Raw genomic sequence first — 57,671 nt, forward strand, 5'->3', positions numbered from 1 at the left:
TACCAAAAAGGCAGCGACGCCGGGCTTCGTGCGATGAACGTATTCACTTACCGTTTAGCCAAAGCCATTATGTCTTACGCTGCAGCAATGGACGGTAAGCTAGATGCTCTCGTCTTTACTGGTGGCATTGGTGAAAATTCAGCTTTAGTTCGTCAATTAACCGTTGAAAAACTAGCGCTACTTGGTTTTAGTCTAGATGAGCAAGCAAACTTAGCTGCACGTTTTGGTAACTCTGGCAATATCGCCACTAGTACTAGCCGCCCAATTTTAGTGATTCCAACAAATGAAGAAATGGTTATTGCTCAAGATGCTGTCGCATTAACTCAGTAATAAAACATACTTTGTATCTAAGGTTAGATTTTAGTCTAGCCTTATTCTTTCACCTAACTTAAGAGGTACAGCCGTGGCTCGTACAATTATGTTAATCCCTGTTGGCGTTGGTGTTGGTGTAACATCCGTCAGTTTGGGAATGGTTCGCGCGATGGAGCGCAATGGCGTCAACGTTAATTTCTTTAAACCCATTGCCCAACCGAAAAGTCGCGAAAAAGGCGCTGAACGTTCTACAGCGATCATTCGCCAAGCATCAAATATTATTCCCCCAGAACCTTTTACCCAAGCCTATGCAGAAAACCTTATCAGCGCCAATCAAATTGATGATTTGCTTGAAGGCATTGTGGCTCGTTTTAATTCTGGAACATCTGGCGCAGAGATTGTTGTGGTAGAAGGCCTAGTCCCGACCTCTGAATCTCCTTACGCAACCAATGTTAACTATGGTATTGCCAAAGCTTTAGATGCCGATATGGTATTTGTTACCAACCCAGGTAACGATACTTCGCAACAGTTAAAAGAGCGCATGGAAATTGCGTGTAATAACTTTGGCGGTCTAAAAAACAAACGTATTATTGGTTGTATTATCAATAAAGTTGGTGCGCCTATCGACGAGCATGAAATTACTCGTCCAGACCTCACCGAAATGTTTGATAATAAATCAGACCATTCGACTAATCTTGAAGTGCTGCAGATGTTTGGCAAAAGCCCACTGCGTATTTTAGGCTGTATTCCTTGGAATGCGCCGCTGGTTTCACCACGTGCGCGAGATCTGGCGAATCACCTCAATGCTCGAGTGATTAACGAAGGTGACATGGATACTCGTTTAGGACGAGTGACTTTCTGTGCTCGCAGCATCCATAACATGGTCGAACATTTTAATGCGGGTAGCCTGTTAGTGACCTCTGGCGATCGCTCCGATGTGATTGTTTCAGCCTGCTTAGCAGCCATGAACGGTGTTAGAATTGGAGCCTTATTGCTGACTGGTGGTTATCAACCAGAACCTCAAGTTTTAAAACTATGTGAAGGTGCATTTGCCACTGGTTTACCAGTGATGTTGATTGAGTCAAACACTTGGCAAACTTCGTTAGCCTTACAAAGCTTCAATGCTGAAATCCCCGTTGACGATGCCTCACGGATCGAATTGGTACAGGACTACGTTGCTGGCCACATCGACAAACATTGGATAGAGTCATTAACGGCTATTTCTGCCCGTGCGCGTCGCTTGTCGCCACCCGCTTTCCGTTACCAGCTCACCGAAATGGCTCGCAGTGCCAATAAACGTATTGTATTACCAGAAGGTGAAGAACCGCGTACTATTGCAGCAGCTGCTATTTGTGCTGAACGTGGCATCGCTAAACCGGTATTACTTGGCAATCCTGAAGTAATTCATCGTATCGCTGGTCAACAAGGTGTCACTCTGGGTGACAATATTGAAATTTTCAACCCAGTTGAAATTCAAAATAAATATGTTGCGCCAATGGTAGAGTTACGCAAGGGTAAAGGCCTCACCGAAGTCGTTGCCAAAGAGCAACTTGAAGACAACGTGGTTCTGGGAACCATGATGCTAGCCAACGACGAAGTTGACGGCTTGGTTTCTGGTGCGGTCAATACCACAGCGAACACTATTCGCCCACCGCTTCAGTTGATTAAAACGGCACCAGGTTACAACCTAGTTAGCTCGATCTTCTTCATGCTGTTACCGGATCAAGTATTGGTTTATGGTGACTGTGCGATCAATCCAGATCCAAGCGCTGAACAACTTGCAGATATTGCAATTCAATCTGCAGAATCAGCGGTTGCCTTCGGAATTGAACCTCGGGTCGCAATGATCAGTTACTCAACGGGTAGTTCAGGCTCAGGCTCTGACGTTGAGAAAGTACGTGAAGCCACAAAAATTGCCAAGGAACGTCGTCCCGATCTGATCATCGACGGTCCATTGCAATATGATGCGGCTATCATGGAAAACGTTGCCAAGAGTAAAGCACCGAATAGCCCTGTGGCAGGTAAAGCAACGGTATTCATCTTCCCTGATTTGAATACTGGTAATACCACTTACAAAGCAGTACAACGTAGTGCCGACCTAATCAGTATCGGGCCAATGCTACAAGGTATGGCTAAACCAGTGAATGATTTGTCACGTGGTGCTTTAGTTGACGACATCGTCTACACGATCGCTTTAACAGCGATCCAAGCGAGCCAAAGAAAGTAAGCTAAGCGTTTTGCTTTGCAAAAATACCGCTCAATTAAATTGAGCGGTATTTTTATTTATACCGATCGCCAAATAAGCATAAGCGCTAACAATAAAACGCTTCAATCTTGTGCACCTACCTTCACGAACGAATACTGTTTAACCAATGAGTGGCCAAGGAAAAACAGCAAATACCTTTAAAATCGATCTCTTAAAGCAGCACTTGCTAACTTCAAGGGTTTTAAAGCTCTTGTTCTACGTCAACTTAAGTTTAAAAGTCATCTCTGTTTGGCTGATAAACCCACAGCCCCAGCTCGTATCTTAACAATCATAAGTGAACGAATCATTTTTAATCAAACCCAAAAAACCTTAAAAAACATAAATATAGAATCAAAAAACCACTTCATTCACATATTAATCCACAGATTATGTGGATAAGAATTATATAAAGTGAGAGTTATACACAGCTCCCGGTATTTATTTGACATAATTCACTATATTTATTCACAACCCACTTAAATCATCATCAGGACCACGATGCGTGAGCGCGTGAATTTGATGTGCAACGCCAACCACGTCTTCCACATCCAGCAGCACCGCAATGCCTTGACCTTCTTCTTGATCAAAATCAGCCACAGCACTAATCGTATTTAAGATAGGTTTCGCCAAATGACTTTCTACCACAAACAATAAGACGTCGCGCTGCGACTCGAGATTCAAACCAAAGAACGTTTTTTTACGATGCACTCCCTCCCCCCGCGCATTGTTAATCACAGTCGCACCTGTCGCGCCAGCAGCGCGAGCCGAGTCTAATACCAAACTGGTTTTTTGATCGTCAACAAAAGCTAGAATCAACTTAAATTTCATCTTATTCTCCAGATAAATCAGAATGGGCTAAATAATGAGTAATTTGTGCATAAGCTAATACCGAGATAATTGGAAACAAACTAGCAAAAGCAATCAGACCAAAACCGTCCAAGAGTGGACTACGCCCAGGCACAGCATCAGCCAAACCTAATCCCAATGCAGTCACTAAAGGCACGGTCACTGTCGAAGTGGTCACTCCACCACTATCATAGGCCAAGGGAATGATCGCTTTCGGAGCAAACAAGGTTTGTATTCCAACCAATACGTAACCAAAAATAATGTAATACTGTAGCGGGTCACCTACCACAATTCGGTAAGAACCTAGGGCGAGACCGAAAGCGACACCTAAAGCAACCGAAACACGTAAACCACCAATCGAAACCACTCCCCCAGAAACGGCATTCGCTTTAATCGCCACGGCTAATAACGACGGTTCTGCAATCGTGGTGCTAAAACCGATCGCTGCAGAGAATATGTAAACCCATAGGTAGGCCTGCCAATGACTCCCTGGGGCATCACTCAGCGACACAAAACCTAGATGGGTTAATTGGATCGCCATAGTTTGCCCCAAAGGGAATAAAGCCTGCTCAAGACCCAATAAGAACAATACCATCCCCAGCACCACAAAAAATATCCCCATTAATAACTGACGAGGCTGATGAAGCGGCTTTTTAATAACCAGATATTGAAAGACTAGAATTGTGAGTACAATCGGAAAAATATCGCCTAGCGTGGAAAACAAGGTCTCGAAAAACTCTAGCCACCAGCGCATCAATAAATAATCCCGTAAAGCATCACAAAAATCATCGGCGTTAACGAGGCTAGAGCAATCAAACCAAACCCATCTAATAAGGGATTTCTTCCCTCAATTGAAGCCGCTAAACCGATCCCAAGTGCAGTAACTAAGGGGACGGTGATTGTCGAGGTGGTGACACCTCCAGAATCATAGGCGATACCGATAATTTCTTCGGGAGCAAATATGGTAAGTATCACAATCAAGCCATAACCCGCGATGATCATCAGATAAAGCGGCCACCCTTGAATAATACGGATCACCCCAATCACAATGGCTAAGCCAACCGCAAAGGCAACACTTAAACGCAAGCCTGCGGCATATTCATCCATGCTCCCCTTATCCGATGCAATATGCTGCGCTTGGGCTGCAACCTCAGCCGCTTCCCTGGTAACAGCGATCAGGGCAGGTTCAGCAATGGTTGTCCCAAATCCCAAACAGAATGCAAAAGCCAATAGCGCAGCCAAGCTTCCCTTATTGGCAAAAGCATGCGCCAGTTGTTCGCCAATCGGAAATAAACCAAGCTCCAAGCCCATCACAAAACAACTTAAACCCACCACGACCATCACCGTACCGCCGAGGATCTGTAGAACATTTGGCAATGAACTGTCTAATACAAACCATTGAAAAAACAGGATCACGAATACAATCGGCGAAATGTCCCGAATACTTTTAAGCAGAGATGAAAAAAAATGTGAGAACCGAAACCCCATACCACGCCTTTGAGCTGAAATAAGCCCTATATCAAGCGTAGCAGAGCAAAATCCAGCTCGAGACAATGACCATAAGCTATCACTCGAACTGTGAGGGCGGTGGTCGTTTAAACTGGATTATTTTTAAAAATGAGTACTTTTAGGCCGTCATCCTCTGACTTCTCCAATACCCTTTCGGGACGTTCAAGCGTCGTCAGCAACGACAGTTGGGGGCACTCACTTTCAACAACATCAATGAGAAACTGACAACCAAGCCAGGGGGCGTTCAAGCAAAGCATCGCCAAGCCCTCCTCCGCTAATAAACTCGGGAGTTGACGAATTATCCGAGGGTAATCTTTTTCGACTAAAAAACTACCTTTTTGCATTGATGGTGGATCAGCGATCACCAAATCATAGGGACCATGTTTACGCAACTTGCCCCAAGATTTAAACAAATCATGACCAAAGAAACGGGCTTTCTTATCATCAAGTTGATTGAGTCTTAGGTTATCCCGGCCAACACTTAGCGCAGCCTTACTCATATCAATATTCACCACCGCTTGCGCACCACCAGCCAACGCAGCAACGGCAAACCCACAGGTGTAAGAAAACAGGTTAAGAACTCGCTTATTATTGGCCTGCTCTCTGACCCAGCGTCGGCCACTGGCCATATCAAGAAATAACCCAAAGTTTTGATGTCGTCCCAGTTCAACCTTATAACGTAAACCCTGCTCCATCACCTCAACAGGTGTCTGTTCACAGCCCCACAAATGGCGAACCGGAGCCATCGGCTGATCTCGCTGTTGTAAAAAAACGCCTTCTACTAAGGACGGTTCACTGAGTTGAGCAACCAATTCGGCTAACGGCTCATCAGCCAATGGCGCGTAAGCAACGATCAGCATCACTGGCGGAAGCCATTCAATATTAAATGCCTCGGCACCAGCGATACAATGCCCTCTACCATGCAGCACTCGCAAGGCTTGCCCATCGAGTGTGGGTAATTCTACTCTCATCTACTACTTAACTCTCTTTTAGGTCGTCTGGGTGGCTTAAGATCCGTGAAAACCAATGGCCGCTATTACTCGACTCAAGGCCAATTTTTACGATCATGGTTAGCGGCACCGATAGTAACATTCCAACACTACCAAATAACCATCCCCAAAAAATCAATGATAACACTACGACCAAGGAGGACAGACCTAAACCTTTACCCATGATACGTGGCTCCACGATATTACCCATCACCAGATTAACCGTTACATATAGCCCAGCCACCGCCAAAGCCTGACTCGGCCCTAACTGAAGTAGCGCTAATAGCACAGCGGGTACGGCAGCAATCAGCGAGCCAACGTTAGGAATATAATTGAGTAAAAAAGCCAAAATGCCCCATAACACGGCATAATCCAGATCGAGCAAACTCAAGACAATGGTGATGGGGATGGCCGTGCCAAGGCTAATCATGGTCTTAACCGCAATATAACTATTGACCGACTTGAGAAATTTGTTCACCTGCGACATGCGAACATCGGGATTATGAATCGCATCATGTACCCGCTGCGGCATCGTATCGGCCTCTAACAACATGAATATCGTCACCAATAAAATGATAAAAATATTAGCAGCTGCACCACTTAAACCAGTTAAGGTATTGGCGAATACCCCCAATATCACCCCAGGATCGAAATAATCAGTGACCACACTCATCGATAGATCAATATCAAACCTTGCGGCGAAGGTAATCAACTTCGCGAGATGAACCAGTAGCTGCTCTCGGTAGGCTGGAATAGACGATCTAAAATCACTAATAGAGCTCCCCACTACACCAGCCAATAACAAAATAACGCTCACGATCAACAGTAACACTGCCATCACAGCAAGTACCCGCGGGATACGAATACGCGTCAAAAAACTCACCACCGGACTGGCAATAATGGCGATGAATAGAGATAACAAAAAAGGGATCAGCACTGGGGTTGCAGCTTTTAATCCAGCCAATACCACAATCAGGGCAGCTGCGGTCACCAAACCATGGCGTATCGAAGTTGGTTGATTCACCGAACACTCCTAAAATATTATTTGATGCTCAGCAGTTTAGCTTGCATCAGCGCTGGCGAAAAGGCTAAATAAAAACCTATCAATCATCTGGGGTCACCAATGTATTACCTTTGTAGTCTGGGGAGCAATATTCAACCGCTGCAACACATACCGCAGGCAGTAAAGCAGCTTTGTATTCGTTTGCACCCCATCACCTTTAGTGCCTTTATACAAACCGCACCCTCACAACTGCAATCAAAACATGATTTCATCAATGGCTTGGCCTGGTTTCATTCCCATCAATCAGCCCCCACGCTAAAACGTTTTTTCAATCAACTAGAAGATTTTCATGGCCGCAATCGCAAAGATCCCCTCTCCAGTGACAAAGACCGCCCCTTAGATATTGATTTAATCGGTGCAGCTAAGCAGCCTCAATTGTTAAGCCTGTTACATCCAGATGAATTTTTAATCCCACTACATCAACAGTTATTTGGTCAAAACGTCGAGCTACAGCAAGTCGTAGAGTTTGAGTTATGCATTGATCATCAGCCAGGTTTACCATTGGGCCAAGGACCGACCACCATCAACTTTGATAGAACAACCGGTCAAATAGTCGTTTTCAATCAATAAAATCATGGTTTGCCAGATGGGTGCGAAGCCCCCCTCTTTCGCCAAAGGCGTCTGTGCCAATACCTGCTGGCGATGCACCTTAGTATGTTCAGTTAGGAATTGCATCGGCCCCGGTTCAATCGCATTCACTCGAACCGCAGGCGCCCAATGGGTCGCATAAGACCGCATTAAATTCGCTAAACCTGCTTTCGACGCACAGTAACTACGAAATGCCGAGTGGGGTTGTTCAGCATAAATATCGGTTAACATCACTACACTGCCCTTTGCCCTAACTAAAGCCGGATGCAAGGCTTCATTCAACAATTTAGGAGCCAACATATGCACGGCATACATCGCGTCAAAAAAATCGGCTTGTTGTTCAAGGCTATGTTGTTGCTCATCTTGGAGAAACAATGAAGCATTATGGACCAGCACATCTAAACGAGTACATTGCTGAGTCACCGCTTGAATAAAGGCCAACAAGGACGAACGTTGACTGAAATCGGCTTGGAATAGACTCACGCCACGTGCGCGTAACTCATCTAACCCGCTTCGCTCACTGCGATATTGGCCTATAACCTGATAACCCAAGTCAAGAAATTGATGTGCAAGAAAAAAACCCAAACGGCGGCCAACCCCGGTGATTAAAACAGTCGTCATGCTCTACCCTTCCTATAAAACTCTGCTATTGTTGACTAAATTAAGGCGTAATATTACAAGCTCTATATAAGGAGTTGTGGTTAACGATGAAAATTTTACTCACAGGCGGAACTGGTTTTATCGGTAGCCGACTGGTAAAACATCTACAGTTTAGTCATGAACTAACCGTTCTATCACGTGCGCCCATTAAAGCCTACCAGAAGCTAGGGCACAATCTATTGGCAATCCCTTCGCTCAAGGATTTAACCGACTTAAATGAGTTTGATGCGGTAATTAACCTAGCCGGAGAGCCGATTGCTAATCGACGCTGGACCAAACATCAAAAACAGCAGATCTGCAACAGTCGGTGGCAAATCACGGAACAACTTCTGCTTTTATTTCAACAAAGCCAACAGCCGCCCCATACCTTTATTAGCGGCAGCGCCATTGGCTATTATGGCACTCAAGGAGAACAGGATCTTGATGAATCGAGCATGATTAAGGATGACTCATTTCCTCATCAAGTATGTAAACAATGGGAAGCAATTGCGCTACAAGCCCAGTCAAGTCATACCCGGGTGTGTTTATTACGCACCGGCGTAGTGATGGGCATCGAAGGTGGCGCATTAGCCAAAATGTTGCCAGCATTTAAACTCGGCTTAGGTGGCCCGATTGCCAATGGTCAACAGATGATGTCATGGATCCATATTAGTGACTTGGTCGATGCCGTGATTTTTTTGTTAAAAAATCAACACTGTCACGGCCCATACAACCTTACAGCCCCCACCCCAGTGAGCAACCAGCTGTTTAGTCAAACCTTAGCCAAACAACTAAAGCGGCCCTGTTTCGTGCGAACTCCGGCTTGGTTACTCAACACGGCTTTAGGCGATATGGCCAGTCTCATCACTGAAGGGCAAAAAGTGCTGCCTGCTCGCCTAAGAGAGGATGGCTTTAGCTTCCGCTATAAAGAAATAAATCATGCACTTAAAGAAATCCTGGCGAAGAATTAACGGCAAGTTCACTAAGACGCCGCCAAGAGCAACTCGAACAAGCACTCTTATATAGTGCTCAATCAAGGTTATTCTCACCCACCGAGTATGCGAGCGTCTGACTAATGGTGGCCAAAGGTAGACCACTTTGCAACTGCCAACGGTTAAACACCTGTTGCACCGTATTTAAACCCTTCACACTAGTCGGCTGCTTATCCACAACACCACGATTCACCAAATAAGCCACCACGTCCTTAGACAAAATAAAGGTATCTTTGCCCATTCTTCGCAAGGCATAGGCCGCTGAATTCCCCCCCAAGCGAGCGCCCTGCTTTTTTAAATATAGCCACAAACCAACAATATCATCGTTGGGCCAATCCGCTATAAATTTAGCAAAACTGCCATGCTCAGCCGCAAGTTTTAAAATCATCTGCGCGTTGACTGGTACTGTGATTATTTTCTGACGATTACGGATAATGCTGGCATCATTAGATAAACGCTCAATATGAGAATCATCCAGCAACAACATTTTTTCAGGCTCAAAATCAAAAAACGCTCGTTCGAAATCGGGCCACTTGTTTTCGACAACTCGCCATACAAAGCCCGACTGAAAAATCACTTTAGTAAACATCGACAACCAACGGTCATCACTCACGGTGGATAAATACTCAGAACTGAATGGCGCAGTTAAGAGATGTTGAAGTGCTGCATCACCACCTTTACGCTCGGCGGCTCTCTGCCAAATTGATGAAAAATCTTCTACCAAACTACAATCCTTAATTCATTGTCAGTTAAGCGCTCACTACGATTTACTTAAAACCAAGATAGTAAATCTTGTGAGTACTTAGATAAGTAAATTCTATCAGGCACTTATATTCAATGCTGTATTTAAAGCTTTATCAAACCAATTTTACCGAGCCAAAGCGTAAAGTACCCGACCTGCTGGTCGAGATTCTATGGGCAAGGGTATATGCCGCCGTCGCCGAAGGCACCTAGCATGAAGACTGCTTCGCTTTGTCGCTGATGTTTTCAGTGAATTTTATTCACCACTGGCTACCAAGAGCTAATGACGCATTCATATAGAGCAAACAATGAACCTGCAGGCTCTAAAAAATGAACCAACTTGATTGCCCAATTAAAATTAGCCTTGTGTCCTTGCCGCAAGCTTATCCATTTGGTGGGTGCAGAAATACACTAGGCGGCGTCACTCATTCGCTAAACGATGTTGATGCATTTTAAAATACTTGCTTTTACTCTCCTTTCTAAATACACTTAAGTACCTTAACCATTAAGATGCTTAAGCATTCTTATTACCCACTGTTAGCAATCAATGCCAATGCTCTATTTTTAACACTTAAAGGCGCTTAACGAATATGGACCATCTACCCCAACTGATTACAGCAACATTTCGAGAAATAGCCATTATTCATGAGCGCATGGAAATTATCTTAAAGGAAAACCTGCCATCTGAACTGCCAACCTCCCAGTTCAAATTACTCAATCACCTTATTTACACAACCAACAGCCAAGAGACCGCCAGCCAGCTAGCGAAAAATTCACATGTGAGCCTGTCTGCGATGAGTCAAATAATTAAGCAATTAAGCAATAAAGGTTATGTTTCCTTACAGATCCGCGACCACGATGCGAGAAAAAAAACAATTTTAATAACCGAACAAGGACGTATCGCTCACCAAAACGCCTTAACGCAGATTGATATTGTCCTTAAATCATTTGCCCCTAATTTTAGCCTGGTCGACATTCAACAACTGTTCAAATTAATCAATCAGTTTCGCCGCGAGTTTGAACAACACACTTAGTTATGGAGAAATATTATGCGTGAACATTCAACACATGCGCGACCTTCGGCTTCTAGGTCAAAAACCAAAAAACGAAATGGTAATAGTCGATCTTGGGTGAGTATTAACCTTGTTGGCGCATTAATGGGCATGGCCGTTACTGGTGTACTTTCTTATGGAATGGCTTATAACGAAATAATAGCAGGTATACATACTTGGTTCGGTATTGCATTCATCCTGTTAATGGCATTCCATTTACGGAACAACTTTAGAGTTATCCTCACTTATTTAACTCAGGATAAAGCTAAGCTTTGGTTAACCACCAGTGTGGTGAGTATATTAAGCCTTACGCTCGGAGTCATATTAGCAGTCCCACCATTTAGTAGCGTATTAAGCTTTGGTCAAGAACTTCGTAAATCAGTGACTCTTAGTGAAGGAAGTTATCAAACATTAACCACCCACATTGGCAGCAATGGTCTTCCAATTTCAATTGAATTGCGTAAAGGGGAGCACTATGAGTCGGAACCACAAGCACTGTTTTTAGGCATGACTTACACCACTGTGCCCCAGGTCGCTTTTTGGATTGAAGATTTGGCCGGTCACTATATTGATACTTTATACGTTACTCAAAAAACCAGTAATGGCGGTTTTATTCCTAACGAGGATCTATTTGGCTTGGTGAGTCGCCCTGAAGCCCTCCCCTATTGGGCACATCAACGTGGAGTAAAGTATAAAAACAACCTCATGGTGCCGGATGCTAATAATACTGATTTAGATGGCGTGACTGGTGCAACTCCCCTCGGAAACTACGATATTAACAGTAAAGTGAACAGCGCTTTGCGACAGTTTAGAGTGATGATGGAAATAAATCGCTCTTATGATTTCAATTCTTATTACACCAAAGACAAATATCCTCAAGACCCTATTTATAGTGGTTCTGGTTCATCTGGACAACCCTCGGTGATCTATGCAGCATCAATCGATTTAGATGATCCACAAAGCACTTATCTAATGAAACCGATAGGTCATGGGCATTATTCTGGGGCTAACGGTATTCTATATACAAACATGACAGGTATCGACACCGCCTTGCAATTGGTTCAACGTGTCATTATCGATATCTAAGATGCGAATCTTCGTTTAAAAGTCCTATAACCCTGGAATAATGGCCAATATCTCTCGTGAAAACAGCCGCAATGCATCGAGAGTTTTGGCCTTTATACAAACCTTTGGTCAATGCTTGGGAGCGGCCTTTATCGGCATCATCCTTGATATTCTGAAGTTCAGGCGAAACAAGTTTAAAATTGGTGCATAAACACAATGACCAAATTAACAAGGGATCAACTTCATGTCCTCAAACACCGAGCACAATTACGGCGCCTATAATATTGACTCCAAAAGCTGTCCCGCAAGGGCTTTTTCGATAGCTTCGCAGACAGTTGGATACAACTTATCTTAGAGCTACTCGCAAAAGGTTCACGCCGCTTCAATAGGATAAAAAGTGAGGTGAAAGGCATTTCCCAGAAAATACGGTTCTGGTGACTGTTGAGTATCAGCCCTCCCTTGGAGAGTCCTTTTCCAAAACGATAAAAAACTTTGCGCGTTGGACTGAGCAAAACACTTATCAGGTAAAACTGGCTCAAACTTCCTATGATGCTAGTCATCCGGGCAAATAATGTCGCAAAAAGTAAAAGCCTCAGGGATCTTACTGAGGCTTTTTATATACTAAACATGCTTGTTAGCTTCGCTCCGTTATCCAGCTTCGTTTTCCACTGCGACCAGCAAAAATGTCGAGTTAAATATTTACCGTCCACACTTGACACTAACTGCGTAATATTTTTTGCATTATCCCCGCTCCAGATGGATCGGTAATATTACAACGCGACCAAAGCCACCTTCCGAGACGGTGACGACTGGAGTCTGGCATTCAAAACCGGCCCTTGGCTTGTCTTACTGCTGCAACCCGCTCACTGCAACTATCAAACGCCAGCCTCACTACCGCAATGAATCGCGAGGACCAGTTGTTGATTTTTTTAATATTAAATACAAGCATTGTCTGGAAAAACGTCATATAAACGGTTTATAGTTTTCATGAGTTGATTGCCGAGACCTGCCTATCATGCCAAGCAAACTAAAGCATCCTTTTGAGTTTGAGCCCGATTATGGCTTTAGTTTGCCCGAACTAGATGCACTTCAGCCAAATGACGCACCTGAAGATTTTCAGTCGTTTTGGCAACAAAAGTATCGACAAGCCTTAGCGGTTGCGCCCTATCTTTCGCTACAAGATACTCAGCAGGTTCGTGGTTCCTGGCGCATTTTCGATTGTTATTACAACTCTACCAAGCAAGTCCGTTGCGGTGGCTGGTTACTACTGCCAAAGTCTGGCCACATTAACGCAGCCATAATTAGTGCGCATGGTTATGGTGGCATTCGTGAGCTTAACTCAAGGCTCTCGCTCAAACATACTGCGATCTTAATGCCTTGTGTTCGCGGCATTGGCCGCAGTGCCAAAGCGCCGATATCTGATAACCCAATGTGGCACGTATTACATAATATCCAAGACAAACAACGTTATATCATCGGCGGATGTGTACAAGATTTGTGGTGCGCAGCGACTGCTCTAATCCGTTTATTTCCACAAGTGACTAACAACCTGGGATTTATGGGGAGTAGCTTTGGTGGGGGGCTTGGCATTTTTGCCTGCGCCTTTGATAAGCGAATTCAGCGGGCGCATTTCCATGTCCCCACTTTTGGTAATGTACCACTCCGCTTAAAATTACCCACCCTCGGCAGCGGCGCAGCCTTGCAGCAATTTTATAACGCTGAGCCTCAGTTGGCGCTGTCGACCCTACGTTACTTTGATTCAGCAACCGCCGCCCGTTATCTCAGCATACCCAGCCATTGGGCCTTAGCCTTATTCGATCCCTGTGTTGCCCCCCCCGGTCAATTCTCTGCCTACAACCAAGCGCCGCAGCCAAAGCAACGCTTTTTGCTTAGGGCTGGTCATTTTGATTACCCCACAAAACAACAGCAACGCCAACAGTTAGAGCAAGAGCTGGAACTTTTTTTTGAACCTTTGAGTGAACCTTATGAATCGTGAATATCATCGATGGTGGAGTCCCAACCTCAACCGAGACATGGAACTGCTTATATTTGGCCACGCAGGCGCAAAAGTATTAGTTTTCCCAACCCGTGGCGGCCGCTTTTATGAATATGAAAACCTGGGCTTAGTGAATGCTATTGCCCCCAAAATAAACCAAGGCCAATTACAACTGTATTGCGTAGATAGCATCGACGCCGAAAGCATGTATTGTTTTTGGGCGCACCCTTCGGGGCGAATTACCCGCCACCAGCAATACGAAAATTACATATTACGTGAGGTGCTTCCGCTGATGGCCGCAAAAAATGAACATCCCTGCACAATTTCTCATGGCTGTTCACTGGGCGCTTTTCATGCCGCGAATATCGTGTTTCGCCATCCTCATCTATTTAATAAATTGGCAGCCTTTTCCGGGCGCTTTGACCTGACTTGGCAAGTAGAGTCGTTTACTGATTTATTTGATGGTTTCTACGATGAAAATATTTATTTTCATACACCGACCCATTATTTGGTAAACATGAATTGCCCAGAACGGCTCTCAGAGCTGGCCAATACCGAACTGGTCTTTACCATTGGCAACCAAGATCCCTTCCTGCAAAACAATCATATGCTCAGTCACATTCTACATCACAAAGGGATTAAGCATCATCTGGTTGAATGGGAGGGGCGAGCTCACCGTGGCCGTTACTGGCGACAAATGACCCCGCTATATTTGTAAATTCTAGCGCCTCACGATCACTGTCGCTTCCAGCTGCAAAGGCTTGCCTAATTGTTGGATGATTTGATCTTTTAGTTGATCTAACTGAGCATCGTTCACCGCATGAGATGACACAAGTTGCAAACTTAAGACCAGCGGCTCAACACTTTGCACACGCACCGAACGAACCAATAAAAACTCAAAGCTTTGCCCTTGCAAGCGCTGCACGATATGCGCTTCTTCAGACCAACGCATAAAACTAAAAGCCAAAGGAATACTAACCACCGTCACCGCAAGCAAGGCAATTGCTAAACCTTTCTTCGCTCGCGTAAAAGGAGCAAAACCCAGTGCTAAAAAAGTTAAAGCCGCAGAAAAGACAATTCCCGCAAAGTTAGTTAGAAATAATAAAAATGCACCGCCCGCAACATTCAGATCAAACCAGCCAAGACCGATCCCGGTGACCGCCAGTGGTGGAACCAAAGCCACCGCAATAGCAACCCCCGCCAAGCTTTTGGCCGCATCAACACGTGCATGCGCATAGGCACCAGCAATGCCGGAGATAATAGCGACCGCCAGATCCAGTAAATTGGGACTCAATCGAGCAGCAATTTCAGAAGTGACAACTTCCATAGGCATAATGAAGCTGGCCAAGGCAGCAAACCCCAAAGCAACAAACAAACCAGTCGTTAAGCTTGCGATGCTTTTAGTCATCAAGCTAGAGTCTTGTCGAGTTAAGGCCATTGATAAAGAAATAATAGGCGCCATCATCGGTGCCAATATCATTGCCCCAATAATCACCGGTGCAGAATTTGCAAACAAACCAATACTCGCCAATAAAGTAGACAAAGTCATTAACATCAAAAAGGCTGACGAGGTGGTAGCATTGTCACGTAGCAATTGGTAAAGCTCTTTAAACTCTTCAGTTGCAGCATGCGCGATTAAAGGCAGTGGATGTGCGGCCATTGCGGCAATAGCCTCTCCCCGAGGAAGTTTGCCAATCTTACGATTCTCTTTGACTGCCGTGACATTATCTAGATAAACAAAATCGGCAGAAGGAAGCAGCCGTAATTGCCGATGACAGCATTCAACATGCAGCCGTTGACTGGATGCTTTGACACCATCGAGCCAATAGTCAAACTGATGATTCGCTTCAATTTCAATCGATTTAGATTTGATCAAACTAAGAAAGCTCGGTTTTTTTACCACCCGACCAAACATGGCTAACAATAAAAAACGTAACATTTCCATGATGCTACGTGGCGCTATCAACATACTTTGCAACATACCGTCGTTAGCGTGGGTGTCCTGTAAAATTTGCTTCGATAACATCGAGCCATGAGCATGTTCAAGTATCACTACGCCGACTACGGTGGTGTCTAAAATTATCTCACTGGCGGTCGTTAAACGCAGTCGTTGAGGCATGATCTTTGAGACTTTAAGAAGGTTACGCCAAGTTTGCAGCACCCGTTGACGCCATGGCGCGTTATGACCACCAGGACGCAAATTAAAACTATGCCCAACCACCAGATGATTCAACACAACCAGCCCATTACAACGTAATACGTCTACGTTGATAGAGGGTGCCGTCTGTAAATGATTTATCGACTTTTCAAGATCAGAGCTTAAAGCAAAACCCCGTTTCGCATGACTCGCAAGAGGGTGTGGCAAGATGGCAAGAGTCCATCCTTGTTCAAGCGCTAAAGCAATTGCCAATGACAATTGCGCGTCACTTAAATAGCAATACACGAGGCTATCCGCTTCAAATATTGGCGGCTGTTGTGGATCCCATCCCTTGGGTAGTACCACCTGAGTAAATAGTGGTAAAATTTTATTGCTGACCAAGTCATGCTCAAGCGGATCAAATAATAAGAAACTATCAGCCATTCGCCTATCCATATCTAGCATACAGCCTCCCAGGATCTGTTGAGGCGACTCCATTAACCTACAACAAACTAAGCCAATCACCCAATCATTGCAACACGACTAATAAGCTATTGCATGATTAAAAAACTCAATGGAAATCGTCAAAAATAGTAATGTAAACCGAATAAAGGCGAGCTTAGCACCAATTTATATCACTTTGCATAAGGCGTTATTGGAGAGCCTAGACAACTTCGGTATCTTCAAGCGCACGCGGTTATTTACTCCAAAAAAAACATTGCCGAATAACATTTAACCATCAATTCGCTGTGATTTAATCATATCTAAGATTTTCCAACTAGTTCAGCCGATGACAAGCATTTATCATAAATCTAAAAATAAGCCTATTTAACCAACTAAATGGCTGTTTACTTAATAATTATTCTACTTTTATGCTTTTTTACCCCAAAGCCGATACTACCTTTTGTTAGTATATTCTGCTATAACATCCCTAAAAGACGATGGCGTATCACTGTTTTGAACGGATTAGACAGAACATGGCCACAATAAAAATAACTACGAAAACACAACAAGGACAACTATGAAACGTGTCATTCAATCGGCTATTGCCACTCTCACACTACTCTCTAGTGCCGCATTTGCGCAACCAAGCTTATTACAAGAAATTTCTCAGTCAGGAGAACTTCGCACCTGTTTTGATGCTGGTTATATGCCTTTCGAAATGAAAGCCAAAAATGGTCAATTCATTGGTTTTGATGTCGACTTAGGTAAGCAAATGGCACGAGCGATGGGCGTAAAATATGTGCCAGTCAACACTGCTTGGGATGGTATTATTCCCACCTTGTTGACAGGTAAATGTCATCTCATTATGGGTGGTATGACAATTACGCCACAACGTAACATGCAAGTTAACTTCGCCGACCCTTATGTGGTGATAGGTCAATCTATTCTGCTTAGCCCTAGCTTAAAAGGAAAGGTAAGCAGCTATCGGGATCTAAATGATGCCAAATACACCGTCGTAACCAAACTTGGTACCACAGGCGAAGGCGCAGTGAAACGCTACCTCCCAAAAGCCAAAAGCAACTTATTTGAAAATCAATCGGATGCTGTACTCGAAGTCACCAACGGCAAGGCGGATGCTTTCGTCTACGACTTACCTTTTAACGCCATCTATGCTGCCCAGCATCAAGGTCAATTGGAGCACCTAGACCAACCCTTCACCTACGAACCCCTCGGTTGGGCAATCCGCCAAGGCGATCCAGATTTTCTAAACTTTTTGAACGGCTACCTACGCCAAATCAAAGGTGATGGCACTTACCAACGGATCTACGACAAGTGGTTTAAAGATGACGCTTGGTTAAAACAAGTACAATAGATAGATCTCGGTGGCTGGCTTATCCAGCCACTTTCTTTATGTAACGAGGGGATAAACCTCAAAGTTACGCAAAGTTATGCCATATATAAAGAAAAATAAGAGCTTCAGATGAAAACTCTAACAAAAAATATTCTCTGGAATGGTCTATTTGCTGCCATTCTCATCAGCCTGTGTGTACTGATTTATCTTTCCGGTAAAAAAATTGACTACAACTGGAATTGGCAACGGGTTGTTCCCTACATAATCAATACCGAAGCATCTAGTATTACCGCACCGCAAGATGGAAGTATTCACAGCGATGCCTCGGGAAAACTAGCACTAGTATCAGATACCGGTGATATCCTGGTAAAACTCAGCGATTACCAAAATGTAACCGTATATGAAGGCGACCTAGTATTCGAAGGTGATCAGCTCGCATCCTCAGAATCCTGGCGAATGGGTCCGTTAGCGGAAGGTCTAATTGTGACGATCAAGATCTCCATCTGGTCGCTATTCTTCGCAATTATCATCGGGCTAATGGTGGGTTTAATGCGTATCGCTGCCAATCCAACGTTGGCGAAACTAGCGGTTACCTATATTGAGATCATTCGCGGCACACCGTTATTGGTACAAATTTTTATCGTCTACTTCTTTATCGGCACCGTGTTTGATATTGAACGCTTTACTGCTGGAGTCATTGCTCTGTCGGTGTTTACCGCCGCCTACGTAGCGGAAATAATCCGTTCGGGGATCCAATCGATTCCCAAAGGACAAATGGAAGCGGCTCGTTCTCTAGGTATGAATTATGCCCAAGCGATGATTAATGTCATTTTGCCACAGGCCTTTAAACGTACCCTGCCCCCAATGGCAGGCCAATTCATTAACCTAATTAAAGATTCTTCCTTAGTCTCGGTGATCTCAATTACCGACTTAACCAAAGCAGGCCGAGAAGTGGTCAGTGGTAGTTTCGCCCCTTTCGAAGTTTGGTTTACTGTTGCCTTGCTCTACTTAGTACTCACCAGCAGTTTATCTTGGGCAATTCAACGCTTAGAAAAGAGGTTAGCAGCCAGTGACTAAAGATTATCAAGGCGATAAAATGATCGTCGCAAAAAAAATTAATAAAATTTACCCCAATGGCTGTCACGCTCTAAAAGACGTTTCAGCAACCGTGTCTCGCGGTGAGGTGGTGGTAATCGTGGGCCCTTCAGGTTCGGGTAAATCAACCTTCTTACGTACCCTCAACCAACTGGAAACAATTAGCAGCGGAAGCATCAGCATTGATGGAACCGACATGTACGCCAAGGGAACCAATATTAATAGCTTACGCGAAGAAGTTGGCATGGTTTTTCAAAACTTCAACTTGTTCCCGCATAAATCTGCTTTAGGCAATGTGATGTTAGCGCCGCTCAAAGTCGCTAAACGACCTAAAAAACAAGTAGAAGATGAAGCTAAAGCCTTAATGCTTAAAGTCGGTCTCTCGGAACGTATGAATAACTATCCATCGCACTTGTCTGGCGGGCAACAGCAACGAGTCGCTATCGCTCGTGCTTTAGCGATGCAGCCCAACATTATGTTATTTGACGAACCAACCTCAGCGCTTGATCCAGAGATGGTGGGGGAAGTTCTGGATGTAATGAAAGGCCTGGCCGCTGACGGCATGACTATGGTGGTGGTCACCCACGAAATGGGCTTTGCCCGTGAAGTGGCAGACCGAGTACTGTTTATGGAGGACGGTGAATTGCTCGTTGAAGATTCACCTGAAAAGTTCTTCGACCAACCCGCTCACCCACGACTACGACAATTTTTGTCAATGGTGTTATAGACCCACAGCGGCCCAGCAAACTTGGCTTTGCTGGGCCGCCGATGCCCGATGCCTCACCTAGAAATACTCTTAAAACCAACAAAAACCAATAAGTACAAAAAAATATATCCAACTAGCAATCAGCCCTCATAAAGACATAAATCAAACTATTTCTCAGTTCAATGCACCTACCCTGGCAATTTCATCTAGTAATAACGATAAAAGCCTTGATGAATTAAAAATATCTAGGGTTTAAATGAACAGGCGATGACTATCACTAATCAGTTTATTCTGCTATAAAGATGTAGGATAAATTGGATTTATCTCTACATTGACAAACAAAACAGCATATAAAATCCAAAATAAGCCAAACATAACCACACAACAAGGACGACTATGAAACGCGTTATTCACTCGGCGCTTGCCGCCATCACCTTACTATCCAGCTCTGTATTTGCGCAACAAACCCTATTACAAGAGATAACTGAAGCAGGTGAACTACGGGTCTGTTTTGAGGCCGGTTATATGCCTTTTGAAATCAAAGCTAAAAATGGTCAATTTATCGGTTTTGATATCGATTTAGGCAAACAAATGGCTCGCGCTATGGGCGTTAAATATGTGCCAGTTAATACTGCTTGGGATGGTATTATTCCAACACTACTCACGGGTAAATGCCACATTATTACTGGCGGAATGACCATTACGCCACAACGTAACATGCAAGTAAACTTCTCAGACCCTTACGTAGTCGTTGGTCAGTCGGTATTGTTAAATCCAAAACTGAAAGGCAAAGTAAGCAGTTACCGAGACCTAAATAGCGACCAATACACCGTTGTGACCATGCTCGGTACCACCGGTGAAAGCGCCATTAAACGTTACCTGCCAAAAGCTAAAGTTAACTTATTTGAGTCTCAAGCTGACGCCGTATTGGAAATAGCCAATGGCAAAGCAGATGCCTTTATTTACGACTTACCCTACAATGCAATTTATAGTTCGCAACACCAAACTCAAGTCATTCATCTTGACCAACCCTTCACCTATGAGCCTCTCGGTTGGGCCATACGCCAGGGCGATCCTGATTTTCTAAACTTTTTAAATGGCTACTTACGCCAAATTAAAGGGGACGGAACCTATGATCGAATCTATAACAAGTGGTTTAAAGACGATACCTGGTTGAAACAAGTTCAATAATCACGCCGTTGTTAATGACACCAAGGAGGCTGAACATACTCAGCCGCCTTGATTTATGATTTTAATATCAAAACCATATCGCGACAGTAAGCATCCTATTTTAAAATGACTGACAAACATAAATTAGTTTGCTTGGCAAAGTGTACAAAACTGTCGAAGTCCTCCTTATTGAGCGGCTCAGCACCCGATCCCACAAGCCTATCGGCATAAATCATCGCGATACAGCGTCCTTCAATAATTAACGGTGCTAGAAAGAATGGGCCCGCTTGAGTGATTCGACGAATCTGATTATTTAGCAAGCCTTCAAAACGCGAACCAGTCGCATTATTCATCCAGATATTACGTTTATCTCGATAGGCTTGAATAAATACCGTATCAGCCCCTTTTAAGCTCAATTGAAAATCAATTTTGTCTTGCTCTGGCTGTGGGCTTGCCACGAAACGAAGCTTTAGCGCGTCATGTGCCGGATTCACCATCAGAACCATCACTCGGTTCATCTCAATCCCCCGCTGGATCCCTTCCATCGCAGTATGGATCACTAAGTTTAAATCAGGATTTTCAGTGGTGACTAGCGTAAGTTCACGCAATAACTGCAATTGTAAATGTTGTTTAGATAAGACATCACTTGCCGTTGCATCTGAAAGGTCATCCAATTCCAGAGGTGGCGAGTCACCAAAGTTTAAGTAGGGTTTAAGTACAATTGCACCATACGAGACGGCCAATTGTCTGGTTTCCTCAGAACAATGATTGACCATTTCAATCAACTTAGGCATCGGCAACTTCATTTGTTCTGAGATCAACTTAAAAACTTGCTGGCGAGCAGCTAGATCTTGCTCAATCATCGCTTTACTAAACTGGTGAGCCAAATGAATACAACGAAACTCAGGCGAGCGACGCTCCGGCTCGGCCAATGACTTCACTAACATCGGCCCCATATTCCAATGACTCGCCAAACCAATACTCAGTTGAGTAAAATTAGTCCCTAGTAGCTTTGAGACTAACTGCTGTTCTGGTTCTTCATTTTGCTGTAACTGCTGTTCCAGCTGTTCGGTAATGCTGCCCCCCATACTCCAGAATGCGACCTCACCTAGGTTATGCAGCAATGCCGCAATATACACCTCTTCCTGCGTATCTTCGGCATAATCCGCCAACATCATCTTCGCCAGCATCGCCGCATGAAAAGAGCAGGCCATTAGCTTTAACACTCGCTGGTATACCGCCTCGCTAATACCTCGACTAGACAATAACCCATCAATCATCCGAGCAGTAATGCAAATATGCTTCAGCCGATCATAGCCTAGGATCACCGCCGCGCGACTTACGGTGGTGATTTGAGTTCTCCCTCGATTATAACTGATGCTATTCACAACCCGCAGAATACGTGAAGTTAGCCCATGATCATGTAATACCGATTGTCCCAATACAGCCAGAGAGGAAGTGTCATCTTTTGCGAGTTTTTCCAATAGGCGCACTGTAGCCGCAAGTGCGGGTAACTCATGCTCGCTGATCCTTTCTACCCATTGTTGAGTACCGAAGGTGTGTTTATGCATACTCTGAATTCTTATTTATAGAACCTAGAGTATGGCTGGCAAACCCCAAAATTAGCCAGTTACTTGGTCATTTTTGTTATATAAGTCAATCTATTAATAACAAAATAGATATTAATTGCAGGGAATACTCAAGGAAAAGACCATCGCTCAGAACAAACCACAAAACGGCTGAAATCGTTACGTCACTGATTCAAGGTTTAATTGAAGCCAAGCAAAATAACGAGCCGAACAGTAATAGAATTGGTGGAGCTACGCGGGATCGAACCGCGGACCTCTTGCATGCCATGCAAGCGCTCTCCCAGCTGAGCTATAGCCCCGAAAAACGGTAGGGTGTGAATTGGTGGAGCTACGCGGGATCGAACCGCGGACCTCTTGCATGCCATGCAAGCGCTCTCCCAGCTGAGCTATAGCCCCAAGTCACATCACTTTCTTAAGGCGTTTAAACCTGAAAGCGAGCAGAATTCTAAGCAGCAGAGGTTTGAGTGTCAACCGCTTTTTAGTGGAATCATGCCAGTTGCTCATTTAGTCAACGATTTACACGTAATTACTTTCATCTCGTTCAATATTGACAACGATACACGGCTCTAGCAAAAGATCCCTGTTTAGAAAATTCAAGTGATTCGCATAGCGATGCGACCAGCGCCAAACCACGACCAGAATAAGGCCATTGCTCGCAAAGTTGCGACACCTGTGTCTCATCAAAACCAAGTCCACTGTCCTCAACCTCGATGATAAACTCACGACTTTCATCAGCTTGGTACTCAATCGAGATATTAACCCACCCCTGTTCAAGCTGAACCGCCCGTTGTTTTCGCATTTGATAATACTCAGCGAAACCATCCGTGGAGTTTTTTAGAGACGAGTCTAACGCTAATACCCCATGTTCAAAGGCATTGTTATATAACTCGCTAACAATACAAAAAAGTATATTTCGATCAGTTTCATTCACCGACAATTCTTGTAATGTCGTCATCAACAACGGAATAGGAGTTATTCTTTGTAAACGCTGCGCATCTAAACTAAGTTGCCAACGCCATCGACCTTCCGCTCGAGGAGTTGCAGGGTAGGCATTTTCAGCGTACAGACCAGCACGACTCAATAAATCAGGGATCTCCACCATACTAATATCATCCAGTTGACTCTCTCCACCACAAAACTGGTCTAAATGTTGCTGAATACTGGCAATAAACGAGGGTTGTTGCTGCGGGTCCATAATCGCCTGTTCAACGCCTTGCAGACCAAACATTTGTTGCTTAGAGTTAAGCGCCTCGGTCACACCATCACTAAACAGCAACACATGATCCCCCTTTAGCCATTGAATAACGTTTAAATTAAACTCAACATTTTTATCAATCCCTAAGGGAATATTATTAGAACTGATCTGTTCACGGATCTGCTGTTGCTGTGAATTAAAAATTAATAAGTCAGGCATTCCAGCATTCCATATTATCAGCGACTGCTGCTGCACCGAAGTTTCAACGAAGGTGGCAGCCATAAACATCCCGGTAGGCAGCAACCGATAGAGCCGTTGATTAATTTGTTTTAGAATAACCTCTGCTGAATATCCTTTACGAGTCATGCTATAAAAGATGTCAGCCACTGGCATCGCGCCAATCGCAGCTCGTAAGCCATGTCCGGTAAAGTCACCAAGTAATACATGAATATCACCATTTGGACGATACTCTGCAAAAATCACATCCCCAGAAAACCTTGACGCACTACTCAAAAAAATTAATAGTTCATGATCTGCACAACTAGAACTAGACACCGCATTGCTAAATATTCGCTCAGCAAATTCTTCTTCCTCATGAAATTGTCTATTTAATTGATTTATTTCGTTGTAGATAGCTTTACTGCGCTCAAACCCTAACGCTTTTGCTTTCAAAATAGATTGATGTACAGGCTTAAGTAACACGTCGTCTCCGCCACAAGCGATGCACTTTACCAAAACATCAACTTCTGTTTGAGCGGTTACAAATAGCACCGGAGTATAGCGCTGGCCACTAAGCAGCTTTATTTGCTCGGTTGCCAAGTAACCATCCAACTGTGGCATAAACACATCGATAAACACGATGTCGATGTGTTGTTGTTCAAACGCAGCCACCGCCTGAACACCGTCTTCTGCATAAACCACTTGATAGCCGATTTCACTGAGCGCTTTTCCTAACAATAGGCGATCGATACGAGCACTATCCACAACCAGCGCATTACCTTTCACTTCACGCTGAAGAAAACTCAAGTGATGACTATCTGCCACTAGTTTTCAATCTTGAGTAATTTATCAAAGTTTGCGACCTCTAAAATTTTTAAGATAGCAGCGGAAGGTTTGCGAATCGTAAAGGCTTGAGCGTTACTTTTCTCCGCATGTTCTTTCAGTAATAACATCATCCCAAGTGCCGAACTATCCATATATTCAGCCTGACTTAAATCCAGAACTAACCGAAGGCCTTCAACCGAAACATGCTCATAACAAGCGCGGAATTCTCGATGTAGAGAATAATCGAAGCGACCAGATACACAAATAATTAATAGGTCAAGCTCTTGACTTAATTGGCTCGTAATAGACATACCCACTCCTTTGAGGTCATTATTTTAAGTAAATGGCACCTTACTCGATAAACCGATAAAACCTGTCAGGCACCGTTCTCTTATTCGTACAACTCGCTGTTTTATTTCATAAAACAAAGCGTAACTACGATTTAGTATTACCCACCATAGCAAATATTCAATTAAAAACTTTGAACCACGCACATTATTAACAAAAAGGATATTTAACTATTCGTTCGACCTAGGTTCAACACAAACGGTTCAAGCAACAGTGTTACTTTTGACACCATTCCCCAACAAATCAACAACAAGGTGCAAAATTGATGAGACCTAGATGTGATTTTGTTAACTCAAAACACACTCAAGAAACAAACTGTGAAGTGTTTCATGGTTTTAACTAGTCCGCTTGTTGCAAGATGGACCATCTACTGATGCATTTTAAAGGAACACGATGAGTATCAAACTTCAATTGCAGTTTCTGCTAGCGCTAGGTTTATTGGTTACAGCCTGCGGCAGTGTATTATTGGTATAAGAAGATTTTAGAAAGGAAAGCCAACTCATCGAGTTGGCTTTTTTATAGCGATTTGAATAAATATTTTGTCACAACGGTCTCTAAAACCAATTCGGGACTTATTTTGCAGATCTAACAACTTGCTTTATAGGCACGATAGGCTTTGTCTAGCGACTTAGCTTGCTTCTTACTCACACCAATATGACTGAGCGCAAAACGTAAGCGTGCGCGACTCATATCCGAGCCCAGTATCGCCATCGCGTCAACCACCGAGCTTGAACTGGTTTTACCGGTAATCGCGACAAATACAGGCTCTAGGAAATCACGAATTTTCACATCAAGATAAGCAGACAACTGTTTCGCCACCGCAAATACAATGTCTTTATTCCACTGTCGCTGTTCTTCTAATTGCCAAATGAACATTTGTAAAAGACGACGAACTTGTTCTTCTTCAAGTTTACCCGCAGTTAACAGTTCTGGCGCATATTCAGGCATGCCGGCAACAAAGTGACCCGCTAATGGTGCTAAATCACTCATCACCTCTAGGCGCGCTTTAGCTTGTGGAATAATTTCCATTAAGGTGTTTTGATTGTAGGCCCACTCAATCAATCGTTCTGCCAATTGTTGATCGCTTAACTCTTCGCGGATCCACAAGCCATTAAGCCACTTCAACTTATCAACATCAAATACCGGCCCACCTAATGAAACACGTTTCATATCAAAATGTTCAATCATCTCTGCCAAAGTGAACTTTTCACGCTCATCAGGCATCGACCAGCCCATACGCCCTAAATAATTGAGTAAGGCCTCAGGTAAAAAGCCCATTTTACGGTAATAGTTAATGCTGGTTGGGTTCTTACGCTTACTTAATTTACTCTTATCAGGATTACGTAATAACGGCATATGCCCTAGAATCGGCGCTTCCCAAGCTAAATCTTGATATAACTTGAGTAACTTAGGCGCTGAGTTCAGCCATTCTTCACCCCGAAAAACATGTGTGATCCCCATTAAATGATCATCAACCACGTTGGCTAAAAAGTATGTGGGTAAGCCATCTGCCTTAAGCAGCACTTGCATATCCACTTGCTCCCATGGGATCTCGACTTCACCTCGAAGATAATCATTAAAACTGAAGCTACCTGACTCAGGGATTTTCATGCGCACCACGTAGGGTTTCCCTTCAGCCAAATAAGCAGCAACCTGTTCAGCGCTTAAATGTAAACCACGACCGTCGTACTTAGGCTGTAAGCCTTCAGCAATTTGTTGCTGACGCATTTCATTAAGCTCGTCTGCAGTTGCAAAGCAATAAAATGCTTTACCTTCATCAACTAATTGCTGTGCATATTGCTTATAGATATCACTGCGTTCACTTTGACGATAAGGACCAACGGCACCGCCGCAGTCAGGACCTTCATCCCAACTTAAGCCAAGCCAGCTTAAACTATCATATATCGCTTGTTCCGATTCTGTAGAGCTACGAGCTTGATCTGTATCTTCAATACGTAAAATAAATTCACCACCGTGCTTCTTAGCAAAACAGTAATTAAATAAGGCAATGTAGGCGGTCCCTACATGTGGGTCACCAGTTGGTGAAGGCGCAACACGAGTGCGAACTGTCATGAGTATTCTCTAAGTCAATAATTAAGCAATATGAATGGCGCGAATTTTAACACACTAGCAAGAATTCGCTAGATAAGAGCAGCCTCTGCGAGACTAAATCCAGTGGAAACTTTGTATCTGCTTGCCGTGAAAGCAATCAATTTGATGAGATTTTGCACAAGCAGTCAGTTTCCTTAAAATTTGCGTTGACACACTCGTAGACCACCCTATAATACGCCTCCACAAGATGGTCGCTTAGCTCAGTTGGGAGAGCATCGCCCTTACAAGGCGAGGGTCACTGGTTCAAGCCCAGTAGCGACCACCATATTCAAGCAAATGGTTGAACAAACGATTTGCCAGTAACAAGTAATTCGGTCGCTTAGCTCAGTTGGGAGAGCATCGCCCTTACAAGGCGAGGGTCACTGGTTCAAGCCCAGTAGCGACCACCATATTTAAGCAAATGGTTGAACAAACGATTTGCCAGTAACAAGTAATTCGGTCGCTTAGCTCAGTTGGGAGAGCATCGCCCTTACAAGGCGAGGGTCACTGGTTCAAGCCCAGTAGCGACCACCATATTTAAGCAAATGGTTGAACAAACGATTTGCCAGTAACAAGTAATTCGGTCGCTTAGCTCAGTTGGGAGAGCATCGCCCTTACAAGGCGAGGGTCACTGGTTCAAGCCCAGTAGCGACCACCATATTTAAGCAAATGGTTGAACAAACGATTTGCCAGTAACAAGTAATTCGGTCGCTTAGCTCAGTTGGGAGAGCATCGCCCTTACAAGGCGAGGGTCACTGGTTCAAGCCCAGTAGCGACCACCACTTCTAAAGCCTGCATCATTGCAGGCTTTTTTTTACCCGAGAATCACGGCTTCAAGCCCCCACACGAGCAAGTACGCCTTCAAAGGCCTGCATTATTCGCTGAGCAATGCGGCCCCTTGGCTTGCTGTCACGTAATGTTTTGGGGATAAATGGACTGAATATCAAAGCGCATCATACCAATCTGATGAATGATATGATCAACTTATAGTGCAGAATAAATCTGCCGACACCAGGTATGAAGAGCAGTAATTAGTGGATCTAACTACAAAATACATAATGCAGTTAGCGCTAATTTAGGCCAGCAAGAATCAACAGATAATGAGTGAGATTGGTATGATATGGCGAGCTCTATGATTCAAGCCCTCCATTCAAAGGTCTATTCAGCTAAAGCAAGCAACTTAGATTTGAGCGCACTCGCCTGATGCTGATTATAAACCATGATGCCGTGTTCATTCAGTAACGCAGCAGTGACGCCTTTACCTGGCTTCTTATAACCTTGAAAACGTCCATCGTAGATGGTTTGACTACCACAGGATGGGCTCGACTCGCTAAGTACCGCAAATTTTATCTGGTGCTTTTGACACTGCTTCAGAGCTAATTCCGCTGCTAACACAAATTCATCACTCAGATCTGTTCCATCTTGGCCCACCACTTTAGCATCTCCGCGTAACACATCTTCCCCACCCCCCAACTGGATCTCCGCAGGTGTTCTTGGCGTCGGTAAACCAGCAGCGACCTCCGGACAAAACGAAATGATTTGATGATGTGCAATCAGCCAATCTACATCTTGATTTTCTGACTTTAAATCTTGACCGTTATAACGTACTTTGCACCCAAGTAAACAAGCACTAAACAAAATCTTAGCCACAAATATCGTCCTCTATTTAAACTCATCCCACACTATGACGAAATAATTTAACACGCCAAGTAATCCATCATATCAGCAGTACCAATCGTGGCAAATTCCATCCTCGATATTGACCAATAAACGTTTTTCGCTTATTCCATTCAAAAAGATCTGAATGGTTCATTGATATTCGTGATAAAACTATCTTAATTGTGACTGCTTGCAATACAACAACAAAAGGCCTGCATTATGGCAGGCCTTATTTTTGTTACGCCCTAAAAGAGTTAAGACTCGATCTGCTTTCTAAAAAACTGGATCATCTCATCACGGGTTTTACGGTGATTCAGATGAAAAATATCCATCGGGAACAACAGTTCAATCACCCCTGTATCAAACATTCGTTTTACCTCATACTCATTATGTGCCACATCCTGCTGATAACGATAGTTCAGCCAAGTGCGGTTGGTATGAATGATAAACTCCACTCGCATCCCTCCTAAACGAGCAAAAAATTTCATCATCGGGGTTTTATCGCTAGAACCAACCGCACGACTTCGATACACCGACTTATCTGTGAGTGAATCAGAAATATCTTCTAATACCATCAAGGAATTGGCCCTCGAAGCACTGCGAGTGAGATGTTTTTGAAAGGCCTTGATATCACTGACTGAATCCAATACCGCCATGAGCCCAAGTTCGTCGTCCACCGCCACCGCCGGATTTTTTTGATTCTTACGCAATAGCTTAAGAACCTTGGCTTCAGGTGGCTTCTTACGGATAGACACATAGATGGGAACCCGCCGCTCACCAACCGTAAAACTGCGTCGCTTAAGTAAGGTTAACTTCTCTCGAGGCTGATCTTGGATAAGCTTTGCCTGCTGGGGGGTTAACACACTCACTTCGCTACAAGCATAGTCTTCCGCCTGATGTTTAGAGTGCAGGTACACTGGCTCTAACTCACCAATTTTCAGCTCCGAACTCCAAACATAGCCATTCAAAAAAGCTAAAAAAGTAGAAAATTTATCCTCTATTTCGGTCTCTCTTTCTCGCTGCTCAATGCTACCAGCGAGAGTCATTAAAATCAGTTTACGACGAGCCTCAAAGCGAGCTTTCTTGTGATATTGATTATTGAACATAATCAATAATAGTTCGACGGGGTTATTGGTAACTTCTATTTCATTGGTATTTTCAATGTGTGAGGCATAAGGGGCGAGAATTTTGCCTTTGATAGAATGAATCACCGCATCAGCGGTACGCGCATACTCATCAACCCGATTAGAAATTTCGTTAAGGTTACCATTTAAGCCAAACATATTACCGAGTAATTTGAGTGCGCGTTCGCTGCGCTCTTTACGTAGTTTAGAACTATCAATCAAACTTTGAATTTGAGAAAAGTCATCAATTTCAAGGAACTCGAATATTTGACTACGCAAGGCGCGATACTTAGAAACGTTATTGCCATCTTGTTGCAATCGTTTTACCCACTGCCGCACCGAAGGAGAAAAACGATGAGCGACCACCGCATCACGAGTCAGTGCAAATGGTCCCTCTTGTTGTAAAGACGTAAACACACTATTTGGAGATAAAACCGACATAAACCACCTAAAAATCCAACAACAGCAAATACTTGCTAGACTACTCGAAGCAAAATATACACCAAAGCAGACAATTCCTCGGTCCAGCCTACAAATAGTCCTCTCTTGGCTTGAGACTTCTTAAATAAGAGCACCAATAAACCGCTGCAGAAAGCGAATGAAGCAATAACGCACCAACTTAGCGCGCAAATAAACGTCCTTGCTTAAACAACGAGTGATATCCCTCAGGCTTATTCGAAGGTTTATACGCCCCTACGAATACTAAGGTTTACGCAAGTAAATCAGCCAATATCCTAGACCAACAAACACCCCACCACCAAGGATGTTGCCTAAGGTCACCGGGATCAAATTATGAAAAATAAAATTGGAGAAGGTCAAGTCAGCAAAATCAGCAGGGCTGAGTCCCGTCGCAGCCCAAAACTCCGGACTGGCTAAATATCTAATACCAATCGCCATCGGTACCTGAAACATATTCGCGATACAGTGCTCAAAACCTGCTGCCACAAACATCGCCACAGGGAGTATAGTAACCAGCACCTTATCGGTAAGACTGCGGGCACTGAAGGTCATCCACACGGCGACACACACTAATACATTACACATAATCCCGAGTGCAACAGCTTGACTAAAGTCATGGTGCAGCTTGTGTTGGGCGATCCGCATGGTATTAATTCCAACCTCACCAGCAGCAAAAGTGTATTGTTTGCTGACCAACATCAGGATCACCAATAGGCTAGCCCCAACCAAATTGCCTAAATAAACCAAGGACCAATTCATTGCCAACCGAGGCCATGAAATCTTACCACTGGCTTTGGCGACCAAAGTTAATACCGAACTGGTAAACAGTTCACCACCGGTAATAATCACTAAGATCAAACCGAGGCTAAACGCCAAACCACCAATCAGGTGAGTAAACCCCCAAGGCATATCACCCGCCCCGGTGGTAACCGTGGTGTAAAACACAAAGGCGATCCCAATATGCACGCCTGCGGTCAGCGCCAACATAAAGGCTTTAAAAGGATCTTTGGTGGCTTTGCTCTCACCCACTTCAGCGGCTTTCTCAGCCATTTGTGGGGGCAGTAAGGAATCAAACTGGCTCATATTATTCACTTTATTTAATTAAATTTAGTTAACATCCTTTAGCACATCAACTCACGGGAAGGTGTACTAAAGTAACTAGGTTTAAGGGCTAGCAGCCCTTAAGCAGGACAACCGTATGCAAGCTTCAACTTTGCAGTAAATCCACTAACTGCTGCTCATCCCAAATTTCGATGCCTAAGTCTTGAGCCTTAATCAGCTTAGACCCTGCGGCTTCCCCGGCAATCACGATATCGGTTTTCTTGGAAACACTCCCCGTAACCTTAGCTCCCAAACCTTGTAAGGCCTGTTTCGCTTCACTGCGCCCCAACTGACTGAGGGTACCAGTCAGTACCACCACCTTACCGCCTAAGACCAGATCTTCGACAACAACAGACTCAATTGCAGGCCAAGTCAATTCATTGGCTAAAGCTTCAACTAATAAAGCATTTTGCTGCTGGGTGAAAAAGAATCGAAGATGTTTTGCAACAATCTCACCGACATCTGGCACGTCTTGTAGCTGCTCTAGGCTGGCGGCAATAATCGCGTCCAGTTGCTTAAAATGTAAAGCTAGATTATTAGCGGTCGCTTCACCCACTTCGCGGATCCCCAAAGAATAGATAAAACGTGGCAAACTGGTATTTCTCGCAGCATCGATCCCCTCCAGCAGTTTATTCACCGACTTTTCACCCATTCGCTCCAATCCCATGAGCGCGTCTTGCTTATCCGCGAGATGGAACAAATCGAGTGGTGTTTCTAGCAATTGCGCATCGACCAGCTGTTCCACCAACTTATCGCCAATACCATCAATATCTAAGGCCTTACGTGAGACAAAGTGCTTTAAAGCTTCTTTACGTTGTGCGCCGCAACGTAAGCCTGCAACACAACGAGCCACTGCTTCCCCTTCGATACGTTCAATTTCGCTATCGCATACTGGACAAGTCATCGGGAAGACGATCTCTTTAGCATCTTCTGGACGGCGCTCTAACAATACCCCTGCAATTTGAGGGATCACATCACCAGCGCGGCGTACCACCACACTATCGCCAATTTTTACCGCCAATCGCTCGATTTCATCCGCATTGTGTAAGGTTGCATTACTTACCGTCACCCCCCCCACAAATACTGGCTCAAGCCGAGCTACGGGAGTAATCGCACCAGTACGCCCAACCTGAAACTCGACATCTCGCAGCACCGTGATCTCTTCTTGTGCAGGATATTTATGAGCCGTCGCCCAACGCGGTGCTCGCGCAACAAACCCCAGTTGTTGCTGTAAAGCGAGCGCGTCAACTTTATACACCACACCGTCGATTTCATAAGCTAAAGCATTACGACGTTCGCCGATTTCCTGATAATAATCAAAGCAAGCTTGATGGCCACTCACCGTTCGAACCTCAGGACAAACTGGCAGCCCAAAATCTTTTAATTTCTGCAAATTCTGGTAATGACTCTGACTCAAAGGCTCACTCACCACACCAAGCGAATAAGCATAAAAGGCTAATGGACGGGTGGCGGTAATTTTCGAATCGAGCTGGCGTAAACTTCCAGCGGCAGCATTACGTGGGTTAGCGAAACCTTTTTCACCCTTTTCTTTAGCGAGTAAATTGAGCCGCTCAAAACCTTGTTTCAGCATGAACACTTCACCCCGAACCTCTAAACGAGCCGGCCATTGCTCTCCACGCAACCGCAAAGGGATCGAACGAATGGTTTTGACGTTCTCGGTCACATTTTCGCCAGTACTCCCATCACCACGCGTTGCCGCTTGCACCAACATACCATCCACATACAATAAACTTATCGCTAAGCCATCGAGCTTGGGTTCTACACAATATTCAATGGCTTCAGTGCGCTGTAAACGCTCTGAGATTCGCTTGTTAAATGCGCTTAATTCAGCTTCGCTAAACACATTATCGAGAGACAACATCGGCATTTCATGCTGAACCTGCTCAAATACCGACAAAGGCACTCCGCTGACTCGTTGAGTCGGAGAATCCTTGCTTAGCAGCTCAGGATGGTTTTTTTCTAAACCCTGTAGCTGACGAAATATTCGGTCATACTCGGCATCGGGAACCAAAGGCTGGTCAAGCACGTAGTAATGGTAATTATATTGCTCAAGCAGGGAGATCAGTTGCTTAATTTGTTGTTCTGGCTTGTCCATCGTCGACCTTAAAAAAATAAAAAGCCTTTCCAAAATAACCGATTGGAAAGGCTTCTAAAAACATAATAACTTTAGTTTACGAGAAGTTGCTTACGCTCATATTCACGTACTCGCTGCTCGTAATGGTTCACCGTTTGCCGAGTCAAAGGGTTGCGTTGATCATCCAAAATAATCGCATCCAAATCTTTGGCTAAGCTTGTCGCCGCATTATGCATCAATGCAAAATTTTTAGTGGGTTCACCTTTACACGGCACCGTCATAAACAAAGTGACGCCACGAGTTTCCAACTGCTCAATTTTATCTAAATCGAAGGTGCCAGGATTGAGCATATTCGCCAGACTAAAAATAATCGGGCCACTGCCACGATTATCTAAATGGCGATGAAAAATATCCATATCCCCATAGCGCAACCCAATTTTATCAAGACTGGCGAGTAACGCAGGGCCCTTAAGATAACGGCCAGATTGAGCCATTATATTCAGAATGAATACATCATCAGGTGCATTTGGATCTTGAGTCGGCTCAGTTTTAGGCTGCGGCTCAGGCTCATTATCTTCATCCATATCATAAACAAACGTGGGCTCAACTTCCGGAGCTGACTCTACATCCACAGTCGATAAGCTTGCCTCGGCCTCTGTTTTAACGGTTTCGACTAAGCCATCTAAACCCTGAACATCACTTACCTCTGGCGCACTATCAACGGCAGAAAAATGAAATGCAGGCTCTTTGCGTTGCTCTCGCTCTGCCTCTGGCTCTAGTTCTGGCTCAACACTTGAAGGATTGAGCACCGGTTTCTCTGCCGCATCAAGGTTAGAAATAGCGTCGTCAATCGGATCACCAATCACCCGAGCTTGGCCCACACCCAAATCGTCGAAACCCGAATCATCTCTGGTCGATATAGGTGCCTTACTCGCTGACACTTTAGGACTAAGCAATTTTTCTGGTCGTTGTTTGCGGCTGCTCCAAAAACCGTGCGCTAATAACGCGACAATCAAAATAACACCAACAACGATAAGTACGATGCGTAATTCCTGCATTTAACTATTCTCTACCTATTATTCCACCATGGCTATCGCTTCTGCGATGTCCACCGCCACCAGACGCGATACGCCTGGCTCCTGCATTGTAACCCCAGCAAGTTGCGAGGCCTTCTCCATGGTCACTTTATTGTGACTTATAAATATAAACTGAACCGAATCGGACATACTATGCACTAAATCAGCAAAACGTCCCACATTTACTTCATCTAAGGGTGCATCCACTTCATCAAGCATACAAAACGGTGCCGGATTTAAGCGAAATATCGCAAATACTAAGGCTAATGCGGTAAGGGCCTTTTCCCCTCCCGATAATAAGCTAATGCTAGCATTTTTTTTCCCCGGAGGACGAGCCATAATCGTCACGCCAGTCTCCAGTAAATCGTCAGACGAAAGTTCTAACCAGGCTTTACCGCCACCAAACACTTTCGGGAACAATAGCTGTAAGTCCGCATCTACTTTAGCAAATGTTTCACTAAATTTAGAACGGGTTTGTCGATCAATTTTCATAATCGCAGCTCTCAAGACCTCAATCGCAGATTCTAAATCTAATAATTGGGCCGACAACTCTTGATAACGGCTATTCTGTTGATCATATTCTTCTTCGGCAGCTAAGTTTACCGCACCCAAACGTTTCAAACGTTGATCAAGCTGTGCTAATTCAGTGGCGTAGTCGTCTTCCAGACTCGCCTCGGGTAAAGACAACTCTAGGTGCTTAAGGTTCTCACCCTGTTCCGCTAACTGCTCCAATAGTAAGCTTCGCCTTGCCAATAAATTCTGCTGCTGAATACGTCGCTCGGTGCCGGCTTCGACGAGCTGTTTCAAGTTAAGCTGAGCCTGCTTGATACTTTGTTGTAACTGTTGTTGCTCTGCAATACTTTGTTGATACGCGCTGGCGGCAACGCTCTGCTGGTCTTCGATAACTAAGCTTTGCTCTAGCAATTGTTCGATTTGCTCCGCCAAAATTTCGAGTTGCTCACTAGATACTTCCGGTTGCGTCAACAGTTGCTCAGCCAACTCCTGCAACCGTTGCTGCTGATAGTGCTGCTGCTGTTGCTGATTCGCATATTGCGCCTGCTGCTTCTGGATAGCCAGTTGCAACTCATGCAGCCGAGTTTGTTGCTGCTGAGCATGATGACCAAGCTGCTTGACCGAGTCTGCGGCAGTATCATTTTGCTGTTGCAGTTGTGTCAGCTTAAACTGCGCTTCATCTAGCTCAGCTTGCTGCAACTCTAATTGCTCTTCTAACAGCAGTTGGCTTTCTTGATCTTGTTCTAATTGAACATTTAATTCATCAACTTGTTGGCTCAACTGTTGCTGTTGTTGCTGCGAAAACAACTGTTGCTGCTCTAATAAAGCAAAACGACTGCGACAATCGGCTTGCTCGGTGATTAAAGTATCTAAGGCGAACTGCTCATGTTGTTGCTGCTGTTGTAAGCGCTCAATATTTTGGCTTTGTTGCTTAAGTTGTTGTTCTAAGCGCTCATCTTGTTGTTTAATTTCCGCTAAACGCTGTTGCAGATGCTGCCGTTCCTGCTGCCAGCTAAGCACCGAAAGCTGCTGATGAGAAACCTTAAGGCGCTGCCAATATTTACCTAACCACTCTCCTTGTGGCGTAATCAAAGACTGATGAGGGCTTAAATACTCTCGAAGCTCAAACGCCTGGGTCAACGACTCCACCAGCAACACCGGTTCACACAGATAACTCAGCTCGACATTTTCTAAATGTTCGGCCAAGCTCGCTAAACCTTGTAATTGAGGCGCCCGAGGCAATTTTAAAGGCGCAGCAACCGCGCTTAAGGCCAAAGGATAATCTGAGTCAAGCTGTTCACACCATTCAGCTTGCAACCATCCAGCTAAAACCACATCCGCTGCCCGCTGCCAACCTTCACTCACCCCAAGAACATCCATTAGCGGACGCTTGGCCTTGCTATCAACCTGCGCCAACAATTTGTTAACCCCCTGCAAACGGGTCTGCTCCGCAGTATAAGTTAATTGAAGTTGTTGCTGTTGCAACTTGAGTTGCTCAAGTTCAGCTCGCTGCTGTTGTAAATCGTTGCTCACTTGAGTGAACTGCTGCTGCAATTGCTCCTGCTGGGCTTCCCCCTGTTGTAATTGTTGTTGCAGTAAAGCGATTTGCTCAACATCAACAGCAACTAAAGTTGATAATTGATGTTGTAGTTGCGAAATTTGCTGCTGATGACGTTGCTGCATCTGCTGGCAATGCCCCAACTGAGACTCGGTTTGCCGAAGCTGCTGTTGAACTTGCTGCTGCTGAGCGCTCGCTGAGCCTTGTTCAGCCTTTAGCTGACGATGCCGCTGCTCAGCGGCTTCCAGTTGCGGCATCATTTCCAGCATCAGCTGCTGTTGTAAGTCCATTTCAGCTTCAAGCTGTTGCAGGTTCAGCTGCTCCTGTACCCGCTGAGTTTCAAGTAAAGCTAAGTTTTGTTCGAGCGCTTGCTGCTGTTCAATATTCTGCTGCTGAGCTTGCTGACTCAGACTTTGCTGTTGCTTGGTATGCAGTTGCTGCTGCTCCAACTTCGCCAACTGTGTTCTCAGTTCGAAATGCTGCTGTTGCAAATTTTGTTGTAATTGTTGTTGTTCAGCGATTTGATTCGCTAGCAAGATTGATTGGTTTTCACATTGGCTAAGCAGATGCTCTTCGGCACGCTGTTTTTGCTCGGCATCAGCATGGTATTGCTCGCCACCATCAATACTATTGTCTAACTTCCGTAACTCCTGTAAGCATAACAAGGCCTTAAGCTCTCGATGACGAGCCCGGTATTGGCGATAACGTTTTGCTGCCTGTGCTTGCGTTTTAAGCTTATTCACCTGCTGGGCCAATTCCGACTCAATATCGCGTAAACGCAAAATATTTTCGTCAGTATGTTTAATCCGCAGCTCGGTTTCACGACGACGTTCTTTATATTTAGAGACACCCGCCGCTTCTTCGATAAATACCCGTAATTCCTGCGGTTTGGATTCAATGAGCCGACTAATCATGCCTTGTTCGATAATCGCATAACTACGCGGCCCTAAGCCCGTCCCCAAAAACAAATCGGTAATATCGCGCTTACGGCACTTGCTACCATTTAACTGGTAGTGATTCTGCCCATCTCGACTCACCTCCCGGCGAACCGCAATTTCAGCATAACTAGCAAACTCTCCACCGATCCGCCCTTGGCTATTATCAAAGATCAACTCTACCATCGCCTTCGACACCGCCGCCCGTTTGGTAGAACCATTAAAGATCACATCGGTCATCGCGCCACCACGCAGGTGGCGAGCGTTACTTTCACCCAGTACCCAACGCACCGCATCGATCACGTTAGATTTACCACAACCATTCGGCCCGACAATCGCGGTCATGTCGGTCGGGAAGGGAATTGTTGTTCGGTCAACAAAAGATTTAAATCCGGCTAGGCGAATTTGTTTCAAACGCATACACTAGTTTGCTTATCGATTTATATTATTAGCCGAGACTTTACCAGAGCGGCCAACGCTTTGTAATATGACGGCCTATAAACTATTCAAGGATCACAATAATGGCGCACACCTCGCTAGCTTCTCGTAGCGGTATTTCTTATATTGCCCAGGGTTTTCAGCTTATCAGTCAACCTGGACTAAGACTGTTTGTGATGATCCCACTACTCGCTAATATCATTTTATTTAGCGCGGCCTTTATTGTTTTATACCAACAACTCGGGGGCTGGGTTCAGCAAATCCTCGACTACCTCCCCAGCTGGCTGGATTGGCTAAGCTGGTTCATTTGGCCCAGTGCCATCGTTGCAATTATGCTGGTCTTTGGCTTTACCTTTAGCATCATCGGCAATTGGATAGCGGCACCATTTAACGGCTTACTGGCAGAGAAAGTTGAGCAACACCTCTGTGGTGAAAAAATTGCCGACACTTCACTGCTCGAATTAGTAAAAGACTTACCGCGAATTTTTTCGCGAGAATGGCAAAAATTATGGTATTGGTTACCTAAAGCGCTGGGCCTGCTACTATTGTTTTTAATTCCGGCAATCGGCCAAACCATCGCCCCCGTACTGTGGTTTCTATTTACCGCTTGGATGATGAGCATTCAATATATCGATTACCCCTTTGATAATCATCGAATTCCCTTCTCCACGATGCGCGACCAATTAAAACAACATCGCTTAAGAAACAGTGGCTTTGGTGCAATCGTGTTATTTTGTAGCACGCTACCGCTATTAAATCTTATTATTATGCCAGTCGCCGTGTGCGGTGCGACCGCAATTTGGGTCGACATCTACCGCAAACCATTGCTTAAACAAAAACAGCAACAATAATCAGCCGCGACTGAACTAAGCAACAGCTTGTGGTTCTTTATCTTGATAGCGAGCAGCAATATTTAAAAATTGCGACTCGCTTTGACAAAACGCTTCAACCACCGCTGGATCAAAATGTTTTCCCTTCCCCTCAAGAATGATTTGCTTAGCTTTTTCGTGAGTGAACGCAGGCTTATAGACTCGTTTACTAATCAAGGCATCATAAACATCAGCCAGGGCCATTAAGCGCGCACTCAAGGGGATCGCCGCCCCAGATAAACCTTGCGGGTAACCCGAGCCATCCCATTTTTCATGGTGAGATAAAGCGATTTGTTTTGCATATTGTAAAAATGCGGTGTCTTCACTAGGGAATTGCAGCTCAGCCGCAGCTAAAGCATTTGCTCCAATTTGTGGGTGCTGACGCATCGTATCCCACTGTTCTGTATCCAACTGACCTGGTTTCAATAAAATAGCATCCGGGATCCCAACCTTACCGATATCGTGCAGTGGCGCGGATTTATACATCAAATCGATGGTTTGATCGCTGAGTTGCTCGGCAAAATCAGGCTGTTCACGTAAAGCCTCAGCCAAGGCTTTCACATAATATTTTGTCCGTAGGATGTGTGCTCCGGTCTCGTTATCCCGAGTCTCAGCAAGGCTCGCGAGACTATGGATGGTGATATCTCGGGTTTGTTGCAAGGCCCGGGTGCTGTGTTGCAAACTACTAATCATGGCATTGGTTCGCTGGGCCATCAGTCCAAACTCATCATTACTACTAATCGTAACTTGGGTATCGAATTGTCCCAGCTGTACCTTCGCTAAGGTTTGATTCTCATTTTCCAATAACAGTTGTAAATTTTTCGAATAACTCATGATCACCCGCAACACATAGGACATCACCACCAACAACACAAAGGAGACCTCAATAACAATGTATCTTTGGGCCGTAGCCAATGGGTAACGTTCACTTCCTACATTCACTAACCAATCAAGATCCTTGTTAATCACTAAAAAAATCACCCCCGCCAATATAAGGGTGCTAATCGCCGCAAATGCAGAAAACTTCTGACTCACCGATAACGCTTTTTTATTTAAAGGTAGATGTAGCTGATGACGACTTAATTGCTTCGCAATATCCCATTCTTTCGCCAGCGCTAAATCACTAGCGACATAAAAACCAAGCGCCGTCAGGCCAAGTATAACTTTTAGGTGAGACTCCCAGGGCGGATCAAAAAAATAACTGTTATAGCCAACAATCATCAACGCAGCCAAAATAAAGAGTATAAAGTCCAACTTAAATTGAAGCCGCACTTGCCGCGCCAACTCTGAGTTTTCGATAAATTGCATCGCAATAATTCGAACGCTAGAGGTAACAATAAAACTAATGACAATCGGAAGTAACAACTGAAATACCGTTTGAGCTTCTAAAAAAGGGCATACTTGAATCCCATAAACAGCAAATAACAGCATCGCCAACAGCCAATGTTTAATCGCTAAGCCACTCACTCTATTCATACCAATTGTTCCTTAACTTAGCGCAATTAACGCTTTAGTCCCGCCTCCACTATAGCCTGCTTCAGTATGACTAGCTAAAAAAGCTAAACTCAAAATAGGCACTTTAATATCTTCAGTAAATGGATGCATCACGTCCCGCCAGTTAAACCTCGCACTTACAATATTGATAGGCTGCTGTTGGGGTTAAATCTATAGACCGACTATCGTAGAGAAAACTTTGCCCTTCAGACACTAAAACTCATATCAATTTATCTCTTAATTACATAACGTTATAAATAAACGTTACTTCACCTTACAAATAAGCACGCTATGCTAGTACTACGATTTATGTTGCTGAGTGCCATTGACCACTGATTGTAGCAACCGTCATTAGTCCATAAGGAAGTTTCAATGAGTAAAATTTATGAAGATAACTCGCTAACCATTGGCCGTACGCCATTAGTTCGTCTTAATCGAGTCAACAAAGGCAACATTCTTGCGAAGGTGGAAAGCCGCAACCCAAGCTTCAGTGTGAAGTGTCGTATTGGTGCCAACTTAGTTTGGGATGCAGAGAAAAAAGGTTTGCTTGGTCCTGGAAAAGAAATCATTGAACCCACCAGTGGTAATACCGGCATTGCTTTAGCCTTTGTGGCAGCCTCTCGTGGCTATCCAATTACACTAACGATGCCTAATACCATGAGCCTAGAACGTCGTAAATTGCTCAAAGCTTTAGGAGCAAATCTAGTCTTAACCGAAGGTGCTAAAGGCATGAAAGGGGCAATTACCAAGGCGGAAGAAATCCGCGATAGTAGCCCAGAAAAATACATTTTACTTGGCCAGTTTGACAATCCTGCCAACCCAGAAATTCATGAAAAAACCACGGGGCCTGAGATTTGGGAAGATACCGACGGCGAAGTTGATGTCATTGTCGCAGGCGTTGGTACTGGCGGAACCATCACCGGTGTGAGCCGCTACATCAAGCAACAACAAGGAAAAAGTATTACTTCCGTTGCGGTTGAACCCGTAGATTCTCCAGTGATCACTCAAGCCAAAGCGGGTGAAGAACTTACCCCTGGACCACACAAGATCCAAGGGATTGGCGCAGGCTTTATCCCTGGTAACCTTGACTTAGATTTAGTCGATCTGGTCGAACAAGTGAGCAATGAAGATGCGATTGCGATGGCTCAGCGCTTAATGGAGGAAGAAGGTATTCTTGCAGGGATCTCTTCTGGTGCAGCAGTGGTCGCAGCGAACCGGATTGCTGAAAAAGCAGAGTACGCGGATAAAACCATCGTCGTGATATTACCTAGCTCTGGCGAACGCTACTTATCAAGTGCATTATTTGCAGATACATTTACTGAACAAGAAAACGTTCAATAAATAAATCAATAGCTCTATAGCTCTATAGCTCTATATTAAGACGACGAATTTTCAGTCGTCTTTTTTTTGGTCAAACAGCTTTATTCTCAAAGAAAATTAACTCTCTGGTCTTGTGCTATAATTTTGCAAAAACTATACTCCCCCGCGCCAAATGTTAGCGTTTTCAATGTATCGTTTTGTAACAGAGGTATCAAAACGGATACATTGTTTACGTCGATAAATTAATATAAGTAATTAAAAATCAATAACTTAAATTGAATTTAACGATGTAATATTAAGTAACAGTGTACAACTAAGCCTAAAAACTTGACATAGATTAAACTTCGACGTCATTTTTTACGTTATTTTTTGGCGGAAATATTTTACTTATAAACGTCTAAGCTTAACTGAATATTTAGACAACAAAACAAAATTAAGGAATGTATGTATGTTTGAGAAAAGTGTTGTAATTACCGCAGAGAATGGCCTTCATACTCGTCCCGCCGCTCAATTTGTTAAAGAAGCCAAAGCATTCGCAAGTGATATCACTGTTGAAAGTAACGGCAAATCGGCCAGTGCCAAAAGCCTATTTAAGTTACAAACCTTAGGCTTAACCAAAGGCACTAGTGTCGTTATCCGCGCTGAAGGCGCAGATGAAACCGCAGCAGTTACAAAATTAGTCGCGCTAATGGATGAACTAGAATAATACGGTCGCTTTTTATCCATTAACGAGTTTCAACTAAATAGGTGTAGGTTATGATTTCAGGTATTCTGGCGTCTCCAGGAATTTCATTTGGTAAAGTACTGCTACTTGCAGAGCAAGAAGTAGTGATTAACCAAGCTCATATCGAAGCAGCGCAAGTAGAAAACGAAATTCAACGTTTTTTCGATGCACGTAATGCAACGTCTGCTCAACTCGAAGAAATTAAAATAATGGCAGGCAAGACTTTCGGCGAAGAAAAAGAAGCCATCTTCGAAGGTCACATCATGCTATTAGAAGATGAAGAGCTTGAAGAAGAAATTCTAGCCTGCATCAAAGACAACTTAGTGACTGCAGACAAAGCGGCTCATACTATTATTGAGCAAAATGCCCAAATGCTAGCTGAGTTAGATGACCCCTATTTAAAAGAGCGAGCCACCGATTTTCGCGATATCGGCTCGCGCTTAGTTAAAAATATTCTAGGCATTGAGATCATTTCACTTAGCACTATTACTGAAGAAGTCGTGTTAGTTGCGAATGATCTTACCCCCTCAGAAACTGCACAAATCAACTTAGATAAAGTGCTCGGTTTTGTAACCGATATCGGCGGTAGAACTTCACATACTTCAATTATGGCGCGTTCTTTAGAGCTCCCGGCGATCGTTGGCACCAATGACATCACTCAACGCGTAAGCAATGGCGATATCATCGCTCTAGACGCAATTAACAATGAAGTGATAATCAACCCAAGTGCAGAACAGTTAGCCGTTTATCGCCAACGTCAACAAACTTACTTAGACGAAAAACTAGAACTAGCCAAACTGAAAGACTTACCTGCTGTGTCTCTAGATGGTCATCAAGTCGAAGTCTGCGCCAACATTGGTACGATTAAAGATGTTGATGGCGCTCACCGCAATGGTGCAGAGGGTGTGGGTCTTTACCGTACTGAATTCCTATTTATGGACCGCGATCAACTGCCAACAGAAGATGAGCAGTTTGAAGCGTATAAAGCAGTCGTTGAATCGATGCAAGGTCACCCAGTGATTATCCGTACCATGGATATCGGCGGTGATAAAGATTTGCCTTATTTAGACCTTCCTAAAGAAATGAATCCTTTCTTGGGTTGGCGTGCAATCCGTATTTTCTTTGATCGTGAAGAAATCATGCATGCTCAGCTGCGCGCTTTGCTCCGAGCGTCAGCCTTCGGTAAAGTTCGCATCATGTTCCCGATGATTATTGCGGTCGAAGAAATCCGCAAGTTAAAATCAGTATTAGAGAGCCTAAAAGCGGATCTACGAGCGAACGATATCGCCTTTGATGAAGACGTTGAAATTGGCGTAATGGTGGAAACACCTGCCGCCGCTGCAATTGCACATCATTTAATTAAAGAAGTTGACTTCTTTAGTATTGGAACTAATGATTTAACCCAGTACACTTTAGCAGTTGATCGTGGTAACGAATTGATTTCAGCATTATATAACCCAATGTCACCTGCGGTATTAACCCTCATTAAGCAAGTGATAGATGCCTCACATGCGGAAGGTAAGTGGACGGGTATGTGTGGTGAATTAGCCGGTGATGAGTCAGCAACCTTATTACTAATGGGTATGGGCCTTGATGAATTCTCAATGAGTTCCATTTCTATACCTCGGATCAAAAAACTAATCCGTAATTCGAATTATGCTGAAGTGAAGAAATTAGCCGATCAAGCTCTTTCGTTACCAACAGCGGCAGAAATTGAAACGTTAGTTGATACTTTTGTTAAACAAAATACCATCTGTTAAGATAGCAGTAATAAACATAAGAATTCAGGAGCTCTATAATGGGTCTATTCGACAAATTCAAAAAAATGGTTTCAGATGACAGTGCAACTAAAAGCGGTATTGATATTATCGCCCCACTATCTGGCGAAATTGTTCCAATTGAAGAAGTGCCAGATGTGGTGTTTGCCGAGAAAATCGTAGGTGACGGAATTGCCATTAAACCGAGCGGTAACAAAATGGTTGCCCCTTGCGACGGCACCATTGGTAAGATCTTTGAGACTAACCATGCGTTTTCTCTAGAATCAACCGACGGCATCGAGTTATTTGTTCACTTTGGTATTGATACTGTTGAGTTAAAAGGCGAAGGCTTTACCCGCATCGCTTCCGAAGGCCAAGAAGTAAAACAAGGTGATGTGATCATCGAATTCGATCTGGCGGTATTGGAAGAAAAAGCTAAATCAACCCTAACTCCTGTCGTCATTTCAAATATGGATGAAATTAAAGAGCTAGTTAAGATGTCTGGCCCTGTCACCATTAGCGAAACACCAGTATTACGCATCATCAAATAATACTGAATGACTCTCTAAAACCACGCTATATGCGTGGTTTTTTTTGTCCCCAATTTACCCATGAGCAATACCATTGCTCTAAGTTGTCACTCTGTTTAAGAATAAATCAATACCATAAAGCGTAAATCCCCAATGAGCTTTCAGCCCAGCTCTGGTATTCTTAGCAAAAATATAACAGGAAACTTACATGTCTATAAGCAAGATTGTCATGTTTGGCATACCCAACTGCGACACCATTAAAAAAGCCCGTCGTTGGCTCAATGAACACAACTTAGAATTTACTTTCCATGATTATCGTAAAGATGGTTTGGATAGTCAGCAACTGCAGGCATGGGCTCAACAACTCGGTTGGCAAGCTTTACTCAATAAACGTGGCACCACCTTTCGTCAACTCAGTGATCAACAAAAGGCGAATTTAGATGAAGATACCGCACTTGCACTGTTAGAACAGTATCCTGCGATGATCAAACGGCCATTGTTACAAATCGATCAGCAATTTACACTTGGCTTTAAAGCCGAGCTTTACCAACAACTCTTTTTTCCGGAAAGCTAAATTCAATGTCAGACAGCCCAGTTTTAAAACTCGCAAAAGATCTCATCAGCCGCCCTTCGGTTACACCAGAAGACTGTGATTGCCAAAAACTCATGGCCCAACACCTCAGCGACGTCGGTTTTGCTATCGAAGAGATGATATTTGAGGATACCACTAACATGTGGGCCCGTAAGGGGCAACAAGCCCCCTTATTTTGTTTTGCCGGTCATACCGATGTGGTCCCACCGGGCCCAGCAGAACAGTGGCATACGCCCCCTTTTGAGCCGACAGTGATCGACGGAGTACTACACGGCCGTGGCGCCGCAGATATGAAAGGTTCATTGGCCGCAATGGTTATTGCAACCGAACGCTTTGTCGCAGCGCACCCTAATCATCAAGGATCGATTGCCTTCCTTATCACCTCAGACGAAGAAGGCCCATTCATTAATGGTACCACTCGTGTCGTTGATACCCTCATTGCCCGCAATGAGCTAATTGATATGTGTCTGGTAGGCGAACCCTCTTCGACGCATCATGTAGGTGATGTCGTTAAAAATGGTCGACGAGGCTCACTCACTGGCGATCTTCATGTACACGGAATGCAAGGCCATGTCGCCTACCCTCATTTAGCGAAAAACCCTATCCATGAAGTTGCACCAGCTCTGGCCGAGCTAGCCGCCATGCACTGGGACAATGGAAATCAGTTTTTCCCACCAACCAGCTTTCAAATCGCGAATATCCACGGCGGCACTGGCGCGTCGAATGTCATTCCTGGCGAATTACAGGTTCAATTTAACTTCCGCTACTCCACCGAAGTCACCGATCAACAGCTGGTTCAGCGGGTGCATAATATATTTGACAGTCATGGCTTAGATTACCAACTCGACTGGACCTACAATGGCCAACCTTTCTTAACCGAAGAAGGTGATTTTTTAAATTCGGTGAGCCAAGCGGTCACCAAGGTCACCAAAAAAGCCCCTGAGCTACTGACCACAGGCGGCACGTCAGATGGACGTTTTATTGCCAAAATGGGCACCCAAGTAGTTGAATTAGGTCCCATAAATGCAACGATTCATAAAGTGAACGAATCTGTTAAAGTTGCTGACTTAGAGCAGCTCGCTGACATGTACTTTGAACTATTAGTGAACGTATTAGGACCCAAATGAACACATCCAATCACCAGGCAGGCCTATATGGACTAAACCAACAAGGTTTAGTTAACAGTGCTGATTTTGCTTGGATACATCCGGGTGTGTTAGAGGATTTACGCGGCTTAGCAAGCGCGGCCACGCAAGCTGGTTTCCAGCTTGCTGTATATAGTGGCTATCGCGACTTCCATCGCCAAAGCCTCATCTGGAACCATAAATGGCAGGGCTTACGCCCCATATTAGATCAACACAGCCATCCCATCAGCCTAGCTGAGCTAAGTGATGAACAAAAAATGCATGCCATTTTACGCTGGTCGGCCCTGCCAGGCACCAGTCGCCACCACTGGGGAACCGACTTCGATCTCTATGATCCCCAGTTACTCCCCGCCGGCAGCTCGCTAGCACTGATTCCTCAAGAATATGCAGCAGGGGGCTGCCAACATTCCTTTGCTTGCTGGTTAGAACAACATGCAAAATCTTATGGCTTCTTTTTTCCTTATCAGCGCTTTCAGGGCGGGGTCGAATTTGAACCTTGGCATCTGAGCCACTTAGCCTGCAGCCAAATCAAGCTAAGTGGACTCGAAACCGACACACTCCTAAGCCACTTACGTGAAGCACAAGTGGCAGGGTTCACCACCATCGAGCAACATATTGAGCAAATATTTGAGCAATATGTTCGTAATATATGTTTACCGGAGAGCTAATGCCAAGCGTCTATTCAACCCTATTCTTCAGTTTAATTAGTTGCGCTAGTCTAGCCTTTCTACTACTCATGCTCGTACTTTACAAAGGCCAACTGTGCCCCGGTCAAACAGGCCGTATTCAGCGTCAATTAGGCACCCTTGTCAGTCTCATCACCCTCGCGGCTTTGTCTAGCATAGAAAGCCAACAAAGTAGCTGGCTAAGCGCTCTGATCCTAGTCGCTGCATTTGCGGGCTGGGCCTTGCTATTTCAACTAAATAAACTGAAGCATAAACGCAGCCTCAAACTCAAGTTATGGTGGTTCATGGGGATTCCAATGCTGGCAGCAGGGCTCGTCGTATTAAATCAACAGCCGCTATTTTTATTTACATACCTAGTCTGTGCAACTGCTTTGGCGCACTGGTTAATGGTGAAAGCCAAGCACCGTTTAAGTCAGTTTGACAAAGTACTACCTTGCTTAGGTATCGTCAGTGCCATGTTAAGCATACTCTGTTTATGCGTCTATTTGCTGGCGATGCCCCAACTGAGCCAAGATCCTCAACAAATAAAACAATTCGTTATTGTCGCCATACTATTAACCTTAGCGGTTTTGCTTTGGTTAGCCCCTCAATTTAAAAAACAATCTCCCCCCGCCAGCTTACTACTCGTTGTGGTTGTACTAAGCTTTACTTCAAGTCTTGCAATGCAAGGCCTAGCGACCTAGCGGCTAAGGAGATGCCATGAGTAGCGGATACGTGATCCTTATCATTGTCTTAGTATTAGGTTTTATTATCGGAAATTTAATGATGTTAAGGCATATAGGAAAATTTAATATTAGCGCTGAGTTGCGTAAAACTATTGAGCAAAACAATCTTAGGGCCGACCAGCAAGCGCAGGATGAAAAACAATAGTTAGCCGCTCCTCGATCAAGTATTTGCTCATATCAAACTGGATGAAAATAACGATTCCCTGTACATGCCTTGAAGCCCTTCAAGGTTCTCATGTCGCCTATTTCGCAGGCCGCTTCCCCGATTGCTGCCATCAGTAATTTCGATTGGCAATAATCGCTTTCTCATCAGCTTAAATTCAAGCCTAAAGCTCTGTTAACTGAATCTTTAAATACCATTCGTCGCAAGGCGCTAAGACTAAAAAGGCCCCATTTGGGGCCTTTTATTTGAAACATTCACAAGAACTAGTGCGATAAGCTATTCGTCGTATCCAGTCCCATTTTCATCAAAATCGCCAAATAAGGATACAACTTGCTCACTTCCCTAGGTTTAAGCACCTTACCCTCATCATCTGCTAAGGTGATTTGGGTAATATTATCATTAGAGCCAACAGTGAAAATATAATCTTTCTCTTCAAACTGCATCCCGGATAAACCATGTTTTTCCAAGAGCTCACTATCTGGACGCTTATAGGTAAGATACAAGCTACCCGAAGTCTCGATATAATCGGTAATCGTAAAACCAGCGATCGGCAGAACCATACGCAAACGCTTCATGGTTTTATCCATATTAGCCCGTGCCTTGTAGTAAGCCGTTCCACCATCATTAACCAATAACAAACTAACCGAAGGATCGTTTAAGCGTGCTTTTTCTGCCGCACTCATGCTAGCCAAACGCGCTTGTTCACGTTTCTCTGCCAACTGCGCTTCCAACTCTTCTCGACGATCATTCACATAGCCAATTAATCGGTTTAGCTCAATAATCTCTAAACGTCGTCGATCAAAACTATCCAGATCAACGACCACATCATTATCATTTCGGTATAGCTCTGCATCCACTAATTTAACTGTTAAACCAACGGTTCTTCCATGAGGCTTAACCTGTAGCTGATAACTAAATTTCTGCCGTTGCTCCACAGCCTTATCGCTGATGAAAAACCAGCCACTGTCGACCATTTCTCGGTCCACTAACCAATTTGACTCAACAATCCGCTGCTGTTCGTCTAAACGTGCAATCGATGACTGACGAAAACCAATATAGTCTCGAATCAGGTTTAGTACCGTTTGGCTGGTTTCTTCGGCAGATTGCGCGAGCAAGATATCAAACCAAAAAATTAAACCTGCATCGCTACTCTCTGTTCGGCTTCCCGCGATCAACGGAATCACCTGCATCGGTGACCGCACATCAACTCGTGATCCGAGTATCGGCTCACCTTTAGGCTGGGCATTGAGGATCACAAAATCTTTGCTTTGCTGTGGTGGAGAGACACCTTCAGGAATAAACAAAGGCTCGATCTGAGTCGCCTTCAAATAATCAAAATTACGCTCAGCTTGACGTAACTGCTCACCACCGCTTGAACACGCCACCAAGCTAGTCACGAGAGTCGCTGATAACACGATTTTTATCGCTGAAAAAGAAACTAGTTGCATATTCCACTACATCAACAAACTAATAATTTGACTGGTATTTGTCTTCGACAGGCGAAAACAATCCAGAGTAAGGGCGCTATACTACTTAGCCACTTTCATAAACACAAGATGAAAACTATCAGTGTTTGATAGAAACGGTGCATTTACAGCCCGCTATTTTTTTATCCGCTAGAAATCCCTTGTTTAAGCAAGTATCCTGAACTCATCTATCTAGCGATACAAACAAAATAGAATATGAGCCAATACCTTGTAGTCACCGCGGTGGGTACCAACCGCCCCGGCATCGTAAATCAACTTACTCAACTAGTATCAACTTGCGGTTGCAACATCGTGGATAGCCGAATGGCACTATTTGGCTCTGAATTTACCCTTATTATGTTAGTCTCGGGCACACATAATGCGATCATTCAAATCGAAACTCGACTGCCGGTCACCGCACAAGAATTACAGCTATTAAGTGTCTTAAAAAAAACTTCACGACATGAACGGATCAACTATTCACATGCGGCCATACTGCAGCTAACGTTGCCCGATGCCACTGGGGTAATTAGTCAAGTAACTCAGTTTATTAGCGATCATGATATGAATATGGTGAGCTTGAAGTCCAATCTATTTAGCCAGGCAGAAGTAGAAATGTTACACGCTTCTTTCGAGGTCAAGCTGAATCAGCAACACCAAACAGAAATCATTGAACAGCAATTTGCCAAACTTTGCCAAACACTCGGTAGTCACGATTTTAGCCTACAGTTTTTATCTAATGAAGCGAGACAAAAGGAATCAGCAATGAATACGCTTACCGCCGGCAATGCCGCACCACAATTCGATTTAGCCAACCAAGATGAAAAGCGGATCAAGCTCAGTGATTACGCAGGAAAAAAGGTGTTGGTGTATTTTTACCCTAAAGCCTTAACACCCGGTTGTACCACTCAAGCTTGTGGCTTAAGAGACAGTATTCAGCAATTATCCGATGCCAATACCGTGGTTTTTGGCATAAGCCCTGACCCAGTGAAACGTTTACCGAAGTTTATTGAAAAACACCAATTGAATTTTGATCTCTTGTCTGATGAAGATCATCAAGTTGCCGAACAGTTTGGTGTCTGGGGACTGAAGAAATTCATGGGAAAAGAATACGACGGCATCCACCGCATTAGCTTCTTGATCGACGAGCAAGGTATCATCGAACATGTATTTGACAAATTTAAAACCAAAGAGCACCACCAAGTTGTACTCGACTATTTAGCAGGCTAGTCAGATAAGACTCGCGTATATGGATTTTTGCCGACCCATTTAGGCTTTCGTCACCGCGAGTCATATTGATACCCAGCTAACTCATTATCTGTTGATCTTGCTGGCTTAAATCACCGCCTACAGCCTGATGTATCTTGTAATTAAAGCTTTCAGTCAAAGTTGTTTATCAATGCAGCGTTGCTCATGATTCATAGCGACTACATTTGATATGTTCAGCAATCCCTAAATCAAGCATAAACGATCACAGCAGCACCAGGAGAGAACGACCGCCGCTAGGATGAAGGCTGATCAACTTCAGCTTTTTCGGCATGTGGCCAAGCATTCATCACTGCTTTGACGAGAGTTGCTAACGGAATAGCAAAAAATACTCCCCAAAATCCCCACAGACCGCCAAACACTAATACCGCAACAATTATCGCTAAGGGATGCAAGTTAACGGCCTCTGAGAATAAAATCGGCACTAACACATTGCCATCTAATAGTTGAATGATGCCATAACCCAGAATCAAGTAGCCAAACTGAGGACTCACTCCCCATTGAAATAAACCGACCATCGCCACTGGTAAGGTAACCGCAAAAGCTCCGATAAATGGAATTAACACCGACAAACCAACTAAGACACTGAGCAAAGCTGAATACCGTAAATCCATTAGCGCAAATACAATATAACTCACACCGCCAACCACCAATATTTCAATGGCTTTACCACGAATATAATTAATCACCTGACCATTCATTTCCATCCAAACTTGTGCGAGCAAACGACGGTCATTCGGGAGAAAACGAGTCACGCTTCGCATTAACACTTGTTTATCACTCAACATAAAAAATACCATCAAAGGCACTAATACGCTGTACACCATCACAGTGGCCAGGTTGATGATCGATGAGACGGAAGATTGAAGTAACTGCTCACCGACCCCCATCAGACGGGTTCTGACATTATCCACGACAGCCTGCACTAATGCCCCATCAATAAACTCTGGATAACGCTCAGGAAGCGACTCCAACCAACGTTGACTGCTATTCAGCATCACCGGATACTCGGTCAACAGATTCATCCCTTGTCCCCAGACCGTCGGAAGCACACGTAATACAATAAAGGTCGCAATCAGAAAAAATACCAGTAGAACCAGCGACGTTGCGATCCCACGGCGAAAACCATGACTTGCTAAAAAACTCACCGGCCAATCTAATAAGTAAGCCAATACCAAGGCGATTAATAAAGGGGCGAGTAAATTACCAAAAAAGTAAAGCATGACAAAACCGATGACAAACACCAAGGCCATTGCCACAGCTTCCGGATCTGAAAACATCCGGTTATACCAAAGAGATATGACTTTAAACATAGTTACTGCGTTAATCCTTAAGCATATGAACGGTGATTGTGACACAAAACTGCTGGGAATTTTGCTCGATTTTAACCTCATGGCCTAAACCTTGAAAATACTTAGGAATATCCCGACATGACCCCGGATCGGCCAGCCATAACTTTAACTGCTCCCCCTGCTGCGCTTGCTTTAACCACAATTTACTTTGCAGCAGAGGAATTGGACAAATTTGATCTTCAAAGTTAAGACAACGCATGCATCTTACCCATAGCAACAATGAAATGATCATAGTTTATCATCAAGAATGGCATTTATAGCTTTTGAATAACAAACAAAATCAGAGTATTCTCGCCGATAAGAAAAATAGATAGTGGAAACTAATGATCCGTCTTTTGCAGCTTATTTTTGTCGGTATATTGTTTGTATATACGCCCTTCATATCTGCCAATAACCAATTGCCTGAAATAGGTACGGCTGGGGCGTCGGCATTATCCATCGACAAAGAGGTTATTTACGGCAAAGCCTACATGCGACTGATTCGAGCAAGTCACCGCATGACCAATGATCCTGTACTCTCAGAATATGTCAGCGAACTCGGAAATCACTTAGTCGCCAAAGCGGAGCAAGTTCGCACACCATTTCATTTTTTCTTAGTGACCGACAATGAAATCAACGCGGCTGCCTTTCTCGGCGGTTATGTGAAGATCCACACCGGCTTATTTCTATATGCCAATACCGAGAGTGAATTTGCCTCGGTGATTGCCCACGAGATCGCCCACGTTACCCAACGACATATTGCGCGTAGTATCGAAAACCAAGCCGCTGCGCAAAACCTAACCCTCGCAGGTATGTTAGGTTCAGTGCTATTAGGGATCGCGAATCCAGTTGCAGGTATAGCAGCGCTGCAGGCGTCGATGGCAGCCAACATCCAAAATTCGATTAACTATACTCGGGCAAACGAATTTGAAGCCGACCGTATCGGTTTACAAACCCTCGTCAGAGCGGGTTACGACCCCGCTGGCATGGGTAGCTTTTTCGGTAAACTTGCCGAAAAATATCGTTATGCTAGCAAACCACCACAAATGCTCATTACCCACCCCTTACCAGAAACTAGGGTGAGTGAGGCGCGTGCCAGAGCTAATCAATACCCACAGCACTTTATTGCGCCCTCATTAGCATTCCAGTTTGCCAAAGCCCGGATCATCGTCCGTCATGGTACTTTAGACGCTAAAGCCGCCTTAGACTATTATCAACAACAACTGCAACGTAAAGAATATCGTATCAAAGACGCGGCCTTATATGGTAAAGCACTTGCCCTATTTGGCTTAGGCCAATATCCGGAGTCTAAAACTATCATTGATGAGCTCGCCAAACGTCATCCCGATAACTTATTTATGATCGATACCCTGAGTGATATTGACCTCGCTCAACAACACTTCGAATCAGCGATTGCTCGTCTACAGAGTGCTCAATCTCGTTACCCCGATAATCAAGTCATCATATTAAATTTATCTCACGCCTATAGTGAAAAAGGCGAATTTACCAAGGCCGCTAAGCTGCTCGACCGTTATTTACGCCATCACCCAGATGATAGTTTGGCCTGGGGGGAGCTTAGCCGAGCACAAGGGCGGCTAAATAATTTACTGGAAAGCCATATCGCTCAAGCCGAGTATTTATCATTACATTCAGATTATCGACGTGCCATTGATGAATTGCATAGTGCCTATAACTTAACGAAAAATCAGCTCGAGCTGGCACGGATTGAGGCGAGAATCAAACAGTTTGAAGCTGCTGAAAAACAATTAGAAGAACTGAACTAATCTGAGGTTTAAGGAAATACCATGTCTGAAATAAAAATACTGCATAACCCGCGTTGCTCGAAGAGCCGCCAAACACTACAACTGCTTCGCGACCAAGGCATTGAGCCAGAAATTATCTTGTACTTAGAGACGCCTCCCAGCGAACAGCAACTAGACCTTATTTTAAACATGCTGAGCATTGAGCCTCGCCAATTGATGCGTACTAAAGACGAGCTATATAAACAACTTAACTTAGCAGACGAGTCTCTCAATAGAGCACAATTGATTGCCGCAATGCACGCCAACCCTAAATTGATTGAACGCCCCATCGTCATCAATCAACAGCAGGCACGGATCGGTCGACCTCCTCAACAGGTATTAGAGATTGTCTAGATTCACCAGTCCACAACTGCTATTACTGGCCAAAACCAGTTACCTTGGTCTACTCGCCTGGGTCTGTTTATGGCACCTATGGTTGTCACCGCCAGTAGACATCAGTATCGGTTTAATGCTGCTATTCTGGGTACTTCCCCTACTTTTCCCCTTAAGAGGGATTTTGGCTGGCAAACCCTACACCTATGCCTGGAGCTGCTTTGTATTGCTGTTATATGTGTTGCACAGCACCACACTTTTAGCCACCTCAAACAACGAACGCGGCATGGCTGCTGTCGAGTTGCTATTGGTACTCACCGCCTTTATTTCTAGCCTTAGCTACGCCAAACAACGCGGCAAAGAACTTGGTATCGGTTTAAAGAAACTCAAAGATAAATCACCCGATTGATCAATGAGGCCCATGGCAAGTGATGTGATAGGTGGCTTACCTATACTCGATAAAAAGTTCGGGAATAATGGTAGCAAATGTAGGCCGAAAGGAGGAGTAGCTAGATAAAATCCAGCCTATCTTGAGCAAGCAAAACCATAATTCACAAACCACGAATAGCAACTCCCCCCGATTTAAGCATTATTCGCCAGTTGGGGAGCGTGTATCGCAAGTAACACATAAGTTTTAATAGATTGGAAAGCCAAGCAATCTTGATTGTGCTTGGCTTTTACGACTCAGAAATCAAGACGTTGAATATGCGTGATCCCTACATGACCTTGTAAGTCACTAAACATATGAACCATGGCAGGGTAAGGTTGTGCACCAGGATAAACAACTTCAGCATTACAGAAAAATGCATAATTACAACCTGCAACCACCTGAGTCGCAACCACCAAAGGTTTATAACTCACACCAACAAACCCTTCCATCCCATGCACAAATACTTGGTTATCTTCGTCTGATAGTTCATGAAAAGGACTCCAACCACCCGCGAGTTGATTAGCCATATCAGTTTCCTTTTTCTTAAGTACTCGTTATTGAGTAAATTACCTATAGTTAATTTTATGGTTTGTGCAAATATTCTAACAAAAGACACTACAAATCAGCTGCTGACAGACACACGACCAGAAGAGCAAACCAGACATGGCTCATTCACTATTAGCATTCGGTCATATGGCGTAAATTATCTGGCAGCATTTGCTACAGAACTGCGTATTACCGAAAAAATGGAAATCAATGGGTAGCAAAAGCTAGAGAAATTGGGATTTGTTCAATGTAGTGACTTGAACGCCCGTCCCATAGCTCTAAGAAACGGTTGCTCTCGAAGACGCTTGATTCACGCGATTTGAAATAAAAGTTTCCTCAAAGCTTAAGCGAATTAAGCCACACAGAAGCCCTCTATCTGCTAAATGTCGAGAATTTCCTTCACAAAAGGAACTGTAAGTTTGCGTTGCGCGGTGATCGAAGCTTGATCTAATACATCAAGTTTCTTCAATAAGGTCGGCATGTCTCTCGACAAACGTTTAAGTAAAAAACGAGCTACCTCTAAGGGCATTTTCAAACCGCGTAATTCAGCACGTAACTGCAAGGCGCTCAGTTTCTGCTCATCATCAAGCTCATGCAGTTTATAAGTGACCCCCCAATTTAAACGGGATTGCAGATCAGCTAAAGCAAAAGAGAGTTGTGGCGCAGGTGCATTAGCGGTCACAATTAGCCGAGTCGTTGAGGCTAACTCTTTACGACGATTGTAAAAATCGAAAATTGCTTCTTCCCATGCCTGAATACCGACAATGGCATCGATATTATCTAAACACACCAAAGCCATGGTTTCCAAACCTTCAAGCATTTGCGGTGACATCGCTGCATGTAAATCTAGCGGCAAATAAGCGCTTGCGGCCCCCATATCAGCCATCTCAGTACAACTGGCATGCAGCAGGTGGGTTCGACCAGAGCCTTCCGCGCCCCACAAATACAACATTCTCTCCCCCTTATCTAAGGCAAGATTACGTAAGGCACTCAACAACTGCTGATTATCTCCCGGGTAAAAACTCACCAAGGTTTCATCATCAGGTAAATGCACAGGAAGTGATAATTGTGGGGAAAAACTCAAAGTAACAAATCAAAGCCGATACAAAACTTGCGTCATTGTATCAGCTAGGCCTTAAGATTAGAAATTTTTGCTATTGGAAATAGTATAGCTTATCGCGAATATCATCGGCTTGTAGGCGCGGGGAGATATCTAGGGACGATTTTAAATCCTGCCAAGGACTTAATAACTGAACCCGAAAAGTAAAGGTATCATGGTTAACTTGTTCCAGAGTGACACTTGCCACACTAGGCTGCTGATTCAAAAAACGTTCTAAATCCACATATTTATTCATGCCGGTAATATTAGCAAAGCTGAGTACGATAGCTTCATCGGTGCTTTCACCCAACGCCACCCCAAAACGCTCCGCCAAGCTAGCGCTTACCGCGTCCATGGCCGCGGCAGCGACTTCCTCAAGAGGTGCTTGCACCTGACCGCTGGCTAACTGAACTTGGTTAGCACTATCGAGTAAACGCCACTGTATCTGCCAATTCTGTCCTTGTGGATATTGGCGAAAGCTCAAGATGAGAGGCGTATTATATCGAGCACTAGCGGTGTATAGAGGGCCATCGAAGCCCCCCCAAACATCATTGACGCTAAGAGCCATACTATCGCTCAAATCCATCACTGGTAGGCGGATCGGTAAGGCTAATAACTGCGCCTGCTGTCGCCCATGCACAAACCAACTTTGCTCAGCACTATCGGCCATCAATTGGCGATTGAAATTTTGCTCAGACGCATACCACAATAGAATATCAGGCCGTTGCTTCCCCCAAAGACGTAGCTGGGCTTGGGTCAATAATTGATTCACTTTGGCTTCGTTAAATAGCACAGATATGTGCTGTTCAGCAAAACTAAACTGCTGAATATATGGAGTTATATTCTTCTTAGCCTTCACCACCAAGGGATTGGAATGACTCGCCGAATCCCCCGTTAAACGCCGTAATAATAATTCAAAAGCTTGCTGTTGATCTTGCTTATTATCGCCACTGGCGACAGCTTCAACCCGGTATAAGTCGTTTTGTTGGGACGCTTCAACCGGCAAAAATACCAAGGCCAAACTCAATACCAACCAGCACTGTTTTATCACTACGTTCTCCCAGAGAAACTCATCAACGATCCTTACCCGCTACCGTTTATTTAGTACCGAAGATCTTATCACCCGCATCGCCTAATCCCGGAAGGATATAACCATGCTCATTTAATTTTTCATCAATCGATGCAGTATACAAGACCAAATCAGGATGTGCAGCTTCCAAGGCTTTTA

The 57,671-nt window shown here is 44.2% G+C and carries 53 protein-coding genes, 7 tRNA genes and 1 pseudogene (2 of these 61 running past the window's edge); 33 read left to right on the forward strand and 28 right to left on the reverse strand.

Annotated features, from left to right (window positions below):
• Both ACRRS0_RS15765 and pta read left to right on the forward strand, forming a co-directional pair.
• Positions 1-330: the 3' portion of an acetate kinase gene (locus ACRRS0_RS15765; RefSeq protein WP_432452252.1), read on the forward strand. Its footprint begins 870 nt before the window's first position; the window shows 330 of its 1,200 coding nt (coding positions 871-1,200); the start codon falls outside the window, past its left edge; its stop codon occupies positions 328-330.
• 73 nt (positions 331-403) lie between these two features.
• A complete protein-coding gene (gene pta, locus ACRRS0_RS15770; protein ID WP_432452251.1) occupies positions 404-2,539 on the forward strand; it encodes a phosphate acetyltransferase in 2,136 nt (711 codons plus the stop codon).
• Positions 2,540-3,022: 483 nt separating this feature from the next.
• Here the strand turns inward: pta and ACRRS0_RS15775 are convergent, their stop codons facing one another.
• The 5 genes from ACRRS0_RS15775 to ACRRS0_RS15795 all read right to left on the reverse strand — a co-directional run bounded on the left by ACRRS0_RS15775 (position 3,023) and on the right by ACRRS0_RS15795 (position 6,925).
• Positions 3,023-3,385 carry a P-II family nitrogen regulator gene (locus ACRRS0_RS15775; RefSeq protein WP_432452250.1) on the reverse strand — a complete coding sequence of 121 codons (363 nt, stop codon included), beginning with the start codon at positions 3,383-3,385 and terminating at the stop codon, positions 3,023-3,025.
• A gap of 1 nt (position 3,386) precedes the next feature.
• A complete protein-coding gene (locus tag ACRRS0_RS15780; RefSeq protein ID WP_432452249.1) occupies positions 3,387-4,157 on the reverse strand; it encodes a DUF1538 domain-containing protein in 771 nt (256 codons plus the stop codon).
• Positions 4,157-4,891, reverse strand: a complete 735-nt coding sequence (locus tag ACRRS0_RS15785) for a DUF1538 family protein (RefSeq protein WP_432452248.1) — start codon at positions 4,889-4,891, stop codon at positions 4,157-4,159. Before ACRRS0_RS15785 ends, ACRRS0_RS15780 begins: the two co-directional genes overlap by 1 nt.
• 107 nt (positions 4,892-4,998) lie before the next feature.
• Positions 4,999-5,883, reverse strand: coding sequence for a class I SAM-dependent methyltransferase (locus tag ACRRS0_RS15790; protein WP_432452247.1), 885 nt, complete (start codon positions 5,881-5,883; stop codon positions 4,999-5,001).
• Positions 5,884-5,890: 7 nt separating this feature from the next.
• Positions 5,891-6,925: an AI-2E family transporter gene (locus ACRRS0_RS15795; RefSeq protein ID WP_432452246.1), complete on the reverse strand. Its 1,035-nt coding sequence runs from the start codon at positions 6,923-6,925 to the stop codon at positions 5,891-5,893.
• Between the two features lie 99 nt (positions 6,926-7,024).
• Here ACRRS0_RS15795 and ACRRS0_RS15800 point away from each other — a divergent pair, with 99 nt between their 5' ends.
• The gene (locus ACRRS0_RS15800) at positions 7,025-7,534 is read left to right on the forward strand and encodes a 2-amino-4-hydroxy-6-hydroxymethyldihydropteridine diphosphokinase (RefSeq protein WP_432452245.1); all 510 of its coding nucleotides are present in this window, start codon (positions 7,025-7,027) and stop codon (positions 7,532-7,534) included.
• Here the strand turns inward: ACRRS0_RS15800 and ACRRS0_RS15805 are convergent.
• Positions 7,460-8,173 carry an SDR family oxidoreductase gene (locus tag ACRRS0_RS15805; RefSeq protein ID WP_432452244.1) on the reverse strand — a complete coding sequence of 238 codons (714 nt, stop codon included), beginning with the start codon at positions 8,171-8,173 and terminating at the stop codon, positions 7,460-7,462. The two genes, ACRRS0_RS15800 and ACRRS0_RS15805, sit on opposite strands and share 75 nt — an antisense overlap.
• A gap of 86 nt (positions 8,174-8,259) precedes the next feature.
• On the opposite strand from ACRRS0_RS15805, the gene ACRRS0_RS15810 reads away from it, so the two are divergent.
• Entirely contained in the window at positions 8,260-9,162 is a 903-nt protein-coding gene (locus ACRRS0_RS15810; RefSeq protein WP_432452243.1) for a TIGR01777 family oxidoreductase, read from the forward strand.
• Positions 9,163-9,220: 58 nt separating this feature from the next.
• On the opposite strand, the gene ACRRS0_RS15815 is transcribed toward ACRRS0_RS15810, so the two are convergent.
• Positions 9,221-9,907 carry a DNA-3-methyladenine glycosylase I gene (locus tag ACRRS0_RS15815; protein WP_432452242.1) on the reverse strand — a complete coding sequence of 229 codons (687 nt, stop codon included), beginning with the start codon at positions 9,905-9,907 and terminating at the stop codon, positions 9,221-9,223.
• Between the two features lie 607 nt (positions 9,908-10,514).
• Here ACRRS0_RS15815 and ACRRS0_RS15820 point away from each other — a divergent pair.
• From ACRRS0_RS15820 to ACRRS0_RS15840, 5 genes are all read left to right on the forward strand, one after another.
• Positions 10,515-10,958 (forward strand): MarR family winged helix-turn-helix transcriptional regulator, encoded by a 444-nt coding sequence (locus tag ACRRS0_RS15820; RefSeq protein WP_432452241.1) that lies wholly within the window; start codon positions 10,515-10,517, stop codon positions 10,956-10,958.
• Positions 10,959-10,973: 15 nt separating this feature from the next.
• Positions 10,974-12,062 (forward strand): DUF4405 domain-containing protein, encoded by a 1,089-nt coding sequence (locus tag ACRRS0_RS15825; RefSeq protein ID WP_432452240.1) that lies wholly within the window; start codon positions 10,974-10,976, stop codon positions 12,060-12,062.
• Between the two features lie 318 nt (positions 12,063-12,380).
• Entirely contained in the window at positions 12,381-12,479 is a 99-nt protein-coding gene (locus tag ACRRS0_RS15830; protein ID WP_432461129.1) for a hypothetical protein, read from the forward strand.
• Between the two features lie 577 nt (positions 12,480-13,056).
• Positions 13,057-14,037: an acetylxylan esterase gene (locus ACRRS0_RS15835; RefSeq protein WP_432452239.1), complete on the forward strand. Its 981-nt coding sequence runs from the start codon at positions 13,057-13,059 to the stop codon at positions 14,035-14,037.
• Complete coding sequence (locus ACRRS0_RS15840; protein WP_432452238.1) at positions 14,027-14,755, forward strand: esterase family protein; 729 nt, start codon at positions 14,027-14,029, stop codon at positions 14,753-14,755. Before ACRRS0_RS15835 ends, ACRRS0_RS15840 begins: the two co-directional genes overlap by 11 nt.
• 3 nt (positions 14,756-14,758) lie before the next feature.
• On the opposite strand, the gene ACRRS0_RS15845 is transcribed toward ACRRS0_RS15840, so the two are convergent.
• Positions 14,759-16,618 (reverse strand): TIGR00341 family protein, encoded by a 1,860-nt coding sequence (locus tag ACRRS0_RS15845; RefSeq protein ID WP_432452237.1) that lies wholly within the window; start codon positions 16,616-16,618, stop codon positions 14,759-14,761.
• Positions 16,619-17,195: 577 nt separating this feature from the next.
• Here ACRRS0_RS15845 and ACRRS0_RS15850 point away from each other — a divergent pair.
• The 4 genes from ACRRS0_RS15850 to ACRRS0_RS15865 all read left to right on the forward strand — a co-directional run bounded on the left by ACRRS0_RS15850 (position 17,196) and on the right by ACRRS0_RS15865 (position 20,961).
• Entirely contained in the window at positions 17,196-17,990 is a 795-nt protein-coding gene (locus ACRRS0_RS15850; RefSeq protein WP_432452236.1) for a transporter substrate-binding domain-containing protein, read from the forward strand.
• A 108-nt stretch (positions 17,991-18,098) separates the two neighbouring features.
• Positions 18,099-19,046 carry an amino acid ABC transporter permease gene (locus tag ACRRS0_RS15855; protein WP_432452235.1) on the forward strand — a complete coding sequence of 316 codons (948 nt, stop codon included), beginning with the start codon at positions 18,099-18,101 and terminating at the stop codon, positions 19,044-19,046.
• 19 nt (positions 19,047-19,065) lie between these two features.
• Positions 19,066-19,791 (forward strand): amino acid ABC transporter ATP-binding protein, encoded by a 726-nt coding sequence (locus tag ACRRS0_RS15860; protein ID WP_432456156.1) that lies wholly within the window; start codon positions 19,066-19,068, stop codon positions 19,789-19,791.
• 375 nt (positions 19,792-20,166) lie between these two features.
• Positions 20,167-20,961: a transporter substrate-binding domain-containing protein gene (locus tag ACRRS0_RS15865; RefSeq protein WP_432452234.1), complete on the forward strand. Its 795-nt coding sequence runs from the start codon at positions 20,167-20,169 to the stop codon at positions 20,959-20,961.
• Positions 20,962-21,056: 95 nt separating this feature from the next.
• On the opposite strand, the gene ACRRS0_RS15870 is transcribed toward ACRRS0_RS15865, so the two are convergent.
• The 6 genes from ACRRS0_RS15870 to gltX all read right to left on the reverse strand — a co-directional run bounded on the left by ACRRS0_RS15870 (position 21,057) and on the right by gltX (position 27,189).
• Positions 21,057-22,511, reverse strand: a complete 1,455-nt coding sequence (locus ACRRS0_RS15870) for an HDOD domain-containing protein (protein ID WP_432452233.1) — start codon at positions 22,509-22,511, stop codon at positions 21,057-21,059.
• A gap of 241 nt (positions 22,512-22,752) precedes the next feature.
• Positions 22,753-22,828: transfer RNA gene (locus tag ACRRS0_RS15875), tRNA-Ala, on the reverse strand.
• A gap of 21 nt (positions 22,829-22,849) precedes the next feature.
• Positions 22,850-22,925 (reverse strand) — tRNA-Ala (locus ACRRS0_RS15880).
• Positions 22,926-23,070: 145 nt separating this feature from the next.
• Positions 23,071-24,768 (reverse strand): ATP-binding SpoIIE family protein phosphatase, encoded by a 1,698-nt coding sequence (locus tag ACRRS0_RS15885; RefSeq protein ID WP_432452232.1) that lies wholly within the window; start codon positions 24,766-24,768, stop codon positions 23,071-23,073.
• Entirely contained in the window at positions 24,768-25,079 is a 312-nt protein-coding gene (locus ACRRS0_RS15890; RefSeq protein WP_432452231.1) for an STAS domain-containing protein, read from the reverse strand. The genes ACRRS0_RS15885 and ACRRS0_RS15890 overlap by 1 nt, the downstream gene beginning before the upstream one ends.
• 622 nt (positions 25,080-25,701) lie before the next feature.
• Entirely contained in the window at positions 25,702-27,189 is a 1,488-nt protein-coding gene (gltX, locus tag ACRRS0_RS15895; protein WP_432452230.1) for a glutamate--tRNA ligase, read from the reverse strand.
• A 228-nt stretch (positions 27,190-27,417) separates the two neighbouring features.
• Between gltX and ACRRS0_RS15900 the strand changes: the two genes are divergently transcribed.
• The 5 genes from ACRRS0_RS15900 (at position 27,418) to ACRRS0_RS15920 (ending at position 27,989) form a co-directional block, all read left to right on the forward strand.
• A tRNA-Val gene (locus ACRRS0_RS15900) sits at positions 27,418-27,493 on the forward strand.
• Positions 27,494-27,541: 48 nt separating this feature from the next.
• Positions 27,542-27,617, forward strand: a tRNA-Val gene (locus tag ACRRS0_RS15905).
• A 48-nt stretch (positions 27,618-27,665) separates the two neighbouring features.
• Positions 27,666-27,741 (forward strand) — tRNA-Val (locus ACRRS0_RS15910).
• A 48-nt stretch (positions 27,742-27,789) separates the two neighbouring features.
• Positions 27,790-27,865: transfer RNA gene (locus tag ACRRS0_RS15915), tRNA-Val, on the forward strand.
• Between the two features lie 48 nt (positions 27,866-27,913).
• Positions 27,914-27,989: transfer RNA gene (locus tag ACRRS0_RS15920), tRNA-Val, on the forward strand.
• 376 nt (positions 27,990-28,365) lie between these two features.
• Here the strand turns inward: ACRRS0_RS15920 and ACRRS0_RS15925 are convergent.
• From ACRRS0_RS15925 to smc, 6 genes are all read right to left on the reverse strand, one after another.
• A complete protein-coding gene (locus tag ACRRS0_RS15925) occupies positions 28,366-28,857 on the reverse strand; it encodes a DUF523 domain-containing protein (RefSeq protein WP_432452229.1) in 492 nt (163 codons plus the stop codon).
• A gap of 263 nt (positions 28,858-29,120) precedes the next feature.
• The gene (locus tag ACRRS0_RS15930; protein WP_432452228.1) at positions 29,121-30,431 is read right to left on the reverse strand and encodes a hypothetical protein; all 1,311 of its coding nucleotides are present in this window, start codon (positions 30,429-30,431) and stop codon (positions 29,121-29,123) included.
• A 261-nt stretch (positions 30,432-30,692) separates the two neighbouring features.
• Positions 30,693-31,532 (reverse strand): formate transporter FocA, encoded by an 840-nt coding sequence (gene focA, locus ACRRS0_RS15935; RefSeq protein WP_432452227.1) that lies wholly within the window; start codon positions 31,530-31,532, stop codon positions 30,693-30,695.
• Positions 31,533-31,656: 124 nt separating this feature from the next.
• Positions 31,657-33,666, reverse strand: coding sequence for an NAD-dependent DNA ligase LigA (gene ligA / locus ACRRS0_RS15940; RefSeq protein ID WP_432452226.1), 2,010 nt, complete (start codon positions 33,664-33,666; stop codon positions 31,657-31,659).
• A gap of 71 nt (positions 33,667-33,737) precedes the next feature.
• Positions 33,738-34,703 (reverse strand): cell division protein ZipA, encoded by a 966-nt coding sequence (gene zipA / locus ACRRS0_RS15945; RefSeq protein WP_432452225.1) that lies wholly within the window; start codon positions 34,701-34,703, stop codon positions 33,738-33,740.
• An 18-nt stretch (positions 34,704-34,721) separates the two neighbouring features.
• Positions 34,722-38,147, reverse strand: coding sequence for a chromosome segregation protein SMC (gene smc / locus ACRRS0_RS15950; protein WP_432452224.1), 3,426 nt, complete (start codon positions 38,145-38,147; stop codon positions 34,722-34,724).
• 101 nt (positions 38,148-38,248) lie between these two features.
• Between smc and cysZ the strand changes: the two genes are divergently transcribed.
• Positions 38,249-39,016, forward strand: a complete 768-nt coding sequence (gene cysZ, locus ACRRS0_RS15955; RefSeq protein ID WP_432452223.1) for a sulfate transporter CysZ — start codon at positions 38,249-38,251, stop codon at positions 39,014-39,016.
• A gap of 15 nt (positions 39,017-39,031) precedes the next feature.
• Here cysZ and ACRRS0_RS15960 read toward each other — a convergent pair whose 3' ends face one another.
• Positions 39,032-40,510: an HD domain-containing phosphohydrolase gene (locus tag ACRRS0_RS15960; protein WP_432452222.1), complete on the reverse strand. Its 1,479-nt coding sequence runs from the start codon at positions 40,508-40,510 to the stop codon at positions 39,032-39,034.
• Between the two features lie 390 nt (positions 40,511-40,900).
• Between ACRRS0_RS15960 and cysK the strand changes: the two genes are divergently transcribed.
• The 9 genes from cysK to ACRRS0_RS16005 all read left to right on the forward strand — a co-directional run bounded on the left by cysK (position 40,901) and on the right by ACRRS0_RS16005 (position 48,152).
• Positions 40,901-41,869 (forward strand): cysteine synthase A, encoded by a 969-nt coding sequence (cysK, locus tag ACRRS0_RS15965; RefSeq protein WP_432452221.1) that lies wholly within the window; start codon positions 40,901-40,903, stop codon positions 41,867-41,869.
• A gap of 427 nt (positions 41,870-42,296) precedes the next feature.
• The gene (locus tag ACRRS0_RS15970; protein WP_432452220.1) at positions 42,297-42,554 is read left to right on the forward strand and encodes an HPr family phosphocarrier protein; all 258 of its coding nucleotides are present in this window, start codon (positions 42,297-42,299) and stop codon (positions 42,552-42,554) included.
• Between the two features lie 50 nt (positions 42,555-42,604).
• On the forward strand, positions 42,605-44,332 hold the full coding sequence (gene ptsI, locus ACRRS0_RS15975; protein ID WP_432452219.1) for a phosphoenolpyruvate-protein phosphotransferase PtsI: 1,728 nt from the start codon (positions 42,605-42,607) through the stop codon (positions 44,330-44,332).
• A 38-nt stretch (positions 44,333-44,370) separates the two neighbouring features.
• A complete protein-coding gene (gene crr, locus ACRRS0_RS15980; RefSeq protein WP_432452218.1) occupies positions 44,371-44,880 on the forward strand; it encodes a PTS glucose transporter subunit IIA in 510 nt (169 codons plus the stop codon).
• A gap of 187 nt (positions 44,881-45,067) precedes the next feature.
• A complete protein-coding gene (locus tag ACRRS0_RS15985) occupies positions 45,068-45,433 on the forward strand; it encodes an ArsC family reductase (RefSeq protein WP_432452217.1) in 366 nt (121 codons plus the stop codon).
• A gap of 5 nt (positions 45,434-45,438) precedes the next feature.
• Positions 45,439-46,578 (forward strand): succinyl-diaminopimelate desuccinylase, encoded by a 1,140-nt coding sequence (gene dapE / locus ACRRS0_RS15990; RefSeq protein WP_432452216.1) that lies wholly within the window; start codon positions 45,439-45,441, stop codon positions 46,576-46,578.
• A complete protein-coding gene (locus tag ACRRS0_RS15995; protein ID WP_432452215.1) occupies positions 46,575-47,264 on the forward strand; it encodes a M15 family metallopeptidase in 690 nt (229 codons plus the stop codon). Before dapE ends, ACRRS0_RS15995 begins: the two co-directional genes overlap by 4 nt.
• The gene (locus ACRRS0_RS16000) at positions 47,264-47,965 is read left to right on the forward strand and encodes a hypothetical protein (protein ID WP_432452214.1); all 702 of its coding nucleotides are present in this window, start codon (positions 47,264-47,266) and stop codon (positions 47,963-47,965) included. The genes ACRRS0_RS15995 and ACRRS0_RS16000 overlap by 1 nt, the downstream gene beginning before the upstream one ends.
• Before the next feature lie 16 nt (positions 47,966-47,981).
• Positions 47,982-48,152 (forward strand): DUF2897 family protein, encoded by a 171-nt coding sequence (locus tag ACRRS0_RS16005; protein WP_432452213.1) that lies wholly within the window; start codon positions 47,982-47,984, stop codon positions 48,150-48,152.
• A gap of 281 nt (positions 48,153-48,433) precedes the next feature.
• Here ACRRS0_RS16005 and bamC read toward each other — a convergent pair whose 3' ends face one another.
• The gene (bamC, locus tag ACRRS0_RS16010) at positions 48,434-49,618 is read right to left on the reverse strand and encodes an outer membrane protein assembly factor BamC (RefSeq protein ID WP_432452212.1); all 1,185 of its coding nucleotides are present in this window, start codon (positions 49,616-49,618) and stop codon (positions 48,434-48,436) included.
• Positions 49,619-49,852: 234 nt separating this feature from the next.
• Between bamC and ACRRS0_RS16015 the strand changes: the two are divergent.
• Positions 49,853-50,014, forward strand: a pseudogene (locus ACRRS0_RS16015) (glycine cleavage system protein R); the annotation flags it as partial.
• Between the two features lie 387 nt (positions 50,015-50,401).
• On the forward strand, positions 50,402-50,866 hold the full coding sequence (gene bcp / locus ACRRS0_RS16020; RefSeq protein ID WP_432456155.1) for a thioredoxin-dependent thiol peroxidase: 465 nt from the start codon (positions 50,402-50,404) through the stop codon (positions 50,864-50,866).
• 272 nt (positions 50,867-51,138) lie between these two features.
• Here the strand turns inward: bcp and ACRRS0_RS16025 are convergent, their stop codons facing one another.
• The gene (locus ACRRS0_RS16025) at positions 51,139-52,215 is read right to left on the reverse strand and encodes an AI-2E family transporter (protein ID WP_432452211.1); all 1,077 of its coding nucleotides are present in this window, start codon (positions 52,213-52,215) and stop codon (positions 51,139-51,141) included.
• A 10-nt stretch (positions 52,216-52,225) separates the two neighbouring features.
• The gene (locus tag ACRRS0_RS16030; RefSeq protein WP_432452210.1) at positions 52,226-52,453 is read right to left on the reverse strand and encodes a sulfurtransferase TusA family protein; all 228 of its coding nucleotides are present in this window, start codon (positions 52,451-52,453) and stop codon (positions 52,226-52,228) included.
• A gap of 124 nt (positions 52,454-52,577) precedes the next feature.
• Between ACRRS0_RS16030 and ACRRS0_RS16035 the strand changes: the two genes are divergently transcribed.
• Genes ACRRS0_RS16035 through ACRRS0_RS16045 form a run of 3 tightly spaced genes read left to right on the forward strand, consistent with a single transcriptional unit; the run spans position 52,578 to position 54,777 of the window.
• Positions 52,578-54,017 carry a M48 family metalloprotease gene (locus ACRRS0_RS16035; protein ID WP_432452209.1) on the forward strand — a complete coding sequence of 480 codons (1,440 nt, stop codon included), beginning with the start codon at positions 52,578-52,580 and terminating at the stop codon, positions 54,015-54,017.
• Positions 54,018-54,038: 21 nt separating this feature from the next.
• Positions 54,039-54,389: an arsenate reductase (glutaredoxin) gene (gene arsC, locus ACRRS0_RS16040; protein WP_432452208.1), complete on the forward strand. Its 351-nt coding sequence runs from the start codon at positions 54,039-54,041 to the stop codon at positions 54,387-54,389.
• Positions 54,382-54,777 carry a DUF2069 domain-containing protein gene (locus tag ACRRS0_RS16045; protein WP_432452207.1) on the forward strand — a complete coding sequence of 132 codons (396 nt, stop codon included), beginning with the start codon at positions 54,382-54,384 and terminating at the stop codon, positions 54,775-54,777. Before arsC ends, ACRRS0_RS16045 begins: the two co-directional genes overlap by 8 nt.
• 275 nt (positions 54,778-55,052) lie before the next feature.
• Here the strand turns inward: ACRRS0_RS16045 and ACRRS0_RS16050 are convergent, their stop codons facing one another.
• The 4 genes from ACRRS0_RS16050 to upp form a co-directional block, all read right to left on the reverse strand.
• Positions 55,053-55,325: a hypothetical protein gene (locus tag ACRRS0_RS16050; protein ID WP_432452206.1), complete on the reverse strand. Its 273-nt coding sequence runs from the start codon at positions 55,323-55,325 to the stop codon at positions 55,053-55,055.
• A 398-nt stretch (positions 55,326-55,723) separates the two neighbouring features.
• Positions 55,724-56,428, reverse strand: a complete 705-nt coding sequence (gene hda, locus ACRRS0_RS16055) for a DnaA inactivator Hda (protein ID WP_432452205.1) — start codon at positions 56,426-56,428, stop codon at positions 55,724-55,726.
• A 70-nt stretch (positions 56,429-56,498) separates the two neighbouring features.
• Entirely contained in the window at positions 56,499-57,494 is a 996-nt protein-coding gene (locus ACRRS0_RS16060; protein ID WP_432452204.1) for a DUF2066 domain-containing protein, read from the reverse strand.
• A gap of 46 nt (positions 57,495-57,540) precedes the next feature.
• Positions 57,541-57,671: the 3' end of a uracil phosphoribosyltransferase gene (upp, locus tag ACRRS0_RS16065; RefSeq protein ID WP_432452203.1), read on the reverse strand. 496 nt of this gene lie beyond the right edge of the window; 131 of the gene's 627 nt are visible here — the last part of the coding sequence; its start codon lies beyond the right edge, outside the window; its stop codon occupies positions 57,541-57,543.

The organism is Agarivorans sp. QJM3NY_29, assembly GCF_050870835.2.
Classification (GTDB): Bacteria; Pseudomonadota; Gammaproteobacteria; order Enterobacterales; family Celerinatantimonadaceae; genus Agarivorans.

Coding starts and splice junctions, on each gene's coding strand:
- ACRRS0_RS15960 (WP_432452222.1), bottom strand. CDS start 40,510: ATGAATAGAGTGAGTGGCTTAGCGATTAAACATTGGCTGTTGGCGATG.
- ACRRS0_RS15785 (WP_432452248.1), bottom strand. CDS start 4,891: ATGGGGTTTCGGTTCTCACATTTTTTTTCATCTCTGCTTAAAAGTATT.
- ACRRS0_RS16050 (WP_432452206.1), bottom strand. CDS start 55,325: ATGGCTAATCAACTCGCGGGTGGTTGGAGTCCTTTTCATGAACTATCA.
- ACRRS0_RS15800 (WP_432452245.1), top strand. CDS start 7,025: ATGTATTACCTTTGTAGTCTGGGGAGCAATATTCAACCGCTGCAACAC.
- crr (WP_432452218.1), top strand. CDS start 44,371: ATGGGTCTATTCGACAAATTCAAAAAAATGGTTTCAGATGACAGTGCA.
- ACRRS0_RS15805 (WP_432452244.1), bottom strand. CDS start 8,173: ATGACGACTGTTTTAATCACCGGGGTTGGCCGCCGTTTGGGTTTTTTT.
- ligA (WP_432452226.1), bottom strand. CDS start 33,666: ATGGACAAGCCAGAACAACAAATTAAGCAACTGATCTCCCTGCTTGAG.
- arsC (WP_432452208.1), top strand. CDS start 54,039: ATGTCTGAAATAAAAATACTGCATAACCCGCGTTGCTCGAAGAGCCGC.
- smc (WP_432452224.1), bottom strand. CDS start 38,147: ATGCGTTTGAAACAAATTCGCCTAGCCGGATTTAAATCTTTTGTTGAC.
- ACRRS0_RS15985 (WP_432452217.1), top strand. CDS start 45,068: ATGTCTATAAGCAAGATTGTCATGTTTGGCATACCCAACTGCGACACC.
- ACRRS0_RS15810 (WP_432452243.1), top strand. CDS start 8,260: ATGAAAATTTTACTCACAGGCGGAACTGGTTTTATCGGTAGCCGACTG.
- bamC (WP_432452212.1), bottom strand. CDS start 49,618: ATGCAACTAGTTTCTTTTTCAGCGATAAAAATCGTGTTATCAGCGACT.
- ACRRS0_RS15840 (WP_432452238.1), top strand. CDS start 14,027: ATGAATCGTGAATATCATCGATGGTGGAGTCCCAACCTCAACCGAGAC.
- ACRRS0_RS15825 (WP_432452240.1), top strand. CDS start 10,974: ATGCGTGAACATTCAACACATGCGCGACCTTCGGCTTCTAGGTCAAAA.
- ACRRS0_RS15855 (WP_432452235.1), top strand. CDS start 18,099: ATGAAAACTCTAACAAAAAATATTCTCTGGAATGGTCTATTTGCTGCC.
- gltX (WP_432452230.1), bottom strand. CDS start 27,189: ATGACAGTTCGCACTCGTGTTGCGCCTTCACCAACTGGTGACCCACAT.
- ACRRS0_RS16035 (WP_432452209.1), top strand. CDS start 52,578: ATGATCCGTCTTTTGCAGCTTATTTTTGTCGGTATATTGTTTGTATAT.
- ACRRS0_RS15780 (WP_432452249.1), bottom strand. CDS start 4,157: ATGCGCTGGTGGCTAGAGTTTTTCGAGACCTTGTTTTCCACGCTAGGC.
- ACRRS0_RS15820 (WP_432452241.1), top strand. CDS start 10,515: ATGGACCATCTACCCCAACTGATTACAGCAACATTTCGAGAAATAGCC.
- ACRRS0_RS16030 (WP_432452210.1), bottom strand. CDS start 52,453: ATGCGTTGTCTTAACTTTGAAGATCAAATTTGTCCAATTCCTCTGCTG.
- ACRRS0_RS16000 (WP_432452214.1), top strand. CDS start 47,264: ATGCCAAGCGTCTATTCAACCCTATTCTTCAGTTTAATTAGTTGCGCT.
- ACRRS0_RS15860 (WP_432456156.1), top strand. CDS start 19,066: ATGATCGTCGCAAAAAAAATTAATAAAATTTACCCCAATGGCTGTCAC.
- cysZ (WP_432452223.1), top strand. CDS start 38,249: ATGGCGCACACCTCGCTAGCTTCTCGTAGCGGTATTTCTTATATTGCC.
- zipA (WP_432452225.1), bottom strand. CDS start 34,703: ATGCAGGAATTACGCATCGTACTTATCGTTGTTGGTGTTATTTTGATT.
- focA (WP_432452227.1), bottom strand. CDS start 31,532: ATGAGCCAGTTTGATTCCTTACTGCCCCCACAAATGGCTGAGAAAGCC.
- bcp (WP_432456155.1), top strand. CDS start 50,402: ATGAATACGCTTACCGCCGGCAATGCCGCACCACAATTCGATTTAGCC.
- ACRRS0_RS15930 (WP_432452228.1), bottom strand. CDS start 30,431: ATGTCGGTTTTATCTCCAAATAGTGTGTTTACGTCTTTACAACAAGAG.
- dapE (WP_432452216.1), top strand. CDS start 45,439: ATGTCAGACAGCCCAGTTTTAAAACTCGCAAAAGATCTCATCAGCCGC.
- ACRRS0_RS15790 (WP_432452247.1), bottom strand. CDS start 5,883: ATGAGAGTAGAATTACCCACACTCGATGGGCAAGCCTTGCGAGTGCTG.
- ACRRS0_RS15890 (WP_432452231.1), bottom strand. CDS start 25,079: ATGTCTATTACGAGCCAATTAAGTCAAGAGCTTGACCTATTAATTATT.
- ACRRS0_RS16005 (WP_432452213.1), top strand. CDS start 47,982: ATGAGTAGCGGATACGTGATCCTTATCATTGTCTTAGTATTAGGTTTT.
- ACRRS0_RS15835 (WP_432452239.1), top strand. CDS start 13,057: ATGCCAAGCAAACTAAAGCATCCTTTTGAGTTTGAGCCCGATTATGGC.
- ptsI (WP_432452219.1), top strand. CDS start 42,605: ATGATTTCAGGTATTCTGGCGTCTCCAGGAATTTCATTTGGTAAAGTA.
- ACRRS0_RS15970 (WP_432452220.1), top strand. CDS start 42,297: ATGTTTGAGAAAAGTGTTGTAATTACCGCAGAGAATGGCCTTCATACT.
- ACRRS0_RS15845 (WP_432452237.1), bottom strand. CDS start 16,618: ATGGCTGATAGTTTCTTATTATTTGATCCGCTTGAGCATGACTTGGTC.
- ACRRS0_RS15775 (WP_432452250.1), bottom strand. CDS start 3,385: ATGAAATTTAAGTTGATTCTAGCTTTTGTTGACGATCAAAAAACCAGT.
- ACRRS0_RS16025 (WP_432452211.1), bottom strand. CDS start 52,215: ATGTTTAAAGTCATATCTCTTTGGTATAACCGGATGTTTTCAGATCCG.
- ACRRS0_RS15995 (WP_432452215.1), top strand. CDS start 46,575: ATGAACACATCCAATCACCAGGCAGGCCTATATGGACTAAACCAACAA.
- ACRRS0_RS15865 (WP_432452234.1), top strand. CDS start 20,167: ATGAAACGCGTTATTCACTCGGCGCTTGCCGCCATCACCTTACTATCC.
- ACRRS0_RS15870 (WP_432452233.1), bottom strand. CDS start 22,511: ATGCATAAACACACCTTCGGTACTCAACAATGGGTAGAAAGGATCAGC.
- ACRRS0_RS15850 (WP_432452236.1), top strand. CDS start 17,196: ATGAAACGTGTCATTCAATCGGCTATTGCCACTCTCACACTACTCTCT.
- cysK (WP_432452221.1), top strand. CDS start 40,901: ATGAGTAAAATTTATGAAGATAACTCGCTAACCATTGGCCGTACGCCA.